We start from the raw sequence: 57,671 nt of genomic DNA, 5'->3' as shown, positions 1-57,671 counted from the left end.
TTGTTACGCGCCTCCTTACGCGGAGGCGCTATCTATTTCGAACCAAAAATAGCCACAACCAAAGAGATTGTTATGTTTTTTGAATGGCAAGGTAACCAACCCGTCACACTCCGTTGCATCGACAAATACTTCGAAACACACGACACCGTCAGCATCAAATTGGCTGAACTAACCGAGTCACTTCTGTTTCAGTTTAAGCCTGGCCAGTTTATTAACTTAGGCGTGGAAATTGATGGAAAAATGGAGTTTCGCGCCTATTCAATCAGCTCTATCAATGAAGACGATCACCTTCAACTCACCATCAAACGAGTATCTGGCGGTAAAGTATCGAACTACATCGTTGACTCGCTGCTGCTCGGTGATACCGTTCAAGCATTACCACCAGCAGGCGAATTTAACTGCATCGACTATCCACCCGTGTTACGTGATGGCGAAACAAAAGCCTTGCTTATCAGTGCAGGTTGCGGCGTCACGCCCGTATTTTCGATGGCAAAACACTGGCTGAGTAATCAAGATGAAAACGACAACGATGTGGACATCGCATTTCTTCATATCGCACGCAGCCCAGAAGAGACGATTTACTACGATCAGCTAGAAACGTTAGACGCCGTATATCCCAACTTCCATTTAAAGCTGTTGCTGAAAAACCGCGAAGGAACGTCACACCCACAAGGTCGTTTGAATGCCGACTGGATTAAAGAGCTTGTTCCTGATTTCAAGCAATGCACCGTTTACCTGTGTGGTCCAAGCCAGTTTATGCAAGATGTTCACGGCTATTTGAATGATCTTGGTTTTGACATGACGAACTTCTACCAAGAGAGTTTTACGCCAGCGACTGGCGCAGAAACATCGGTCTCCGATGAGACGGTTAACGTTTCTGTTCCTGATTTTGCTCAAAGCATCGATGCGCAAAAAGGTCAGGTACTGGCCGATGTGCTCGAAGGCGCAGGTTTACCATTAATCGTCGCTTGTCGAAGCGGGATTTGTGGCTCGTGTAAATGCAAGGTTCGTAAAGGCAACGTCTCTTCCACCAGCCTAGAAACATTGACGCCAGAAGAAATTGAACAAGGCTATGTGCTCGCCTGCTCATCAACCATCGAAGCGGATCTTGAAGTGCAGATCGGTTAATGCTGCTGGTATCGATCTTTTATTGTTTCCCGTCATTCCGACGAGCCTAGGCGAGGTCAGGAATCTAATATCAGCGTGTTAGGAAGAACTCACTCTGATAATAGACTCTGAATCACACTTGCGTCTCGCTATTCAGATTAACGGGGTATCGTGGAAATGCCAGCCGTACTCAAACGGCTGGTATTATAGATAGGTACAACTTTCGTTTCGTCGTCATTGCTTCTCGCTAAACAGCAACACTTTCAATGCTGCTTCGCTGTCTACGTCCATAAACTCTGGTGGGTTATCCAGACGCTCACGGAATGTCAACTCTGGCGCTTCTTCTTTCATGCTTTCAATCAAGAAGTCGCTTGTCACAGATGGTGAGTTCACACATGCCATCACTTGACCGCCTTCTGCCAACAAATCCGGCAATCGACGTAGAATCTTTTTGTAGTCTTTCGTAAGCGCAAAGCTGCCTTTCTGGAATGAAGGCGGATCGATAATGATCAAATCATACTGACCAGATTTTTTAATCTTACCCCACGATTTAAAGATATCGTGCCCCATAAAGCTTACCTGGTTGATGTTATGACCATTTAGCTTGTGGTTCTCACGACCTTTAGACAGCGATGCTTTCGCCATATCGACGTTAACCACTTTATCTGCGCCCCCCGCAATGGCAGCGACAGAAAAGCCACACGTGTAAGCAAACAAGTTAAGCACGTTTTTATGCTTCGCATTTTCGCGTACCCAATCACGACCGTAGCGCATGTCCAAAAACAGACCGAAGTTTTGGTTGCGGCCAATATCCAATTGGTATTTCAAACCGCTTTCTTCAACGACAGGGCGAGCGTCTAATTCACCGACAAGCACTTCTGAAGGCGCACCATCGGCATAACGGTGCTGAAGAACCATAGTACGACCTTGCTTGTCTGCCCACAGTGGTGATAGTGCCAACGCATTGAGGCCGCTTTTCAGCTCAGCGAGAAACGCGTCGTCGACTTCTTTAAACAAGTTGATGATCAACTGACCTTGTAACCAATCACAGGTAATTTGCTCTAAGCCCTCAAAACGACGGCCACGACCATGAAACAGTCGACGAATTTCGTTCGGAGCTTGCGCGAGCTCGGTTTCTAGATGCTGAAAAAACAGCGGAAGTTGTGATGCTTGCATCGAGTTCTCTTATTAGTTTTCTTTGTGACGGTTATTTGATCGTAGGCCAGTTCAGTTCCCAGGGGGAAAGCCAAGTATCCAAACCCTGAGAGACGATTTCACTGTGCCATTTGTTACCAAGCACTTTGTATTCTCGTGGATCGCAAACAAAGCGATATTGCTCATCTCGGTATTGGAAGCAAAGTGAAAATGCATGCAGATAACCGCGATCAGCCTCATTGCCTGCATTGTAAATCGGGTCGCCAACAATACCTGAGCCAACCGATTTTAATGCCACGCGGATTTGATGCGTTTTACCAGTGTGCGGCTTACATAAAAATAAACGCTCTCCGGGCTCTGCCGCAAGAGAGAAAAACTGGGTAACGGCTGGGTTATTTTTGCTGTTGACCAGCTTCCATGATGAACGGCGCGAACGCTCCATATCACCAACGACCAAACCTTGTTTCTTTTTCGGCTTTTTAGAGCCAATCGCTAGGTAGAACTTTTCTACTTGGCGGTCAGCGAAGGCTTGCGATAACGCACTGGCCGCTTTGGCGTTACGTCCGAGGAGCAGAATACCCGATGTCATTTTATCCAAGCGATGGATAAGATAGAGCTGCTGATCACCACTCTGCTTAGCCACTTCTTGCAGCAGCATTGTGTCGCCATCGTCTTTATGAACAGAGACGTTGGGATGCTTATTGATGATCAGAAAATCGGGATGGGTATGTAGAATATCGAACATAAAAAACTGGCTCCACGTTTGGAGCCAGCAGTATACATAAGTTACCGGACAAAGCTATCGAGGCTTGCCCTAAGGTCTTTGCTAAAGCTTCTTAGAGAAAATGCCAGCAAGACCAATGATTGCGATACCCAGCAGCATGATTTCACCTTTGCCACTGTCAAAGCCAGACTTAATCCCCATGAAGGCAACAATAGCAATCGCAACAGGAATCAGGTATTTAACTAGGTTGTACCACAATCCAAATAGCGGGAAGGATACTTCGCCGTCATTAGTGATCTCTTTTTCTAGCTCAGCACGGCTTAGGCGCCATCCAGCAAAGATACAAACCAACATACCACCAACCGCTAAGAAGATTTTGTCCGTTAGCAAGTCGAAGATATCAAAGGCACCGGTACCAAACAGCGTTGGTCCCATTCCACCTAACGATAGTGACGCAAAAATACATAATGCCGCCATAACTGCACTTGCAGACAGAACTGCGTTCGAGCGCTTCATGCCTTTCTCGTCAATTAGGTAAGACACGACAACTTCCAATAGTGATACTGAAGAAGTTAATGCCGCCACCGTCAAACCGATGAAAAATAGCAACGCGAATAGCAACCCAATCACTCCGCCCATTTCAGCAAATAGCTGAGGAACGACAACAAATACAAGACCAGGGCCTGCCGCAGGCTCCATGCCAAAGGCAAACATAGCTGGGAACATAGCAACACCAGCAAGAATCGCAACACCAGTATCCATCGCTGTAACCATACCGGTTGTTTGAACTAGGTTCTCTTTCTTCTTCAGGTAAGAACCGTACGTCATCATACAACCCATACCTAAGCTAAGTGAGAAGAACGCCTGTCCTAGTGCAGCAAGAACCACGTTGCTGTCGACTTTAGAAAAGTCCGGCATGAATAAGAACTCAAGGCCAGCCATTGCACCTGGCAGCATTAAGCCCTTAACAGAAACAACGATTAGGATTAAGAACAGAAGCGGCATCAGAACCTTACCGGCTTTCTCAATACCACCCGAAATCCCTTTCATCACGATCATGACGTTAAGGAACAGGTAAACACCCATCCACATTAAAGGTTGAATCGGATCTGAGATGAAACCGCCAAAGCTGTCGCCAATTGCTTCTGGCGCGCTGAGTAGACCACCGCCCACTTTAAAGATGTAGGCCAATGCCCAACCACCAACCACTGGGTAGAAGCCCATGATCAAAAGACCACTGAAGACTCCCATAACACCAGTGAACGTCCAGCGTCGGTCAGTTGTTTTGAATGCACCTACGGCAGAAAGACCTGTCTTACGACCAATAGCGAACTCTGTCAGCATCACGCTAAAGCCGATAAAAATTACAAAGATAAGATAGATAGCAACGAATGCACCGCCGCCACTCTCACCTGCTGTGTAAGGGAATTTCCATATATTGCCTAAACCGACAGCGGAACCCGCTGCTGCCATTACGAAGCCTAGTTTAGACCCCCACGTATCACGTGGTGCTGCTGTATTAGTTGTAGCCACGCTTTTTCTCCAAAATTAGTTTGTTGTGTATGCATAGAGATAGGCGTCTAAAAAGTTTATGTAAAAATTATTGTACACTTATAAAATAAGCGTTCGACGCACTATGTCTAGAAAGTAAAGCAGCTCCCCTTTAAAATTGGAACCCCAAAAAAGTACATTTATCGCACAAGTGTCGAGTTACGCAGGTTAAATGCTGCTTTTTTGTTCAAAAGTTAAAGAATGACCTTATTTTTCACATTAAAATAACAGAATCAGCTGTTATGAAATTCGTTCCTCATATAAGGTCAATCCCACGTCTAAATGGGAAATCTATTCCCCCAACCCACTTTTATGCTTAATATCCTAGAAGGGCATATTACTCTGAGCGTATATGGACAAGTTTTATCACTTTCTTACTTTAGCTGGCATCGGGCTATATTGGTTACTGGTCGCAGGTGTGACCATTCGTGTCGTTTTAAAGCGCCGTGCAGTGAGCGTGTCTTTAGCTTGGCTAATGATCATTTATATCCTTCCCGTTCTGGGTGTCGCATGTTATTTCCTCTTCGGTGAACTGAACTTAGGCAGAAAGCGAGCCGAACGTGCGAAAGAGATGTTTACACCATTCGAGAAGTGGTTCAGTCAGCTTAACGACTGTAACGCGCACAACCCAGAAACGATGGGAAGGCACATCTACCGAATTGATGAACTTTGTAACAACCGCCTTGGTCTTCCCGCATTGAGCGGTAATACATTGTCGCTGCAACAGTCACCTAATGAGATTTTGCATTCCATTATTGAAGACATCGAAAACGCGCAGAGCAGTATTCGAATGGTATTCTACATTTGGCATCCGGGTGGTTTGGCTGACTCTGTCGCTTCTGCGCTTATTCAAGCGGCTAAACGCGGCGTAGATGTCAAACTATTGCTCGATTCAGCAGGTAGTCCACGTTTTTTCAGAAGTCCTTGGTATCGAATGATGCAGGATGCTGGAATTGAAGTTATTCAAGCGCTAGAAGTGAAGATGTGGCGTATTTTCTTACGTCGTCTTGATCTTCGCCAACATCGCAAGATCATCGTAATTGATGATGAAATTGCTTATACCGGTTCAATGAACCTGGTTGACCCGGCTTACTTCAAGCAAAACAGTGGCGTCGGGCATTGGGTGGACATCATGGTTCGCATTACGGGACCAACGGTAAACGTATTGAGTGCCATCCACTGTTGGGATTGGGAAGTCGAAACTGGCGAACGTCATTTACCAAGACTACCTGAATGCAAGATCGATGAGAGTGAATTCCAACACCCTATTCAGGTTGTGCCTTCTGGCCCAGGTATGCCGGAATATCTGATCTATCAAGTATTAACATTGGCAATAAACCAAGCCAATCGCTCGGTACGAATCACAACACCATATTTCGTGCCCAATGCTGATTTACTCGAAACGTTAAAGATGACAGCACAACGAGGCATTGACGTTGAACTCATTATTCCACATAAAAATGACTCTATGATGGTGCAATGGGCGTCACGCGCTTTTTATAGTGAGCTCTTGAGTGCAGGGGTCAAGATTTATGAGTTTTATGGTGGTTTGCTGCATACAAAATCTGTCGTAATTGACGACCAATTCTGTTTAGTTGGCACCGTAAACATGGATATGCGCAGCTTGTGGCTGAACTTCGAAGTGACCCTCGCCGTTGATGACGAAGAGTTCACCAAGCAAATGTCTTGGTTACAAGATAGCTATATTAAGCAATCTCACACTGTTGTATTGGAAGAATGGGAGAAAAGGAGCCTATTTTCTCGGTTCTTAGAGCGAGTGTTCTATCTCTTCAACCCACTCCTCTAATACCTCAAATACACCGACTAAAAAACCTCCAGCGCTACATGCATCCTGCTGGAGGTTTGTTCTTTTAGCTCCCTATCTACACGATACCTCTCGACATCATTATTACCTGTTCATCTTGGCTGTTATTGACTGATAGTTGACTTTTCCCTTGCATAACCTACGTCGTCCATGTTTTAAATATTCAAAACCGCAATATTTAAGACAGGGAACTTTTATGTCAGAGGGAAAAAAAACCAAACTCATTACCGCTGGCCGCGATAAAAAGTGGACAAATGGTGTTGTAAACCCACCCGTTCAACGCGCTTCAACTGTGGTATTCAATACCGTTGCAGAAAAGAACCAAGCCACCATTAATCGTGCAAACAAAACGTTGTTTTATGGTCGCCGAGGCACCAACACGCACTTTGCTTTCCAAGACGCAATGGTTGAGATTGAAGGTGGAGCTGGTTGCGCGCTTTACCCTTGTGGAACGGCAGCAATTTCAAACGCCATCCTCTCTTTCGTTGAAACTGACGATCACATTCTAATGGTGGACACTTGTTACGAACCAACTCGTGACTTTTGTAACACCATCATGAAGAAAATGGGCATCGAAACCACCTATTATGACCCAATGATCGGTGAAGGTATCCGAGACTTGATTCAGCCGAATACCAAAGTCCTTTTCTTGGAGTCTCCTGGTTCAATAACCATGGAAGTCCAAGATGTACCTACATTAGCGCGCATTGCCCACGAGCAAGATATCATCGTGATGCTTGACAACACATGGGGAGCAGGCGTGAACTTCTCTCCTTTCGAGCATGGCGTAGACATTTCCATTCAAGCGGCAACTAAGTATATTGTTGGACATTCAGATGTCATGCTAGGTACTGCTGTGGCTTCTGAAAAGTATTGGGATCAGCTTCGTGAACAAAGCTACCTGATGGGTCAGTGCGTTTCTCCTGACGACGCATACCTAGGTCTTCGAGGTATTCGCACGTTGGATGTTCGCCTAAGACAGCACGCAGAAAGCAGTTTAAAAGTCGCTCAGTGGCTCGCTTCTCGCCCAGAAGTTGATCATGTCCGCCATCCAGCTTTAGAAACAAGCCCTGGCCATGAGTTTTTCAAACGAGACTTCACAGGTGGAAACGGCTTGTTTTCTTTTGTTCTCAAAACGTCTTATCCAAAAGCGACGACGGCTCTGCTTGATGGTATGAAACACTTCAGTATGGGTTACTCTTGGGGCGGTTATGAAAGCCTCATTCTAGCTAACGAACCTAAGAGTTTTAACAGCCTGAGAACCGTAGCTCACCCACACTTTGAAGGTACTTTGGTTCGTATTCATATTGGCTTAGAAGACGTAAATGACTTGATCGCTGATTTAGAGGCTGGTTTTGCGCGTTATAACGCCTTAATGCTTGAAAAAGAAGTCTCCCTATAACAATGATTGAATCGCCCTGCATTGCGGGGCGTTTTTATAAACCCCTGACTTAATTAGAATTAACTAACATTTACCCCGACCATCAATTAATGTTAATCATTTGTGTTGTTTTTCAATTGAGCAGTCACAGAATGAATTAATGTGCCACAAATAGGCTTTCCAAATTTAGGGTTTCTCTCCTACTTTTGATCATTCATAAGAGGTCATACCACAAGGAGATAGTTTTGAAACTCAAATTTATAGCGCTAATGCTTTTTACCTTAATTACCGTCCCAATAACCTCCGTATCCGCTGCAACAGGTTATACCCAAACCAAGTATCCGATTGTTCTGGTTCACGGTTTGTTTGGTTTTGATACCCTGGCAGGCGTTGATTACTTTTTCGGAATACCACATTCCTTAACAAAAGATGGCGCTACGGTTTATGTTGCACAGGTATCCGCGACCAATAGCAGCGAAGTTCGAGGGGAGCAACTGCTTGCTCAAGTAGAAACCTTACTTGCAGCAATAGGCGCAGAGAAAGTCAATCTCATTGGTCACAGTCATGGTGGTCCAACAACGCGCTATGTTGCCTCTGTCCGTCCTGACCTAGTCGCATCAGTTACGAGTATAGGAGGCGTTAATAAAGGGTCTAAAGTGGCAGATTTAGTTCGTGGCACCGTATCTGAGGGTTCGGGTAGTGAGCAGCTCGCGGTAAAACTGGCGCAAGGCTTAACTACTCTTATTAATCTTCTATCAGGTGGTTCTGATCTCGACCAAGACCCTTTAGCCTCACTAGCAGCATTAACCACGGAAGGATCATTAGCGTTTAACCAACACTACCCGGAGGGAGTCCCTACCAGTGAATGTGGTAATGGTGACTTGCTGGCTTCAAATGGCGTTTATTACTACTCATGGACCGGATCATCCACTTTTACAAACGTTTTCGATCCGACCGATGCTGCCATGATGGTACTTGGCTTAGCCTTTGATGGGCCAAATGATGGCTTAGTTGGTGCGTGCAGCACACATTTGGGCAAAGTCATACGTGATGATTATCAAATGAACCATTTGGATGAAATTAACGGCCTACTCGGTATTCATCATCTTTTTGAAACCGATCCAGTCACGCTTTATCGCCAACATGCAAATCGTCTCAAACTTCAAGGTTTATAAGAGGTCATCACAATGAAGAAAGTCGCTCTCACCACTTTTATCCTGCTCTCGATATTTGGCGTGGGAGCACTTTCTCTGTTGCAAAGCGACAAACAACAAGAGATAACCTCTAACCATTCGCTATCTCAGCAAGATATAGCCGCCGATGTCTCTTCCCCAAAAGATTTCTTCGAATATTCTCTTAGCCGGCTGGGCGAAGAAGATCTCGATACGATCAAAGCGGAAGTTAATGATGACACTTTAGCAAAGCAAACTCTGAATATTGATGCCAAACTTTTTCAAACCTACCTTTCCTACAAGCAAGCACTCTCTGCATTAGAGCCTTTTGAGCACAATCACCTAACGCTTGAACAGTTAACCATGCTGAATGAAGCAATACTGAACTTACAGCTTCAATACTTTAGCGAGGCGCAGATAACCCAATTGTTTGACGAAGAAAACCGACTTCGTCAACTTGCTTTAGAAAAGCTGACGATTAAAACACAGGCATCGGATATCGAGAGTCAAGCACACCTTCTCAATCAAGCGTTATCAGAACAACCGGATTACATACGAGAAAGTGAACGCAATAACGCATTAGCAGAGCAGCTCGAGCAAGCTTCTCAGCTTGATTCACAAGACAAATACATCGCCCGTGTTGCTCTGGTAGGAGATGCCGGAGCGCAGAGGCTGCAAAAGCTTGATGAGCAAAGAGCATCATTTGAGACTCAACTCGCCACTTACTTAAAGCAGCGTCAAAATATTCTGAATAGGGATTTTCTAGGGCAAGACGAAAAACAGGCAGAAATCATTTCTTTAAGAAAACAAAGCTTCGATGCCACTCAATGGCGTCGAATCGAAGCTTTGGAACGTATTCATGATAGCCAGAACTAACAACATTAGCTTAATCGCCAAACGTTACTTATTCTGCTTTTTAGGACATCCCACGATATGGTCATCCACCATGCCGACGGCTTGCATGAAAGCATAACAGATGGTTTCACCGACAAACTTGAAGCCTTTCTTTTTTAGAAATTTACTCATGGCTTTGGATTGCTCTGTCGAAGCTGGTACGTCACTCATATGTTGCCATTGATTGACGATTGGTTCACCGTCCACGAACTGCCACAACGCGTCTGATAAACTCCCGTATTCAGCAATTAACGCTTTGGCCGCTTTGGCATTACTGAATACCGAGTTAATCTTTCCGCGATGTCTCACAACATCGAAGTTTTCCACGATGTATTCAGCGCGTTCTTCATTTCTTTGTTCCAACGCATCTAGATCGTAATTCTCGAACGCTTCTCTGTAACCTTCGCGCTTTTTAAGGATGGTGATCCAACTAAGACCAGCTTGCGCACCTTCCAAAGTAATAAATTCAAACAGGACTTGGTCGTCATATACTGGCACGCCCCATTCGGAATCATGATATTCGCGCTCTAATGGGTGATTCATCGCCCACGCACACGTTTTTTGTTCTGTCATTATTCTTCCTTAAAAAGCGCCTCTAACTGATGAGCTAGAGGCGCAATACTTTTCATCGTTATATCAGTAGCACTAAGCCTGTTTCGGTACTGCCACTTTATGGAACAAACGATACAACACTGGCACGACAATCAGTGTCAGGACTGTCGCAAAACCCAAACCAAACATAATCGTAACCGCCATTGGTTTGAAGAAGATATCTGGCAACAGTGGGATCATACCAAGGATCGTCGTGATAGCAGCCATACAAACGGGACGGACGCGACTTACCGCAGCATCAACGACCGCGTCATAAGCCTCTTTACCGGACTTCATTTCAATTTCAATTTGGTCCAGTAATACGATGCCATTTTTGAGCACCATTCCCGATAAGCTTAAGAAGCCGAGCAATGCCATAAAACCAAACGGCGTGTTGAGCGCCAACAAACCGGTAGTGACACCAATTAACGCCAGCGGCACGGTAAGCCAAACAATGAGTGGCTCTTTGATAGAGTTAAATAGGAATACAGTGATCAAGAACATGAACAAGTACCCCATTGGCATGGTAGTAAACAGCGACTCTTGAGCATCACCAGAAGATTCGTATTCACCACCCCACTCTAGTGAATAGCCAGGAGGCATTTGAATCGCTTCGATTTGGGGCTGTAAACGTTTTTGCAACGTCGATGCGGTTTCTTCACCTAGAATATCAGGGTCTGCCATCACAGTGAGCATACGCTTACGGTTCTTACGTACGATGATAGGATCCTCCCAACGCATGTCGTAACCCATTGTGACTTGTTGAAGTGGGATAAACTCACTCTGTGCTGGACTCCATATTTTCATGCCTTCGATGTTACGAATATCAATGCGCTCATCTTCTGGTAAACGAGCCACGATAGGCATGAGCGTCGTGCCGTCTCGGTAAAGGCCTATCGTCATTCCAGAGAATGACATGGACAAGAAGTCATCGACATCTGATTTTGTAATGCCATAGCGACGTGCCTGACTCTCGTTAAACTGCGGTTCAAGAACTTGGGTTCGTTCACGCCAATCATGCCTGATATTTGTTGCCTGAGGATCGGCGTACATGATGTCCTTGACCTGAGCGGCTATCGTACGAAGGACGGTTGGATCTGAACCAATAATGCGCGCTTCAATTTTTGCACCACCACCAGGGCCTAACTCAATCTGTTTGAGCTTGTAATTGATTTCTGGATAGTTGGCTTTTAAATACTCTCGAAACTTCGCCATTAATGGTTTCAACGCTTCGTAATTTTCCATACGAGTGGTTATCTCACCATAAGCCGCATAACTTTTCTCTGGCGCGTACGTTAACATGAAGCGCTGTAAACCTTTACCCGCGGTCGTCGTGATATGGTCAACATGCTCTTGCTTAGCTAACCAACTTTCTAACTCTTTAAGCGTTGTGTTGGTTGCTCGAATATCAGTTCCTTCTGGCATCCATACATCTAACTGAAAAATCGGCGTTGTCGAAGATGGGAAAAACGCTTGCTTCACAAAGGTGAACCCGTAAACACTTGCCGCTAATCCCGCAATCAGCACCACAACGGTAAACCAAGCACGACGCATACAAAACTGAAGAAACTTTTTATAAATAACGAAAATAACCCCGTTATATGGATCATTTTCTTCCCCTTCACCTTGTTTAATCTTCTGGCCTTTAAAGAAGATGTCAGCAAAGAATGGTGTCAACGAGATAGCGGTAAACCAGCTCAACATTAAAGAGATCAGCAGAACCGTAAATAAAGTGCCACAGTATTCGCCCGTCGAGTCTTCAGACAGTCCAATTGGCGCAAATGCAGTTACCGCAATCACAGTTGCCCCAAGTAATGGCCACTTTGTTTGGGTAACAATGTCGGTCGCTGCTTGGAGTCGAGTTCGCCCTTTTTGAGTACCAATCAAAATCCCCTCAACCACAACGATGGCATTGTCCACCAGCATACCTAACGCGATAACCAAGGCACCTAATGAAATCCGCTGTAAATCTATCGCGAGATACTTCATGAAAATGAACGTACCCAACACCGTCAGCAGCAAGATTAAACCGATAAGTAGCCCAGAACGTAGCCCCATAAAGAACAGAAGTACGATAATGACGATACCGACAGCTTGAGCCAAGCTCACAACAAAACCGCTAACCGATTTATCCACTTCTTTCGGCTGACTATAGATTTCCGAAATTTCGATACCGACAGGTTGTTGGTACTTTAGCTCTGCAAGGCGATGATCAAACGCTTTTCCGACTTCAACGACGTTGACGCCTTCAGCAAAAGAAACACCCACGTTTAGTGCGAGGCTGCCGTTAAAATTAATAATATTATTCGGGACTTCTACGTAACCACGTTTTATTTCCGCCACATCTTTCAAGAAGATGAGCCCCTGAGCACCCGACTCAGTAATCAACAAATCGCCTAGCTCATCCACACTCTGGAACTCGCCAGTCGGCTGAATTCTGATGTACTCGTCACCAATTCTGATCGCTCCTGCGTCAGAAACTACGTTTTGCGTCGAAAGAAGATTAAACACGGTATCCGGAGCAAGACCTATACTGCTCAATTTTTTCATCGATACTTCGATGAACACTTGCTCTTGCTGTTGCCCAGATACCGAAACTTTACTCACGCCATCAACCAGTTCGAGCTCTCGGCGTAAGTAATCGACGTAATCCAGTAGCTCTTTATAGCTATAACCGTCGCCAGTCACCGCTAACAAAATCCCGTAAACATCACCAAAATCATCGATCACTTGAGGTTCATTCACACCTGGAGGCAACGTCCCTTTAAGGTCGTTCACTTTACGGCGCAACTCATCCCAAATTTGTGGTAGATCATCAGGGCCATAATTGTTCTTCATCGTGACCGTGATTTGAGATAAGCCTCGGCTAGAAATCGAATTTACTTCATCAACATAAGTAAGCTGCTGAATCGCTTTTTCGATTGGATACGTCACTTCTTCTTCGACTTGTTGCGGTGTAGCACCAGGGTAAGAGGTCACTACCATCGCATCTTTAATAGTAAAAGCAGGGTCCTCAAGACGCCCTAAACCAAAGAATGCGGCGATACCACCAATCAAAAATATCAGTGCAACCATCCAACTGATGACGCGATTTCGGATGAAGTACGCAGCAATACCGGTCACATCATCATCACTTTGAGGCACTGATTTATTAAGATCGCTCATAGACCGGCCTCCTGCGTAGCCATTTCCTGTATCACTTCCACTTTCATGCCATCCCTTAATCGAGAAACACCGGCAATCACAACTTTGTCTTTGAGCATGAGACCATCAAGGATTTGAATGGACGTTTTAGATGCCTTACCTGCTCGCACCTGTTTGCGCGATACCGTATTGTCGTCATTCAGTACCCAAACAAATTTGTTTTCGCGCCCCAGCTCGTCACCGTCCGCATTAAAAATGGCTTCGATAGGGACATTAATTCCTAGGTTGAGATCAAGCCCAACATTCTCGTCTTTAGACGTTACCTCAACAGCCATACCATCTAGGATGTACTCTTCTTCCGGCATAGGAAGCGACAGTGTGACAGTAAACGTACCTGTTGTTGGATCGGGTTCGGTCGTAAATTCTTTTACCGTCGCGTTATATTCGTTACCGCTGGGCACGCGCACCAATGCTTTGATCGCTGTGAGTCTTTCTTCCGTTGGCGGTTGGTTCACATAGAGGCGGTCTGGAAGCTGAATCAACACTTCGACTCGCTCCAAGCTGTGAATATTAACGATATGCTGTCCGACTTGAACATTTTCGAATTGGTCGATATTAACTCGCGAAATAATCCCATCCACGGGCGCTTTTAAGGCAGTAAATGATAGACGAAGTTTGGCTAACTGAAGCTCAGCTAAGGCGATTTGTCGTTGTGCTGCAATTTCATCAAACTGAGACTTAGCTAATAGGCCTTTATCAACCAAAGGGCGTGAGCGGCGATACTGACTGTCGACAACAGAAAAACGCGCACTCGCATTATCTACATCCAACTCATAGTCAGTGGGATCTAGCGTTGCAATAACATCACCCTTCGTGACTTTGTCGCCCTCTTTTACCATGATGCGGCTGACTTCTCCTGCCACTCTGAAGCTCAAATGAGAGCGATCCGCTGCATTCGCAACCGCAGGGAAGTACAAGTTGTCGTCCACCTTGTTTCCCGCTAATGACGTAACTCTAACTCGTGGCGTTTCGAGCTCTTTTTCTGGCGCCTTATCCCCACAGCCAACGAGAAAAAGCGTTGAAAGTAAAGTCGCTAGAGAGATGATTCCTTTCATATTACAACCCTCTTTCCTTAATCCACGCTCTTACCTTAATTCCGGGTTCAATTACACTGACACCCGAGATAATGATTTGGTCGCCATCGTTAAGCCCGGCTAACACTTGATTTTTGTCATTCATCTCAATTGCGGCTTTGGACACAATGCCTTGCTCATCGACACGCCAAACGTATGTTTTGCCGTTCTCTTCTAGCAACGCGGAGTTAGGAATCTTTGTCGCTCCTGCACTTTTGGACAGGAGGTAAGCATTGCCAGACATTCCCGGCAAAAGGCCTATTTCTGCTGGTCGCTCCATGACCATCGTAACTTTGTAACTGCCCGTTTTAGGGTCGGCTTCAGTATCGATTTCCTGAAAGGTTAAGTCAAAGGCTTGCTCGGGGAACGCATCAAATATCATTCTGGCAGAGACATCGCTCCCCTGCGTGTAACGATTTAGAAGATAGTCTGGGATTTGGAATATCACTTTGAGGAGTTGGTTGGACTGAATATTCATCACCCCTTCTTTCGCGGCAACATATTCATGGTTTTCTGCTGGAATGTACGAAATGGTGCCATCATATGGCGCGACAAGTTTGGTATATCTTAAGTTTGCCTTTGCTTGATTCCATTGAGCTTTTGCCGAGTTGTGGTTCGCTTTTGCCTCATCAAAATCTTGCTCAGATACTACTTGGTCTTTACGTAGCTTTTGGTATCGCTTGTATTGCACATCTGCGAGCAAAAAATTTGCCCGAGCTTGCTGTTCGAGCAGAGAATATTCATCTGGGTTTAATGACGCCAAAACATCACCTTTACTGACGACTTGACCTTCATTCACTTCTATCGTTTGAAGAAGCCCTGGAACTCGAAATGTCAGTACTGCTCTATCGCCAGCTTCCGTCGTGGCAGGAAAATGTCGCTCAAACTGGGCATTGCCAACAGATACTGTAAATAGCTTCGCAGGACGCGATTCAGGTTCAGGAACAGGAGGAAGTTCTTTGCCGCACCCCGACAAGACAGCCGAGATGGCAATAGGAATGAGCAATTTTCTCATTACATTCATCCATAAAAATTGGGGGATTATTTTTAAAGTAGATGAATTTTGAACGAACTTCCAGAGTAGAAAAGATTAATAGTGCTTTAAAATTAGTAATTTGTGATAAAAAAGCAGGCTTTATGCCTGCTTCAGTTAAATCTTCTTTGGATACAAAATGCCTAGAGCTTACTGAATTCTCTGTTCACCCTATATGTATCAGACGTAACATAAGCTTCCATGTTACGAATTTTGCCATCAAGACGGTCAAAATCCCTTTCCAACACACTGAGCAGTTGATCAGGGCTTTGCCCTTTCTGCCAAGGCTTACTTTTGAGCGTATGCTCTTGCTGCGCTCTGATATTTTCAGAATACGTTACTGGTTGCTTTTCTAACATAAACGCCATCGCGACGTACGCTAACAATACCAAAAACGTACCACCTAGCAGCGCTGCAGAAATCACTACAATACGAATCAACCAAACTTCTGCACCAAAGTAGTTGGCAATACCGGCGCAAACACCGGAGATTTTGCCGTTTACTGGATCACGATACAGTTCTCGATTATTCATACTTGCGTCTCCATGTTGGTGACTCAGCATCCAAGATGCGCTCCAATGTATCAACTCGGGACTGCATCGCTTCCGCTTTTTCAGATAGTACCTGAAGGCGCTCTAAGTCTTGGCTCGACAGTGCACTATCTGTTTTGCGTTTGCTGCGATAGTGTAAGAAGAGCCATAGTGGAGCGACAAAGATTAAAAAGACAATCACTGGTCCTGCTATAAAAAATGCCGACATAAATGGCTCCTTTCTTATTTATCTTTCGATGACATCTGTTCTTTCAGTTTTGCCAACTCTTTTTCAATTTCGTCTTGTGCCTGCAACTCTGCAAACTCTTGTTCTAGCGACTTAGCATTACCAGTTTGAGCATATAGGTCTGCTTCCGCTTCCATTTCATCCACTTTACGTGAGTACTGCTCAAATTTCGCCATCGCTTCATTAGTACGGCTAGTGTGCAGGTGTTTTTGCACATCACGACGGTTAGATGCAGTTTGGTTACGAATTGCTAGTGCTTGCTGTTTTGCGCGCGTTTCAGCAATTTTGCTTTCCAACTTACCAATCTCGCCAGTAAGCTTATCGATCGTTTCTTCCACTAAGGTTTGCTCAGTGTGGAGGCCTTTAATTACTTGCTCTAGCTTTTGCTTTTCAATTAATGCTGCACGAGCTAGATCTTCGCGCTCTTTAACTAATGCTAAGCTCGCTTTTTGACCCCATTCGCCAATTTGCTCTTCTAACGTTTCAACCTTACGAGCCAACTCTTTCTTGTCTGCAATCGCTTTAGCCGAGTTAGTACGCACTTCAACAAGTGTGTCTTCCATTTCTTGAATGATAAGACGGATCATTTTTTCAGGATCTTCCGCCTTGTCCAGTAATGCACTGATGTTTGAGTTAACGATATCTGCAAATCGAGAAAAAATACCCATAACGGAACTCCTCTTTTTTCCTATTAAAACTCGACAAGGTGGTGATTAACCTTGTGTCTCCCTGAATATATAACAAGTAACGTGCCAACTTATAATTTTCTTTTAAATCAGAGCGTTATTCATTTTGTTGTCGTTACACACTATTGTGCTATGATGTTTTTCACCAACTGTTGGTGAAATTTACCAACTCTATCTCTAAATCATGGCTCGGCTGTTAAATAAGAAGGACTTTATGAAGCAAAACCTGATTGGTGAATCACCTGCTTTTCTCGCTGTACTAGATAAAGTATCACAACTTGCACCCATTGAGCGCCCTGTCCTCATCATTGGTGAACGAGGTACGGGTAAAGAACTCATCGCTCAGCGTTTGCATTATTTATCAAGACGTTGGGATAAACCACTACTATCACTCAACTGTGCGACATTAAGCGAAGGGCTAATAGATTCCGAATTGTTTGGACATGAATCCGGCTCCTTCACGGGCTCTAAAGGTAAGCATAAAGGGCGTTTCGAGCGTGCCGAGGGCGGTACTTTGTTTCTTGACGAACTGGCAACCGCACCACTTTTAGTTCAAGAAAAGCTATTACGTGTCATTGAATATGGTGAATATGAGCGAGTTGGCGGTCATACCGCTCTCAATGCGGATGTTCGACTTGTTTGTGCAACCAATGCCGACCTACCAAAATTGGCAGAGCAAGGTGATTTTCGTGCAGATCTGCTCGACAGGCTAGCCTTCGATGTCATTATGTTACCGCCTCTTCGCGAGCGCAAAGAAGACATTCTCTCTTTAGCAGAGCACTACGCGATGAAAATGTGTCGTGAACTGCAACTGGAATACTTTGTCGGTTTTACCCCAAAAGCGCAGCAGTCGCTTATTGAATATGAATGGCCCGGTAACGTCCGCGAACTAAAAAACGTGATTGAACGTGCGATTTACCAACATGGTCTGAATGCTCACCCAATTGATGAACTGGTTTTCAATCCTTTTGAAACGGTTTGGCACAGCGCGCTTGGCCATAGTGCAAAACAAGCAGAGCAACAAGAAGAGGAAGCATCAAGCAACACCATCCAATTCCCTCTAGACTATAAACAATGGCAAGAGGAACAAGATATCCATTTACTCAATCGTGCATTGGAAGAAGCCAAGTTTAATCAACGACAAGCAGCCGAGCTACTTGGCTTGAGCTATCACCAATTACGAGGGATGGTTAGAAAATATGGTTTGGTCGGACAAAGCTAACTTGACCGAGAGTACTCAATCAATACACGAGCTCGTGACTGCGCTCTAATTCGCATGCATTTATGGCATAACACCTTACAGTGTATGGATTTTATGTTTGGAGCGAGTTCACAAAGGTGATAAATTAGCGAGATCATTTTCGCTTGTTAGCTTTGAAAGAGTAAGATCAAACGAAACGAGCAAGATCCAATGAACATTTCATATTATGAATGCTTTTATAAGATTATCGCTGAGCCTTATTGGGATTAGCCTACTGACCGCTTGTGGCGATGAAATTGACCACAATGATATTCGCAAAGCTGGCTTTGTGTTTTGCGGGCAAGGTAAGCCGACCACGTTTAACCCTCAGCTTATTGATAGCGGTATTACCGCAGAGGCTCTGAGCCCGCAGCTGTACGATACGCTGCTCACGCTCGATCCTAAATCACATCAGCCCGTGGCAAGCATCGCCGAGAGTTGGTCAGTAAATGAATCAGGGACGGAATACACGTTTAAGCTTAAACGTGGTGTTAAATTCCAAACCACGCCTTGGTTCACACCCACTCGCCCATTGAATGCAAAAGATGTGGTATTTAGCTTCAAGCGAATCATCGATGTAGACCATCCTTTTCACCAAGTAGGTGGTGGTTTTTATCCATGGTTTGCAGGGTTAGATTTTCAAAACCTACTCCAAGACGTGGTTGCAATAGATGAGCATACGGTAAGGTTTACGTTATCTCAGCCAAACTTTTCTTTCTTGGCCAATATTGCCACCAGCCATGCGGTTATCTTGTCTGCGGAGTACGGACAGCAATTGGCTGCAAAAGATCATAAAGAAGAAATCGACCAACTTCCTATCGGTACCGGCCCTTATCAATTAAAAGAATACCAAGTGAACGACTTGATTCGATTAGAGCGTCATTCTAATTACTGGAAGTCACCAGCAAAAATGGAACAAGTGGTGTTCGATATCTCTCACAGAGGCACGGGTACATTAGCTAAACTTTTAAGAAACGAGTGTGACGTACTCTCTTCACCTATTTCGAGCCAAATACCTGTCATTCAAGAAAATGACAACCTTGAGCTGACGGCTACACCAGCTAACAACGTTTCCTTTATTGCGATAAACACAGAAACCACCGCGCTGAGTGATGCTCGAGTTCGCCAAGCACTTAACTTAGCGATCAACCGTCAAAATATTTTAGATTCGGTTTACTACGGAACTGGCTCCCAAGCTTATACCTTGCTACCACCTAATTCATGGGCTTATCAAAAAGATAGCGTAAAAATTCGTTATGACCGGAATTATGCATTGGCACTACTTCGAGATGCAGGCTACGAAGACGGCCTAGAATTGACCATGTGGGTACCACTTGAACCACGTGCTTTTAACCCAAGCCCTCGTAAGACTGCGGAGTTAATCCAAGCGAATTTTGCCGATATTGGGGTTAAATTAACGCTACTGACCGATGATAGGTTTGAACGTGTGGATTTGGAGAACATCAACGATATCGATTTACTTTTAACAGGTTGGATTGGTGATACCGGGGATCCTGACAACTTTTTCCGCCCTTTATTATCTTGCGAGTCTGACCGCGTTGGCCTTAACGTGTCCATGTGGTGTAACGATGACTTCGATTTCTTGCTCGATTTGGCGTTAGAAACTCAAGAACCGCGTTACCGTTTGAACCTATATCGCCAAGCACAGAACATTTTGAATCAAGAGTTCCCGGTTATTCCTCTGGCGCATGGCGTGCAGTTCCGTGTGCACGACAAATCGCTGACAGGCTTCAAATCAAGCCCTTTCAATGCCCAACCGTTTGATAGAGTTGAGAGAATTCACTGATGTTTTGGTATACCGTTCGACGCTTTAACCTATTTATCATCACTTTGATGATCCTTACATTAGTAGGTTTTTCTCTGCTTCGCCTTGACCCTCTCTCGCACTGGGCAAACGTTGATTTTTGGTCTGGCTGGCAAACTTACTTAATCAACCTTTCTCAACTCGATTTTGGCATAAGTAAAAACGGCAATGCGATTTACGACGAGCTCGCCGTTGTATTCCCAGCCACTTTGGAACTGTGCTTTTTTGCCTTTTTGGTGTCCCTTTTGATCGGCATTCCACTTGGAACCGTGGCTGGGATGAAGCAAGGTAAATGGCTCGATACCAGCATTTCATTCATGTCAATGTCTGGTTATTCCGCCCCAATCTTTTGGGTAGCTCTGTTACTTATCATGGTCTTTTCATTGGAATACCAACTCTTTCCCGTTGCGGGACGGTATGATTTACTTTACGAAATTGATCATGTAACCGGGTTTGCCATTATCGACGCATTCATGGCGAAAGGCGAATACCGCGCTCACGCACTGCAAAGCGTTATTGAGCATATGGTACTGCCATGTTTGGTGCTCGCTTTGGCTCCAACCACCCAGGTTGTCGGACTAATGCGCTCCTCGGTAGCGGAAGTGATGAGCCAAAACTACATCCGTGCAGCGAGAATCAAAGGTCTTTCTAACCGCGAAATCGTAACTCAACATGTATTGCGGAATGCGATACCGCCTATCATTCCCAAAGTTGGTGTTCAACTTTCGAGTATGATTACCTTAGCTATCATCACGGAGTCTATTTTTAACTGGCCAGGTATTGGTCGTTGGCTTTTAGATGCGCTAGCAAGCCAAGACTATGCATCTATCCAAGCTGGCGTGATGGTACTTGCGACTTTGGTTCTTACCGCTAACATTCTCTCGGATTTGATTGGCGCGATGATTAACCCTTTAGTTCGAAAGGAATGGTATGCTAACAAATAACGTTTATCAGGAAGAACGCATTCCAACTCAGTTTGAGCGATTTTGGCGAAGCTACCGTGCCAACGGACTAGCCATGTTTGGCTTGTGGTGCTTGGTGTTTATCGTCCTTATTACCATTTTTGCCCCCCTACTTGCACCATTTGACGCCCAAGCACAGTCAGGTGAGTTGCTTGTGCCGCCATCATGGGCCCCAGCAGGAACGGTTGATTACTTTTTGGGGACCGATGACTTAGGTAGAGATATTCTTTCGCGCCTGATTATGGGCTCTCAGCTAACATTTGGCGCTGCTGTCGCCATCACCGCAATTGCTGCCGTTGTAGGCTGTTTAATTGGCGTATTGGCAGGTATGACGAAAGGCTTACTTTCGAGTACTCTCAACCACTTGCTCGATACCGTCATGTCGATCCCGTCGCTCTTATTAGCAATCATTTTTGTGGCATTTCTAGGCTTTGGTGGGTTCAATATTTTACTCGCAATCTGCTTGGCTTTGATTCCGCGTTTTATTCGCTCCGTTTATATCGCAGTCCACACCGAAGTTGAAAAAGACTACATAATGGCAGCACGCCTTGATGGCGCTAATGATTTCTACTTACTGTGGAGTTCAATTCTTCCTAACATTCTGACGGTCATTGCCGCTGAAATCACACTCGCGCTGTCTGCTGCGATTTTAGATATTACGGCACTGGGTTTTCTTGGCCTAGGTGCACAGGCCCCAAGCACCGAGTGGGGAGCAATATTAGGTGACTCTGTCGAGCTTATTTATATTGCACCTTGGACAGTGACCCTACCCGGCCTGACCATCATGTTTACTGTTATTACCCTAAACTTAGTAGGTGAAGGTGTACGTCAAGCGCTTAATGCGGGGATCGAATAATGCCGTTGTTAGATATTCGACATTTGACCATTGAGATCGAAACACCTCAAGGGTTGGTCAAAGCCGTTGACCGAATGAGCCTAACTTTGAACGAAGGCGAAATTCGTGGTCTTGTAGGTGAGTCTGGTTCAGGGAAAAGCTTAGTTGCAAAAGCGATTGTCGGGGTAAGTAAAGATAACTGGCGCATCACCGCAGACCGTATGCGCCTTGGCAATATTGACTTGCTTCAGCTTACACCAAAAGAGCGTCGGCGCGTCATTGCTCGTGATATTGCGATGATTTTCCAAGAGCCTTCAACTTGTCTTGACCCTTCAGAGGAAGTCGGGCGTCAATTGATTGAATCCATTCCATCTCGCGCATTTGAAGGGAAATGGTGGGAGCGATTTAAATGGCGTAAAAAACAGGCCATCGCGCTTTTGCATAAAGTGGGTATTAAAGATCACAAGCGTTTAATGGGTAGCTACCCTTATGAACTGACTGATGGTGAGTGTCAAAAAGTCATGATTGCCATGGCGATAGCGACCAAACCAAAGTTGCTGATCGCAGATGAGCCAACCAACGACTTAGACCCGATTACTCAATCGCAAATTTTGCGTCTGTTGAGCCGCATGAACCAACTTAATAACACAACCATTTTGCTTATCGGCCACGACTTAGCGACCATAACACAGTGGGCAGGACGTATTACGGTAATGTATTGTGGTCAGTCGGTGGAGTCTGCCGATACCAGTAAAATCATTGCGGCACCCAAGCACCCGTACACCGATGCCTTGCTTAAAGCGATGCCTGACTTTAATGATTGGGTACCACACAAGCAAAAACTCCAATCCCTACCGGGCTCGATTCCGCCATTGCAGCATCTACCTATCGGTTGTCGCCTCGGACCACGTTGCCCATATGCGCAGAAACAATGTGTAGAAATTCCACACACCAGACGAATTAAGAATCATAAATTTAACTGCCACTTTCCATTGAACACGGAGAAAAAGTCATGAGTGCGTTACTTGAAGTCGATAATTTATCGAAGCAATTTGTTACGCGCTCCCGTCTGTTCAAACGTCAGGTTAATGAGGCAGTTAAACCGGTAAGCTTTACTTTAGAGCCAGGACAAACTATTGGTTTTATTGGTCAAAACGGGTCAGGAAAATCCACACTAGCTCGTATGCTTGCTGGCGTTGTTGAACCAAGCTCCGGAGAGATCCGTGTGAATGGCGAACGATTGGAGCACAAAGATTACGCGACACGCTGCAAGCTCATCCGCATGATTTTCCAAGATCCAAACACATCGTTAAACCCACGAATCCAGATTGGTCGTATTTTAGAAGGTCCGCTAAAGCGAAATACCAACATGCCGCCAGATGCGCGCATGCAGCGTGTAAAGAACACCCTGCTCCGCGTAGGATTGCTGCCTGAGCACGCCTATTTTTATCCACAAATGCTAGCTGCCGGTCAAAAACAGCGCGTGTGTTTGGCTCGTGCACTTATTCTTCAACCTTCCATCATTGTCGCTGATGAGGCGTTAAACGGTTTGGATATGGCAATGCGCTCGCAGATCATTAACTTATTCCTCGAGTTGCAAGAAGAGATGGGATTGTCATTTGTGTACGTGTCTCAGCATATTGGCATTGTTAAGCATATTACTGATAAAGTGATGGTGATGCATGAAGGTGAAGTGGTCGAGTTTGGCGAGACCAACCAAGTACTGACTCATCCCGAGCATCCTATTACTCAACGACTAGTCGAAAGCCACTTTTATAAAGCGCCAAGCCATCAAACAAAATAGCTTATCAAAGATGTAATCGTTCAAATGTAAAGAAGCCTGCTTTAACGCAGGCTTCTTTATTGCATGGGTACTAATCAAAGAACTAACGGCGGCTCGCTTGTTTGCGCAGTTCAAAATCAAACTCGTCAGGAAACAATACGACCCCTTCTTCATTTTGATTTGGGAATACAACAATCGATAGCTCGTCATCCTCTAGACCAGAGGTCCAACGGCTGTGCCACTTGTTTAAAGAGATCGCCTCAGGCTCGCAATCTTCCCAATCACCATTCGCCCATTGCAAAGCAAACTCTTCGTTTGGCCATACTGGTACACAATCATCATCTTCTGTATTTAACATGACACAGCCATGTTCGTCTTTCAGAATCCAAACCTTACGATTCGCCACAATCTCTTTTACGCAGTACTTTAAACGTTGCTCTTCATCGTAGCGATTAATGGTATCCATCTGCTCTTGGGTCAGTTGCTCAGACATATTCGTCTCCTATTTCCCATAGAAAAATGCCCGCAGCTAGGCGGGCATTTAAAGTATATGCTAGAAAATTAAGCTAGCTCAGTTTGAAGCCAAGGCCAACCTTGCTTCTTACGGCTTAGCGTGTTTTCCATCATTAGCATGCCGTCTTTTTCGTGCTTAACAAGCTTCTCAGCCCACTCACCTTTGTATAGAAGACGAGTTTGAGCAGTCGTGATGTCTGTTAGCATTACAGCAGCGAACGCTAGGTTATCTTTCTCACAACGAGATTCTAGGTCTGCTTCTAGTGCTTCGATCATACCGTCAACTTGCTCAAGAGTTGCAAGTTCAACCTGACCAACCACTACGTCACGACCGTTGAATGGGTAACCTTTAAGGTCTTTCTCAACAAGCTCAGCCGCTGATAGACCTTCGATGTTTGTTTTAGCAATTAGAAGATCTTTAGTGAACGCGTCAACATCTTGTACGTCTGCGATTGCCGCTAGTTCAGCAACGGCATCTTTGTCTTTTTGTGTACAAGTTGGAGAAGCAAAACCTACTGTGTCAGATAGAATTGCTGACATCATTAGCTTAGCAATTTGTGGAGTAATCGCGTGACCTTCAATCTTGAAAATGTTGAATAGAACAGTGTTGGTACAACCAACAGGCCAGACCCATGCTTCCATTGGGTTTACTGTCATCACGTCACCTAGACGGTGGTGGTCAACAATACCCGCAATTTCAGCTTCTGCGATATCGTCTGGTGCTTGTGCTAGATCTGAGTAATCTACTAGCCAAACGGTCTCACCCGCAACTGATGTGCGAAGCTCAGGAACTTCAGCGCCAGCAACTTCTAGGATGTGCTGAGTTTCACGGTTGATTTCGCCTTGGCGAATTGGCATAGCTTCAACGCCACGCGCTTTTAGAAGTTCAGTTGCAACGAGTGCACTACAAATACTGTCACTGTCTGGGTTCTTATGACCTACAACTAGAATCATGTTTCTTCCTATTCAAGTCAATTTTATACGCCGCCTAATACAGTTAATTAGGGCGTGTTTGCTCACAAAGGCCGATACTTTACCTGATTTCAGAGAGTTTGACACGAAGAAAAGTTCACAATGCTATTGCGAATAAATCTCATTTACATATAATGATAATTATTCCTATTTGCATTTGAGTAAACGATGAACGCGACCCAATTATTACACTCTGCACAACAGTTGTTTCAGCCTACTCAGTTTCGTTTAGCTTATAAGCGATTGCTGATCCCTATCGTCATGCTCATTTTGCTAGGCAATGAAAATACACGTGACGTAGCCGTACAGACGCTATCCGACTCATTCTGGGCGGTGTCATGCTATGTTGCTGCCACATTGGCTATTTATCATTATCTTTCAAACTTTATGTCGAAAACCAATCGAATTACCGAGCTATATCATCGCTCGCGTAATCATCAGGTTTTCTTTGCTTCTTTGTTGGGTGCTTTGCCTGGCTGTGGTGGCGCTATTGTTGTGACAACGCAATTTATTAGTGGCCGAGTAGGATTTGGTGCGATTGTCGCGGTACTTACTTCAACAATGGGTGACGCTGCCTTTTTACTTCTGGCCGCCAAACCAAGTGTTGGATTAGGCGTGGTTGGATTAGGCATTATCGTGGGTACTCTTTCAGGGTTAGTCGTTAATGCTTTTCATGCTGATAACTTTCTGCGACCAGAACCAAAAGAAGCACCTCAGACACATGCTTGTTGCCAACACCAGACAGACCGACACACGCCTCTTGAACAACGTGCAATCAATCTACAAGGCGCATTTTGGAAATGGCTTATTGTGCCTGCTAGTGTCGTTGCTGTGTTAATGTCTTTCCAAATAGATATTAATCAGTTGCTATCTTTGAAAGCCAACACCATTGAATGGCTGGGCGCTATCTTCGCGGTGATCACAATGTCATTATGGGCGATGACAAAAGAACTTGGCGATTATCAGTCAACGGTCTCTGAAGATGAAAAAATTGTGGATTCGCACCCAATTCAAAAAGCGGCTCAAGACACAAACTTCGTCAGTGCTTGGGTGATCGTGGCGTTTCTGGCGTTTGAACTGACGACCTATTTTTCTGGACTCGACCTTGTAGAAACCTTTTCTCATTGGGGAATTTGGATGCCATTAGCTGGCCTAGCCATTGGTATGTTGCCTGGTTGTGGACCGCAAATTTTAGTCACTAGCCTATACATTTCTGGTGCAGCGCCACTTTCTGCGCAACTGGCCAATGCGATTTCTAACGATGGTGACGCCCTATTCCCCGCCATTGCAATGGCACCGAAAGCTGCTTTGGTCGCGACAATTTATTCGTCCATTCCTGCGTTTATTGTTGGATACGGGTATTACTTTTTATTCGAGTTCTAACGTCCAGAGCATCAAAACGAGAAAGGAGCCGCAATAGGCTCCTTTCTTGATCTCGGTATTGGGCGATTTACTTCACGCTATGCTATAACGATCGCTTTCGCATTGAGCCCTTTATCAACGCTCACCATTAACAACTGGCAAGGTTCTTGGTTTAGCTTTTCCCCTGTCCAGTAATCATACCAGTCCACCGGTTGATCAGACGTCAGCGTAAATTCCATCGCTCCGTAACTCGCATAATTAAACAAACAATGGAGGTCATTCTTCGTCGTTAGTTTTAAAAACGCGTGATTTAAACTCAAAGCGGTAAACTTTGCAGATTGCTGGTTACGTTGTTGACGTAACATGAGCTTAGCCAGTGTCTTCTTAGCAAACGGCGTAATCTCAGGGAGTGGGTCGCCAGACAGCAGCAAACCACCACTCGCTAATAACACCGTGCGATGAAATTCATACTCTTCTCTGGATGCAGATTGATTAGCTAATGAAGTGAATGTCGCGCAATCCGGATCAATTTGCCACAGTTTTCGGTGCTGCCAACTACGGTAAAAGGTTTCTCTGGCTATCTGCTCGAATCGACGACTATGACGCTCTACATCGTCAGAAACACGCATTGCATCCACAAGTCCCAGAGATGGCCACATTGGCGCGTTACAGCCTAACAGCCATGCATCCCCTGCCCCTTTAGCGATCGCTTCCATACCCATGCGGTAGGCTTCTACACCGGTGACACCCGATTGGCTTCGTTTACCTTTTAACGTGCCCCAGTAGTTTGCGTCTAATTTGAATAGCTCAACGCCCCACTCTTGACGCATAACAGAGACCACATGAGTTAGGTGATCTTGCACTTCAGGGTTTGAAGTATCGAGAATGTACCAAGGCGTGCATCGCCAACCACCGTATGTGACATCTTCTGCTTTAAGTAAGCCACCATCCTTGTGGCGAACAAACCAATCTGGATGCTGTTTGAAGATCTCCGACTCAGGCTGTGCAATGAAAGGCGCCATCCAAATTGCCGGCTTTTTTCCTTTTGCACGGATATTATGAATGAGCTCTTTTACGCCACCAGAAAACTTATCTGATGGGGTTAACCAATCGCCCATAAAGGCTTGATAGCCATCATCCAGAAGTACCCACTCCAGGTCTTCGAGCTTATCTTGCATGCAATCTACGTTCTGCATGATGTTTTGCTCTGTCACGTCTGCGTAGTACGCGTACCACGAACACCAGCCAACAGGCGCATCTTGTGTCACACCTTGGCGAACAGGATGATGCTTTGCAATCATCTCGCCATAGGTTTGATAAAGCTCGGACAGCGATTGACCACAGAGTACCGCCACGGATTCAAGTTGATTACTTTCCCAATCCGCCACTTGAGTCAACTCACCATCAATTGCGGCTGATAAAACCCAATGCCCATCACGCAGTACAACATCAAAATAGCCAGCAAAGCGATGACATGATGTGAAGCCAAATAATGTGTAGCCTGCTGAACCTTCCACCACTAAATAGTTGTAATAACGCTTAGGGGCATCTTTAGGGTAGATTCGATAAGAAGGATTATTGTCTGGGCAGCGACCAATATCAACGGGGTGATTGATCGTTCCCGCCGTTTGCGCCAACATTTGAAAACCATCCCCAATTACGTTGGCCTCGTGCTCGTACAAAAACGGCATTTCGAGCAACACTTCACGGTCGGTAAAGGTTTTATTGTGGAGACCAGCAAAAGAAAAATGTAATTGATTACCCTCGACTTCAACTTGGAAGTCATTGTTATTCACAGTGATCTCAGTGTGATTTGCCAATTGAATGCTCTGAGCCATAAAGAGTCTACTCACTTAATTATTATTGTTTAGCTTGGCGCATTATCTCCTGCTTGTCTCACCCAATTCGTTACCATCATCACGAATACCAGTCTCGTTTAACGTTATGAAGTTACTATTGAGACAACGCTCACTGAAATTTTGATAAAAAAATACCAGCCCTGAGGCTGGTATTTCGATTTATGCAAACTGCACTAATTAAGCAACTTCGATCGGACCACCAAATGAAGTGACTGGTGGCACTTTACCTGTGAACTTCTCGAAGTCTACGATACATGTGTTCGCAGAAGTCGCCTGTGCAAGCTCAGAAGAACCGATGTCTTGCGTCAGCGTGTTAGGATCACCGTAGGTACAGATTGCGCCCTCTTTCTCGTTTAGAGGACCGTACCATGCACCTTCTTCGATACGAATAACGCCACGTGGGTAGCTGTCAGTCAAAACAGCACCAGCTAACAGCTGACCACGACCGTTGAATACACGTACCAAATCACCATCTTTGATGCCTTTTGCTTTGGCATCCGCTGGGTTGATGTAAACCGGCTCACGACCTTGTACCGCGTAAGTCGCGCGGAACTCTTCAGACTCACACATCTGAGAGTGCAGACGCTTATCAGGGTGGCAAGACTGCAACCAGAATGGGTATTTATCTGAACCAGGACCACCGTGTGAACGCTCTGATTTTTCGAACCACATTGGGTGCTCTTGACAGTGTTCGTAACCGTAACGGCCGATCTTACGTGATGTAATCTCGATGAAGCCAGACGGTGTACCTAGAGGGTTAAGCTCAGGGTCTTTACGGAAGTCCGCGTGACGAACCCAAGGTTTACCTTCACCGAAGTCTAGTACGCTCTTCTCCCAGAACTCATTGAATTCTGGCATTTCGAACTTACCTTCGTTCGCTTTCTTACAATCGTTGTATAGGCTTTCGATCCACTCCATCTCGCTCATACCACGAGTGTATTCTTCGCGGCGACCAAAACGCTGAGTTAGTTCACTCATGATTTGGAAGTCAGGCTTAGATTGGAACAATGGATCGACGAGACGATGCATCGCGATCAGACCTTTGTTCGAGTATGAACCGTACACGTCGATGTCGTTACGTTCCCATTGCGTACACGCAGGTAGAACGATGTCAGAGAAACGACATGTTGCAGTCCAAGCAAACTCGATCGTTACAACCGTTTGAAGTTTGCGGAACGCTTTCTTCATGCGGTTACGATCTTGATGGTGGTGCCATGGGTTACAACCCGAGATAACCATCATCTTGAAGTCTGGCAGTTTCACTTTACCGCCGTTGTAGTTGATCTCTTTGCCAGGTTCTAGCAGACAGTCGATCCAACGTGCAACTGGGATAGTACGACTGTAACCGTTAAAGTCGTTGTTGTCCCACTTCGGTTTCATACCTTGGTCAAGGTTACGAGGGAAACCACCAGGGCCCGCGAAACCAGTAGAAGGCACACCGATACTTGAGTAATGGTGACCGTAAGAGATACCACCGCCAGGTAGACCGATTTGACCAACCATTGCAGCAACCACAGCCGCTGCCCAGTATGGCTGCTCACCGTGCTCTTGACGCTGGATACACCAACCCATCAGGATCTGTGTACGACCGCTGACTAGCATGCGTGCGAATTCACGGATCTTGTCCGCTTTCACGCCACAAATCGCTGCTGCCCATTCAGGCGTCTTCTCTACTTTGTCTTTTGTCTTACCTTGAACGTATTGAATGAACTCTTCAAAGCCTAGACAGTAAGTATCAATGAATTTCTTATCGTACAGGTTTTCGTTGTACAACACGTGTGCCACAGCGAGCATGAACGCTACGTCTGTCAGCGGGTTGATGTACAAGTGATCGTTCTCTAAGTAGCGCTGAGTTTTGTTCTTCACTGGGTCTACAGATAGAACGTTGATCTCACCTTTCGCCACTTTTTCTTTTAGTTGTGCAAGGTACTTAAACGACTCATGCGTTTCACAGTTCCAACCTACTTGAAGGTTTTTCACTGGGTCGTTAGCCCAAAGAACGATGTTGTCAGAGTTTTCTAGGATCTCAGACCAAGACGTACCTTGTGCGTACACTTCGGTTGAACCTAGCACGTACGGCATAATGGTTTGACCTGCACCCGTCGAGTAGTCACCTACTTTAGTGATGAAGTTGCCATGCATACCTACTGCACGTTGCATGTGCGCAGTACAGTTGTTAAATGAACCCGTTTGGTTCCAACCTGTTTGACCTGCATGCAGCGCCCATGGGCCGTAGTCTTTTTGAATACGTTCTAGTTCGCGATAAAGCAAATCTAGCGCTTCATCCCAAGTTACTCGGATGAAACGGTTGTTACCACGAGTATCCGCGCTGTATTTGTGTTTCTTCAACCAATCTAGACGAACCATTGGGTAACGCACACGTGAAGGGCTGTAGATAATACCCTTGATGCCGTTCAACATTTCTGTTGGGTTTTTGTCTAGCTCTAGCGGCTTGATCTCTTGAACTTTACCCGCGTAGATGTGGGCGCGGAACGCGCCCCAGTGAGAACCGGTTACTTTCCAAGTACCTGTCGTCTCAACGGCATTTGCAGAGGCGGACGCCAATAAGCTAGGACCAATTACTGACGCTGCACTTGTGGTTGCTACACCTTTAAGAAAACTTCTTCGTGTAATAGCCATTTAAAATTACTCCAATCCGACGCTTATTAGTGGTGACCTTCAGCATAATCTGAAGAGTGTTTCTGTAGATACTTCAAGATCAGTGCTTCACTGTCTGTATCTAGGTTAACGAACGCCAACATACCGTCGAACATACCTGGCCAGGTGTTCGCGTCGAAGTGCGCTTCCGCAGGTTGAGTGTGACATACAGAACAATTGGTCTTGTAGGCTTCACGAGATTTTTCCCAAACAGGATTGATGTCGTTCAGCATAGACTCTTTCTTAATCCATACTTTCGCCGCTACTTTTTCCCAAGGAAGGCCTGTTAACTCATCCACTTTTTTCTCACCAGTCGTCACAATGTTGCTGTCTGTTGCTGCTTCTTTCATCAGAGACGCAGTCGCAATGTTCTTACCGAAGTCTTCTTGAATTACACGACCAAAACCTTTTGCTTTGCGCCAACCGTCAATTTCGATCTCAACAAACTCGCCTTTGTCTTCAAGAACTTTAACGGTCGATGCAGGATTAAGAAGACCAGCTTCTTTACTGCCTTGCGCATCAAAGTAAATTGGTAGGTGACGAACGCTCACGAGTTGCTGACCAACGCCGTAATCCGTGTTAGAAGTCATACCCTCTAGATCACCCACGATACCGCCAATGCTGTCCATGCCTGCTGGTAGGTTGTGCGCAATACCCTTGTGACAGTCAACACAGCTTTGATCTTTCTCAGCGGCTTGCTTCATTTGGATACGAGCGGTTGGAGACATTTGCTCGAAATCCATCGATTCGTAGTTGTGACAGTTTTTACACTCCAGAGATTTGTTTGCCGAGAAACGATCCCATTCGTGTTTAGCAAGTTCGATACGACGCTCTTCGAACACACCCGGTTCGTCGTAGTTGCCAAATACTTGTGCAAATACTTCTTTAGAAGCTTGCATCTTACGAGCGATCTTATCTGTCCAGTTATGTGGAACGTGACAATCAGGACAGGTAGCACGAACACCAGAGTGGTTTTTCCAGTGCACCGTTTCTTGTAGCTCAACGTACACGTTGTCACGCATTGTGTGACAACTAATACAGAATTCTTCTGTGTTGGTTGCTTCTAGAGCGGTGTTAAAGCCACCCCAAAAGATAACACCAGCAATAAAGCCGCCCATAGTCAGCACACCTAGGCTGATATGTACAGCTGGGCGCGTCATGGTACGCCACAGTTTAATGATTAATGATTTCATTATTTGCTCTCTTAAAATCTTTTCAAAAGTGTGGTTATGAGCTCACTGGCTTACATGCCGTGCGCGCCTGGAGGTCCAAAGAAGAAGACTTGCAACATCCAAACGATGAACCCGTAGCCGCCAACAAAGGCCACACTCAGAATTGGGAAGAGAACAACTGCAATGAAGAGGAACGACTTCCACTCCAGGGAGCGTTTTTCACCACTCTCAATTTTATTAACATCACTCATACATTTGCCTATTTTGTATCTAGTGTTATTGAAAAGCCCGCGTAACCAAGCTTAAGTTTTTTACAATCTCTAATGGAAAATGTTAGACCATACTAATAGTAGGGTTCAATCAAATAAGCGACCTCAGACCTTGTAATTCAACACTTTTTTGAGCTCATCCAGAGATATGATGGATTGATGTTATTTATTAAAAAACATGAACAGATGTGACAAAATAAGTCTTTTAAGGAGTTGTTAAATAACCAACATTTAAGAAACATCGATCACATTTAAATCGTAATTACCATGCCATAAATCGACTTAAAAACTCCGAAAAAGATATCCACTTGTAAACAGAATGCTGCGTATTAATGTCTAAAATAGCACTCAAGGTTTACTTTAAGAACAGCAAAAAGTGCACATAGTGGTTCATATAAAGGGGAGGCTTAGATACAATTATTCGCGTATTTTCAAGGAGCGATTATGGATAACGTGGTGGATATAAGCTGGGTCAAACTGGCACTGTTTGGTTTGATTTTATTGGTCCCCTTCTTTATCAATGCCCGCTACAAATTAGGGATAGCAAAAGACACCATAATCAGTGTTATCCGAATGACACTTCAGCTCATATTGATTGGCGTGTATTTAGAATATCTTTTTCAATTAAACAGCTTACTTGTCAATATACTTTGGCTTGCCATCATGCTACTGATTGGTGCCAGCTCAATTGCGGGAAAAGCTCACTTACCTAAAAAGCCACTTATGCTTCCGCTACTAACGGGCCTTACCTGTGGTCTAATACCACTTCTGATAGCAATTACAGCAGGCCTAGTGCAACCATCCCCTATTTACAATGCGCAGTACATGATCCCACTTGCTGGTATGTTATTGGGTAACAGCTTGAGTAGTAATATCATCGCTCTTCAGAATTTGTTTACGGCTTTTGAGCAGAGACAAGCAGAATATGAGGCTGCAATCTCACTTGGAGCCTCTCCTCGCTACGCATCCTTCCCCTTCATTCAAGAGGCTCTTAGAAAGTCCCTTGCCCCGACTTTAGCTTCTATGGCCACTACAGGGCTGGTTACCTTACCGGGTATGATGACCGGTCAAATTCTAGGTGGCGCGAGCCCGATGGTTGCGATTAAATACCAGTTAGTAATTATGCTGGCTATTTTCGTCATGTTGAGTGCCTCCGTAACCATAACGTTAGAAATGACATTGCGCTGGGTACAAACCAAAGAAGGCCGAATCAAGATAAAAATCGAGCAACCCGAATCGACCAAAACTCACGGTTAGTTGGCGCTTGTGGGTAAAGACCGTTAAACAACTTATATTGCCAAGTCGAACGTACTTATAACTGAATAACTCAACTATTCTTCGAGCACTCATCAAGACGCTTTCAGATGAAAAGTCAGGCAGAATTCTTTTTGATATAAGCCTCTAATTTTATGAAATTTTCTTTGCAAGTTTAGATACGCACGACCTTTGATACAGGTTATCCACAGAAAATGTGGATAAGCCCCCAAAACCCATACGCAACCAGAAACATAGCAACATAAGTGATCAATCGAATCGTCATGCATTGATCACGTGACTGACATGTTCTAATTTTAAAGTAAAGGCAGTGACCACAAACTTGGAGAGACGTACATGGATGTCTTAATGATCAAAGAAAATTACGATGAACTCCTGTCCGATGCACCTCTGGATTGGCTCGTTCAAGAACCAAAGGAAGTAACTTCTCATTGGCTCCCAACCGATTTTGGCATCAACGAAGAGTTGATTTAGCATGACTCGACTTGTTTGACATTTGCAGAGACAAATAAAAAGAAAGGCGAACCATCTAGTTCGCCTTTCTTGTGATCTTCTAAACTTATCGCAAATGGTTATCTTCATCGCGTAGATAAATCATCCAATACCACATGCCAACAAATACGCCACCACCAATAATGTTTCCTATCGTAACAGGAATTAGGTTGTTTACGATGAACCCCATCATGTTTAAGTCCGCGTAGTTTGCAATATCTGCCCCTGTCATTTGCCAAAACGCTTCTGGCGCAAAGTACTTAATACCAATCGCCATAGGTACTTGGAACATATTCGCAATACAGTGCTCAAAACCTGCCGACACGAACATAGCCACAGGCAAAATCATGACCGCTATTTTATCTGTCAATGTTCGCCCACTAAACGTCATCCAAACTGCAATACAAACTAATACGTTACACATAATGCCAAGCGCAACAGCGGCAAAGAAACCATGATGTAATTTGTGTTGGGAGATCGCCATCGCGTTGAGACCAACTTGGCCATGATCAAACATATATTGCTTGGTAACTAGCATACAGGCCACGAGCAAAATGGCCCCAACCATATTGCCAAAGTAAACCACCAACCAGTTTTTGATAAGTGCTTGCCAAGAGATTTTTCCACTCGCACGCGCAACTAGTGTCAGCACAGAGCTAGTGAAAAGCTCGCCGCCAGTAACCACCACCAAAATCAAACCAAGGCTAAATGCCAGACCACCAATGAGTCGTGTAATGCCCCAAGGCAGCTCGCCTGCGCCTGTCGTTACTGTGGTATAGAAGATGAAAGCAATACCAATATGAAGCCCCGCAGAAATGGCGAGCAGAAAAGATTTGATTGGAGCTTTCGTTGCTTTGCCTACCCCCACTTCAGCCGCGCGTTCCGCAGCTTGTGGCGGTAATAGTGAGTCAAACTGATTAAAGTTCATTCTGGTGTAACATTTAGAAACATTTAAAGAGGCGCGGATAATCGCTCTATTTCCCTATTTTTTCAAGTGCTATTTGGCGTGTTTACTAAAATCGTTGTTATTGGGAGATCAAGCAATAAATAGCGCCTATCATTCGCTACCGTAAGTATCATTGATACTTAACAAGTATTCGGCCTTTCGAACAAAGATCCTGCGTTATATCAGCCTGATAGCGCCATACTTAACACTTCTTGTCGTTGAATGTTGCCCAACGCTACTTTTCAGACTAGCTTGGTAAAAAAAGCGCAAAGGAATCATTTATGAAATATTCAGCTGAACATATCGCCGAATTGAATCTACTTCTTCAGTTCGACCTAAGTAGTGCTGCAACTGGTATTAAAGTTCATACAGACGCGTCAGAAGAAATGCAGGCAGCCGTTGCTCGTCTATATGAGAAGCAACTTTGTACACAGCCTGACGGTGGTTATCTAACAGACGAAGGCATTGAAGTTGCAGAACATGCAGATAAGATTTTAAGAGTTTTGTCTGTGTAATTTGAACAAAAAACGCCACCGAACTCGGTGGCGTTTTTTAGTCCTATATTTTTCCTGTCGATGCCTGCGGCAATAATCGCTTTTTCATTTTGCTAAATGGTTGAACCTTGTCATACAACCAGTTAAAACCAGTGGCATAAAATAGGAAGAAAACGAGGAAGCCGGCTTCCAGCATTAGAGCTTGAAGAAGCGTAATTTCTAAGAACCAGGCAATCACAGGTAGAGAGATAAAGATTAATCCTCCCTCGAAACCAATAGTGTGTCCAAGCCGCATCGCTAAACTTCGCTCAGCTCGATTGTCACCAAACCACTTATCAAAGTACAAGTTGTAGATGTAGTTCCATAGCACGGTATACATGCTCAACCCGACCCCAACCAACGCAAGATCACTAGAGCCCTTTCCAGTGATCAATGAAGCCGCTGGTACAATAATCGCGAGTGCGATTAACTCAAAAAGTACTGCATGAAAAATTCGTTCGTTACGAGTCATATTTCTCTGTCCAAATAGTTCTACTCAATGCTTAGAATTTTATCTATTATTTAGATAACCAAAAGTTAGATACCATCGGTTTAAGCGATATGTTTACCATCGAACAACTGCAAGCTTTTATTGCTACATCAGAAGCAGGATCATTTTCAGGAGCAGCTAGAAAGCTGGGGCGAGCTCAATCTGTAGTGAGCCAGCACATCATGAATATGGAGATCGACTGTGGCGTTGAGCTTTTTGATCGATCAGGCAGGTACCCTAAATTAACTGAGAATGGCCTCGCTCTCGTACCCTATGCACAAGCAACAATCAGCCAACTCGACCGCCTAAACAATAGGGCATCGCAGCTCTTTTCCACGCCAACGAACAAATTAGCCTTAGCTATTGATGAAGGGATTCCTCTGACTCGCTTGCCGGATGTGCTAAAGAAGTTAGAGCAACGCTTTCCACACTTACAAGTTGAATGCTTAACGGCATCAAGCCCTGATATCATTGAATTGGTTAAGTCGGAACGCGCCACGACTGGGATTATTTTGAGTGATTTACAAATGCCAAGGCACATCGATTTCACCAATCTTGGCAATATTGCATTTGATGTCTATGTCTCTTCAACGCATCCTTTAGCAAAGCAGCAAATCACTCACATTGATCAACTAAAACAACATCGTCAATTGGTCATACGATCCAAAAGTGCAGAGCCATGTGGTCTCAATCAAGCATTTAGCCCAGATATCTGGTACGCTGATAACTACTATATTTTGTTGGAATTGGCGAATAAAGGGTTTGGTTGGTGCTTTCTACCACAGCATTTAGTCGCGTATTCACCTAATACATTAAAAAAAGTTGGGGATGATTTCACAAAACTGGCTTGGCAAGTCAATGTTGACCTTATTCAGCACCAGAAATGGCATTCAGATCCCCTCCATCAACAAGCTAAAGCAGAACTGCTCAACCTATTCGGGCAGACATAAGTAAGTAGGAAGACCCAAATGGCAAATACATTGATCGTAGGTGCAGGCTGGCTCGGAACTCCGCTAGCAGAAACATTGATGAAAGATGGACACTATGTGGTCGTCACTCGTCGTAGCCAAACTCGATTAAAAGAGTTACCCACCTCATTAACTCACTCCGCATTGTTCGATTTCAATCAATTGAACGCCACAGCACGGCTAGATGAGCTGCTCAAACAGCATCAAATTACGCACGTTATCGGTGCTTTTCCTCCAGGATTTCGTAAAGGACGCGGTCAAGAATATGCACAGCAATGGCAAATACTTGCCAACGCAGCTAAGCAAAACAACGTTGAAAAACTTCTCATGATCAGCTCTACCACGGTTTACCCTAACCTTGCTTCCGATATGGAAGAAGCTGACGCGTCACTCTCTTTAGCAGCCGAAAGCCCTTATTTCTCTGACAATGCACGTATTATGCTTCAAGCAGAGCAGCATGTTATCGACTCGAATATTAACTTTGTTATTCTACGTTGTAGCGGATTAATCGGGCCAGATAGACACCCATCTCGCTTTGCAGCAAGGCTTCAACAAGTTAGTCGTAAAGCACCAGCTAATATGCTTCATCAAGATGATGCTGTCTCGGCTGCGAAATTTGCCTTAGGCAATTTAAGCAACCAAGTCATTAACGTTACTACACCTCATACTGTCAGCAAGGCTGAGTTCTACCAAGCTGCCATAAACAAAATCGGAAGTGAGATACCTCTTCCACCCGTCACAGAGCAAGCTGACAAGCGTATTCTTGCTGACAAACTACTCTCACTTGGTTATCGATTTCACTTCAATTCAACTTTGGATGCGCTATGAGACTCTATAGACATATAGAAACGCTTTGGGATTACATGCAACTCAAACATGAACTGAAACCTGCGGACTGTTTGTTTGTGATGTGCAGTAATGATGTGCGTGTAGCGGATCACGCTGCCAAGCTCTACCACCAAAAGTTGGCACCTTTGATTGTATTTTCAGGGGGTGAAGGTCGCTTCACAGATGGACTGTTTGAAAAAAGCGAAGCAGAAACCTTTGCCGAGATTGCAAAGATGTCGGGCGTTCCAAGTGAAGCAATTTTGCTCGAAACTGAATCCACAAACAGTGGAGAAAATGTTCGCTTTACTGAGCAACGATTAAAAGAGGAAGGAAAACAGTGTTCCTCGTTTATTCTGGTACAAAAACCGTTTATGGAGCGTAGAGCAATCGCGACATTTGAAAAACAGTGGCAGTCACCCTACACTCAGCTCCAAGTAAGCTCTGCGGCTCTTCCATTTTTTGAATACATTAATGAAGACATGCCATTAATGATGGTGCTAGAAGCACTAATGGAAGATTTCTCTCGCGTAAAAAGCTATCCAGAGAAAGGATTTCAAACCGAGCAGAACATCCCTCAGCAAGTCGAATCTTCTTACCAGGTTTTACTCGAGCGGTTTGGTTTTGACTTAGTCTAACTTTTTCTAACCGACAACAAAAAGCCACCAAGTTCGGTGGCTTTTCTGTATCAATACGGCTTATTTACCGAGCGCTTCTTTGTAATGTTGGCGGCATACGGAGACATACTTATCGTTACCGCCGATCGCAACTTGATCGCCTTCTTTAATTGCCACGCCGTGTTCATCGGTACGAATAACCATATTCGCTTTGCGGCCGCAATGGCAGATTGTTTTGAGCTCAACCAGCTTGTCTGCCCAAGATAATAGATACTTACTGCCTTCAAAAAGTTCGCCTAGAAAATCGGTGCGAAGGCCGTAACACAATACTGGAATATGCAACTTATCAACGACTTCAGTAAGTTGATAAACTTGTTCTTTCGACAAGAACTGACACTCATCAACAAGAATACAGTGACGTTTTTCAACCTCATTCAGAGCTGCGATCTCCTGATACAAATTGGTATCCTGACGAAATAAATGTGCGTCAGATTGAAGACCAATACGAGAGCTCACTTTACCGACACCAAAACGATCATCTAGCGCAGCCGTAAAAATAACTGGCGTCATGCCGCGTTCTTGATAGTTGAAAGAGGATTGAAGAAGCGTTGTTGATTTACCCGCATTCATTGCTGAGTAATAGAAATACATCTGAGCCACAGAGCATTACCTAAAGTTAAAGTTTTAATTTATGGAAATGGAAAATAAAAGGGCTGAATTATCAGCCCTTTAAAAATGAAAATTCAATTACTTACGACGCCACGTTGTGCCTTCTGGACCATCTTCCAGAACAATGCCCATTTCGGTCAGCTTGTCACGAGCCATATCTGCATTCGCCCAATCTTTCGCAGCACGAGAGTCGTTACGCAGCTTGATCAGAGCTTCGATTTCAGCCACTTCATCATCGTTACCCGCATCACCTTTTAGGAAGGCTTCAGGATCTTGGTGAAGAATACCGATCACGTCAGCTAGTTCACGCATTAGCGCACCTAGCTCGCTCGCTTTCTCTAGGTTTTCTGTCTTCAGGCGGTTAACTTCGCGCGCCATGTCGAACAGAACTGAGTACGCTTCTGGTGTATTGAAGTCATCGTTCATCGCTGCTGTAAAGCGAGATACGTACTCTTCACCACCAGCAGGAGCAGCATTTAGATCCAAACCACGTAGAGATGTGTACAGGCGCTCAAGCGAAGCACGTGCTTGGTTTAGGTTATCTTCGCTGTAGTTTAACTGGCTACGGTAGTGACCAGACATTAGGAAGTAACGCACTGTTTCAGCATCGTAGTGACCAAGAACGTCACGGATAGTAAAGAAGTTACCTAGAGATTTAGACATCTTCTCACGGTCTACCATTACCATGCCGCTGTGCATCCATGTGTTCACGTATTGTGTATCGTGTGCACAGCATGATTGTGCGATTTCATTTTCATGGTGTGGGAACTGAAGGTCAGAACCACCGCCGTGAATGTCGAAGTGGTTACCTAGGATTGAAGAGTTCATTGCTGAACACTCAATGTGCCAACCTGGACGACCAGGCCCCCATGGTGACTCCCACGTTGGTTCACCCGGCTTAGACATCTTCCAAAGTACAAAGTCTAGAGGGCTGCGTTTTGCTGTTTCGATATCAACGCGCGCGCCAGCTTGAAGCTGATCAAGGTCTTGCTTAGAAAGCTTGCCGTATTCGTTGAACTTACCCACTTCAAACATTACGTCACCGTTATCTGCAACGTATGCAAAACCGCGCTCGATTAGCTTCTCAACCAATTCGATGATTTCAGCAATAAACTGTGTCGCACGAGGTTCAACGTCCGGACGTTTCATGTTCAGCGCATCAAAATCAGCGTGCATTTCACCAATCAAACGCTCAGTCAATGAATCGCAAGACTCACCATTTTCTGCAGCACGTTTGATGATCTTATCGTCGATATCTGTGATGTTACGTACAAACGTCAGATCATAGCCCAAATAGCGAAGGTAACGTGATACAACGTCAAAAGAGACGAAAGTACGACCGTGACCAATGTGACAGAGATCGTAGATGGTAACTCCACAGACATACATACCGACTTTGCCAGCTGTAATTGGTTTGAATTCCTCTTTCTGTCTTGTGAGTGTGTTATATATCTTTAACATGATCTCTATCTATGATTGTGAATGAATAAAAGAAGATGAGTATATCAACTCCAACCTAGTTAGGTAATAGCAATTAACCGATAAAACGATAATCGGCTAAACTTCAAGCACAAAACGAAGAATTTCCTCTTCCTGAGTTTTTAAAGCACTAGAACTTAGGCTAGAATCTCGGGCTCAACACAACACAGTAAAGGAAAGTAGCATGATCACCCTTCACACTAATTTTGGTGACATCAAGATTCAACTAAACGAAGAGAAAGCGCCAGAGACAAGCGCAAACTTCCTTCAGTACTGCCGCGACGGTTTCTACGACAACACGCTTTTCCACCGTGTTATTGACGGCTTCATGATCCAAGGTGGTGGTATGGAGTCTGGTCTACGTGAAAAAGCGACTCGTGCACCTATCAAGAACGAAGCAAACAACGGCCTAAGCAACAAAGTGGGTACACTTGCTATGGCACGTACTATGGAGCCGCATTCAGCAAGCTCTCAGTTCTTCATCAACGTAAACAACAACACATTCCTAGACTTCCGTAGCGAAAGCCTAGATGGTTGGGGTTACTGTGTGTTCGGTGAAGTAATCGAAGGCATGGACATCGTAAATAAGATCAAAGGCGTTAGCACTGGTTCTTACGGCATGCACCAAGACGTACCTCTAGAAGACGTAGTAATCACTGGTACAACAATTGAAGAGTAATTCTTAGGAATTATTTTTAAAAGATAAGTTAATGGGGAGGCATAGCTTCCCCTTATTTCTATGACGACATTATTTATTTCCGATCTTCACCTTACCCCATCACGTCCTGATATCACGGAATGTTTTGTGACGTTCATGCGAACAGAAGCAACAAAAGCTGATGCACTTTATGTACTCGGCGATCTGTTTGAGTTCTGGATTGGTGACGATGACAACACCCCTTTTGCAGACCAAATCCGTGCAGAATTTAAAGCACTGACGGATGCGGGTGTGCCAACTTTTTTCATCCAAGGCAATCGAGATTTTTTACTCGGCAAACGCTTTTGCAAAGAAACCGGTATGACATTACTCGACGATGTCTGCACGATTGATCTTTATGGTCAAAAAGCTGTAATCCTACATGGCGATACGCTCTGCATTGACGATGTGAAATACCAAGAGTTTAGAAAAACCGTTCACAAGCCATGGCTACAATGGTTGTTTAACCGTATTCCTTGGTTCATTAAGAAGAAAATTGTCTCAAAAGTTCAATCCGATATTCGTGATGATAAAATGAGCAAGTCATTAGATATCATGGACGTTAACCAAAATGAGGTCGAGAAAGTGATGTCTCAGAACTGCGTCAACATAATGATTCATGGTCACACACATCGCCCGAACACACATTTTTTTGACGTCGATGGCATTAAAAAGACCCGAATTGTTTTAGGGGATTGGTATACGCAAGGCTCAGTTTTAAAAGTAAATTCTGATAGTTTTGACCTGCAAACGAGACCGTTCATACAGAATTTGCGTTAAGCATGTAGAGCGTGTAGAAGATTCACGCTCAAGTCGTAGATATTTTGTAAAAAATCGCTATTATCATAATACTAAGTTAAACAGAACGAAGTACCTAATTGAAGTATTCTTACGTAGCTCGCCAACCGATTCTGGATAGAGAAAAACGAACCATAGGTTACGAACTCCTCTTTCGAGACGGCCCTAAAAATACCTTCCCTGAAGTAGAACCAGAGCTGGCTACTAGTCGACTGCTATCCGATCATTTTTTGTCGACGCATTACAACACATTAGGAAACAAACTTGGCTTTGTTAACTTTCCGCATCAAAGCTTGGTGAACTTGGTCCCAACTTTGTTTCCTAAAGAATCTCTCGTCATTGAAGTCCTTGAAGACTGCGAACCGACAGAAGAACTGTTAGAAGCCATCAAGCACCTTCATGAGTGCGGATACAAAATTGCTCTGGATGATTTTGTTCCGACGAAAGCTTGGAAGCGTTTTCTTCCATACGTTTCCATGATCAAGTTTGATATTAGACTTGTGCCGATCAAGAAAGCTGCCATTTTTATTCAGGCGTTGAGCCCATTTAAAATCGACTTTCTTGCGGAAAAGGTAGAGACCTATGAAGAGTTCGAGCAAGCTCTAGAAGCCGGTTTTAACTATTTTCAAGGGTATTTTTTTAGCAAACCTGAGATGATCCAGAAAAAACGGTTGAACCCCGCGTTTCTTACCGTCATCCAACTTTGTAAAGAGATTGCTGATAAGCCCATCGACTTCAATGAGGTTGAACGTCTGTTTTCGATTGATGTAACGCTGTCATACAAGCTGCTTACTTACGTAAATTCAGGATATACATTAACGACTAAGATCAAATCGTTCAGACAGGCGCTTATTTATCTGGGTGAAGAGCGACTACGACGCTTTATTTCCTTAGTTGCAATTGCGTCCGTTCAAGAAGATAAACCTGACTCTCTTTACTCTTTAGCGATTCAGCGTGCACGAATGTGTGAACTGTTACTTAGTCAAATGAACACTAGGTATGACCCTGGGCAGGCTTTTTTGACAGGCATGTTTTCTTTACTCGGATCTTTGCTCGATCAACCGCTCTCGGATGTCATTGAAGATATCCCCGTTGACGAAGATATAAAACTCGCATTAACCAGTCGAAAAGGCGTACTTGGTCACTTACTTTCGATGACGATCGCCTACGAACAAGCGGACTGGGAGTTAGCCGAGCGATATTGCACCGTTCTTAAATTAACCGAACCTCAATTAGCGGACGCTTTTAATCAATCGACGGAATGGGCTCAAGAACTGCTGTCTCAAACGCCCTAAATCGCTATAATGCCTCACCTCCAGCCTCGCAATTGTGGGGTTGTTTGTTTTTACCGCTTAATTAATCGAGATTTCATTTTATGGCTTCTTCTTGCCCTTGCGGATCTAACCGCACCTACCAACAGTGTTGTGAAACTGCCCACAATAACCATGCTGACGTTACCACTCCGGAGCAGTTAATGCGCTCTCGTTACAGTGCGCATGTGCTAGGTCTGGTAGATTACGTGGTGAACACGTACCACCCAAGCTGTAATGCAGAAGAGCAACGTGAAGGCATTGCCCAATCTATCGACAGCGATTGGTGCAAACTTGAGGTAGTAAAAGCTGAAGCGGGTTGTAACGAGAATGAAGGTTTTGTTGAATTCAACGCTTACTTTGATGAAGACGGCAAACGCTACTGTATGACAGAACGTTCTCGCTTCGTAAAAGAAAATGGGCTTTGGTACTACATTGACGGCACATTTCCTGAAGAAGAGCCAGAAGAAGAACCAGAACAGGATCCACGATTGAGCCAGCCAGTGAGTAGCCTAAAGCTAGGTCGTAACGATCCGTGTATCTGCGGAAGCGGTAAGAAGTTTAAGAAGTGTTGTGGGTAAAGGCATCCACGCCTAGCTTATTGAGTTCGCTTTAATGAGATTCCTGACCTCACCTAAGCTCGTCGGAATAACGTGAATATATGTACCTGTTTGAAGTAAATAACTCTACTGCAAGCACCATTAGAAAATATACCGTCATTCTGAACGGCGAGGAACGAGTGTGATTCAGAATCTAATCGCTACTAGCACTGTTGCCGGTTTTTACCCCGAATCAAGAACACTAAATTAAAAAAGCCCCTAGGCTCGAGAGCATAGGGGCTTTCACTTATCTATAGCAAGCTTACTTATGACGCTCTTTCAGTTTGTTCACTACGTCATTCATCGATAAGCCTTGGTCTTGAAGCAATACCATTAAGTGATAAATCAAATCTGCTGATTCACACACTAACTCCTCCTTATCGCCCGACGTCGCCGCAAGCGCGACTTCAACGCCTTCTTCGCCCACTTTTTGCGAAATACGCTTGGTGCCACGGGCATAAAGACTGGCAGTATAAGAGGAATCTGCGTCGGCACTCTTGCGGGCAGCCAATAGCTGCTCAAGTTGATGAAGCCACACCATTTGTGACTCCTCTTGAGGGTCCACATCCCAGCAAGTTGTGTTACCCAAGTGACACGTAGGGCCAATGGGATTTACCTTCACCAGTAGCGTATCGTTGTCACAATCGAGCTGCATGTTCACCAATTGCAATACGTTGCCAGAGGTCTCACCTTTCGTCCAAAGACGTTGCTTGGTACGAGAGAAAAACGTCACTTGACCTGTTTCGCCCGTTTTTGCCAACGCATCTTGGTTCATGTAACCCATCATCAGCACTTGGCTTGATTGGAAATCTTGTACGATGGCAGGTACCAGACCATCCACCTTTTCCCAGTTGATTCGCTCAGCTAGCGAACTTACTTCGGCGGCTTTCACACTCATAGTCGTACCTCAATGCCTTGTTGTTTCAAATACTGCTTTAGTTCACCAATATTGATGACTTGCTTGTGGAATACCGATGCGGCAAGCGCGCCATCCACATTTGCTTTTTGGTAGGCTTCTGCGAAGTGCTCCATGGCACCTGCACCACCCGATGCAATCAATGGCACGTTACACACTTCACGCACCATATTAAGTTGTTCAAGATCGTAGCCATTACGCACGCCATCTTGGTTCATCATGTTCAGTACGATTTCACCAGCGCCGCGTTTTTGTACTTCTTGCACCCAATCACGCGTTTCCCATTGAGTTGCTTTGGTGCGTTCTTCATCGCCAGTAAACTGGTAAACCTGATACTTGCCGGTCTCTTTGTCGTAGTATGAATCGATACCAACGACGATACATTGCACACCAAACTTATCAGCAAGGTCAGTAATCAGTTGCGGGTTCGCCAATGCAGGTGAGTTGATAGACACTTTGTCTGCACCAAACTCAAGAATGCGCGCCGCGTCTTCCGCTGATTTAATGCCACCAGCCACACAGAACGGGATATCAATCACTTCTGCAACGCGAGCGACCCAACTTTTATCGACGACACGACCATCACTTGAAGCGGTAATATCGTAGAACACAAGCTCGTCAGCGCCTTCTTCTGCATAACGCTGTGCCAGAGGAACGATGTCGCCAATGATTTCGTGGTTACGGAACTGAACGCCCTTCACCACTTGTCCATCACGAACATCAAGACATGGAATTATTCGCTTTGCCAGCATGCAAACGCCTCCTCTGCTGTGAACTTACCATCTAACAATGCACGACCAACAATCACACCAGCCACACCGCTGCCTTTTAGCGCTTCGATATCTGCTAATGAGCCAATGCCACCTGAAGATTGAAACTGCACTTGTGGGTACTGTTTGCATAGGTCAACGTAAAGCTCTACGTTTGAGCCTTCTAGCGTACCGTCACGAGAAATGTCCGTGCAAAGCACGTGTTGTAGACCTACCGTTAGGTAATCGTTGATCAGAGCTTCGATGGTCACGCCTGAGTCTTCTTGCCAACCAGAGATCGCTACTTTACGTGTGCCGTCTTGGTCGATGTTGATGTCTAACGCAAGAACGATTTTCTCTGCGCCGTATTTTTCCATCCAACCTTTCACAAGCTCTGGTTGTTTTACTGCTGTAGAACCAACAACAACACGCTGAGCACCAGCTTCTAGCAGATCAATCACGTCTTGCTCTGTACGTACACCGCCACCAATTTGGATCTTTGCTGGTGTGCTTGCTAGTAGTTTTGCAATCAAATCAAGCTGGCGTGCTGTTGTGTCTTTCGCGCCAGTTAAATCCACCAAGTGCAGCCAGTTAGCGCCTGCTTGATGGTACAAGTTGAACTGCTCTGCCGGGTCGACTTTGTACTCGGTTACTTGGCCGTAATCACCTTGATAAAGGCGAACCACCTGTCCTTCAATTAAATCAAGAGCTGGAATAATCACACTAAATCCCTTTTATAATTCTAAGAAGTTTTGAATAAGCTTCGCACCCGCTTTTGAAGAACGCTCAGGGTGGAATTGCACGCCGTAATAGTTACCGCTTTGTACTGCTGCTGTGAATGGGTTGCCGTATTCACATTCCGCAATCGTGTAATCCCCAACTGGCATCGCAAAGCTGTGCACGAAGTAGAAATACTCTCCTTCTTCAATACCTTTGAAAAGTGGATTACCTGCTTTCGCAGACACTGTATTCCAACCCATATGCGGCAGTGGCAAATCGCCAGTTTGTAGTAGCTTCACTTCGCCATCACAAACTCCAAGACACTCAACCAACTCGTCGGCTTTCTGCCCTTTCTCTTGAGACACTTTGCCCAACAGTTGCATACCTAAACAGATACCTAACAACGGCTTTTCTACCTGTTTTACCAAGCTGATAAGATCGCGTTCTTCTAGGTTCTTCATCGCTTCGCTGGCGGTTCCCACACCCGGTAGGAATAGCTTATCTGCGGATAATACGACTTGCGGATCTTTTGAAATCGTTACGTCATAGCCTAGGCGTTCAATGGCAAACTTCACCGAAGAAACGTTGGCACAGCCAGTATCGATAATGACAACTTTCTGTTCTGTCACTGTTTTTCTCCTTGCTAACGTTAGCCTTAAAGCACGCCTTTACTACTTGGTAGCTCAGTGCCTTCTACTTTGATTGCTTGGCGTAACGTACGACCAAACGCTTTAAATAGACTTTCAATGATGTGGTGATCATTGTTGCCCGCAGAAGAAAGGTGCAACGTACACGCTAATGTGTCAGTCAGAGAGCGGAAGAAGTGAACCACCATCTCTGTTGAAAGATCACCCACTTGCTCACGACTAAACTGCGCGTCGAACTTAAGGTAAGGACGACCTGATAGGTCTAGTGCGCATTGCGCCAAACACTCATCCATTGGCAAGCTAAAGCCAAAGCGACCAATACCACGCTTGTCACCCAGTGCTTCTTTCAACGCTTGACCTAACGCAAGAGCGGTATCTTCCACTGTGTGGTGATCATCAATGTGCAGGTCACCTTCTACTTTGCACACCATCTGGAACCCGCCGTGTGTCGCGATTTGATCCAGCATGTGGTCGAAGAAGCCAAGACCAGTAGAGATGTCATTGCCGCCTTGTTCGTCAAGATTAACGAATACTTTGATGTCCGTTTCTTTTGTGGTGCGAACCACTTCAGCAACGCGTGCCTTCACCGTGAGATCTTTCAGGATCTGTTTCCAACCCATGGTTTCTGGGTTGTATTGAATGCCACGAATTGCCATGTTTTCTGCAAGTTGAAGATCAGTTTGACGATCGCCAATCACAACAGAATTTTGGAAATCCACTTTGCCACCTTGAAGGTACTCTTTTACCAAGCCCAATTTAGGCTTACGGCAAGAGCAGTTATCTTCATCAAAGTGAGGACAAATCAGCACATCATCAAACTTCACACCTTGAGATTCAAAGATCTCCATCATCATGTTGTGTGGTGCATCAAAATCTTCTTGTGGGTAGCTGTCGGTACCCAAACCATCTTGGTTCGTGACCATCACTAGACGGTATCCTGCATCCTGCAACGACAACAGGCTTGGGATAACAAATGGCTCTAGCTTTAGTTTGTCTAAACGGTCTACTTGAAAATCAATCGGCGGCTCGACAATTAAGGTGCCATCACGATCAATAAAAAGGATTTTTTGTTGTTTGCTCACTCGAACTTCCTTATTGCTATTCTTTTGGCGCTCCCGCTATTGAGCGAGAGCGATAAATTCTGTCTCTATTTATGCGTAGTAGTTTCTGATAAATCCAAGCGTTTTTTCGCACTCGTCACGGTTACCCACACTGATACGCACACAATTTTCAATTGGCGAGTTACGCAAAATAATGCCCGTATCCCAAGCCGCTTTGAAAAGGTCATCGCCATCTGGGAATTTCACCAATAGGTAGTTCCCCCACCCTTCAAACACTTCCAAGCCCGGAATCATTGAAAGGCCAACTTGCAAGTAAGCACGGTTTGCATTCAAATCGAGAACTTGAAACTTCGCTCGTGCTAAACCAGCTTCCGAAAGCGCCTGAGTCGCAATTTCTGCCACTGGAACTGGGACTGGGTAAGGTGCGATAACTTTAAGAAGTACATTAATAAGCTCTTCGTTCGCAAGCGTAAATCCACAACGCAGACCTGCAAGCGCAAAAGCTTTCGACAGAGTACGCAGAATCGCAAGATTCGGGTATTGCGCCAGTAGGTCTACCGTTGACGCTTCTGGACAAAAATCGATGTACGCTTCATCCATCACCACGATTGCACGGTCTTTTGTCATCTCAAGCAGAGACACAATGTCCTCACGCTTAACCAAGTTACCCGTTGGGTTGTTTGGCGAACATACAAAAACCAGTTTCACGTTATCCAGATTAGCTTCGATGCCTGCAAGGTCTAGTTGCCAATCTGACGTTAGCGGCACGGTTTTGCGCTCTACACCGATGGTTTCTGCACTGATGGCGTACATACCGTAAGTTGGTGGGCAGTAAAGAATCGCATCTTCACCCGGCTCACAGAATGCACGAATTAATAACTCAATACCTTCGTCTGCGCCGCGAGAAGTCAGTGTTTGTTCTGGTTTCACACCCGCATACGCTGCGTAAGCGGAAATCAGTTCTTTCGGTTGGCATTCGCTGTAACGATTAAGACGAGCAAAGTCTGTTTTGTATTCATTGTTAAATGGTGATTCGTTGGCATTTAGCCATACGTCACCCGTACCACCGATTCGGCGAGCCGACATATAAGGGGTAAGCTGTTGGACTTGTTTACGCGCTAGCTTTTCCATCTCATTACTCTCTTATTCTTTCTTACTTGCTAATTTTTCTACGCGGATAGTAACAGCACGTTTGTGAGCGTCCAGACCTTCTGCTTCAGCCATCGTGACTACCGTTGGTGCAAGGTTCTTTAAACCATCAGCAGAAAGCTCCTGAACCGTCATTCGTTTAGAGAAATCCGCCAAACCTAAGCTTGAATAAGTACGTGTATAACCGTAAGTAGGAAGGACGTGGTTAGTCCCCGATGCGTAATCTCCCGCAGATTCAGGCGACCAATCCCCAAGGAAGATAGAACCTGCGTTATCTAATAGAGGTAGAAGCTCACGAGGGTTCTTAGTCTGAACAATCAAGTGCTCAGGACCGTAGTAATTGGAAATAGAAACTGACTGCGTCATCGACTCGGAAATAATGATCAAGCTTGATGCCAGAGCCTTTTCTGCGATGTCTGCACGAGATAGCTCCTTAAGCTGACGTTGAACCGCATCCGTCACTTGATCAGCAATCACAGGAGAAGGAGTCACCAATACCACTTGAGAATCAGGACCGTGTTCTGCTTGGCTCAAAAGATCCGCAGCGATAAAGTCTGCATCTGCGGTTTCATCTGCAATCACTAACACTTCTGATGGCCCTGCTGGCATATCAATCGCAGCACCGCGGAAATCATTGCTAACCTGTCGTTTTGCTTCGGTCACGTAAGCGTTGCCCGGACCAAAGATCTTATCTACTTTCGATACAGTCTCGGTGCCATAAGCCATTGCAGCAACTGCTTGGCCACCACCGACGTTGTACACTTCATCAATGCCACACAGTTTCGCGACATAAAGGATCTCATCTGCGATTGGCGGTGGAGAACAAAGAACGACTTTACGACAACCTGCAATTTTTGCAGGAACGCCGAGCATCAAAACAGTCGATGGCAAAGGCGCACTGCCACCCGGAATGTACAAACCCACTTTTTGAATTGGGCGTGTTACTTGTTCACAAAGGACACCTGGCTGGGTTTCCACCTTGATCGGTTGCGGCTTTTGCGCTTTGTGGAACTTAGAAATATTGGCGTAAGCTTGCTCTAATGCGCTCTTCATTGACTCTGACAAACGCTCTGACGCTGCCTTAATTTCCTGAGAAGAAACACGAATGGATTCAGGCTTAACACGGTCAAACTTTTCGGTCAGCTCAATAAGAGCAGAGTCACCTTCTTCTCGAACTTTAGCAATAACTTCGGCCACAGCAGTGGTGATATTGGCACCTTCTGCAATAGCAGGGCGCTCCAAAATAGAGTCTTGCTGATTCTCACTTAATGATTGCCAAACGACTGTTCTCATGATGCTTACTCCATCATTTTTTCAATTGGTAGAACGAGAATTGAACTAGCACCCAACTCTTTCAGCTGTTCCATTGTTTCCCAGAACAGGTTTTCAGAACTCACTAAGTGAACAGCCATTTTCTGCTTATCTGCAGAAAGAGGAAGAACAGTTGGGTCTTCAGCACCTGGCAGTAGTGCTTTAATTTGATCTAACTTCTCTGCTGGGGCGTGAAGCATAATGTACTTAGATTCTTTCGCTTGCTGCACGCCTTGCATGCGAGTTAACAGCTTTTCGATTAGCGCCACTTTGTCTGCGTCGAACTCACCTGTGCGTTGAATCAATGTCGCTTTTGATTTGAAGATAATTTCAGCTTCTTTAAGGCCGTTCGCTTCCAGTGTTGCACCTGTAGAAACCAAATCAGCGATAGCATCAGCGAGACCCGCGCGAGGCGCAACTTCTACAGAGCCTGTCAGCATACATGTAGAGAATGGAACGCCGGCTTCATCCATGTACGCTTTTAGAAGTTGAGGATACGTTGTAGCAATACGCTTGCCAGCTAAGTCTTGTGGACCGTTGTACTCTTCGTCCTTGTCGATTGCGATAGATAAACGACAGCCACCAAAATCAAGTCGACGAAGCTGAACAAACTCGCAGGGTTCACCTAATGCTTTGCGGTCAAGGCGAACTTCTTCTAGTTCATTTTCGCCAATAAAGCCAAGGTCAACCACGCCATCCATAATTAAACCTGGGATGTCGTCGTCACGAACCAAGAGTAAATCAATTGGCATATTTTCAGAATGGACAACTAAACGCTCGCCCATTACGTTGAACTTTACGCCGCACTGTTTTAGTAGAGCTTGACTCTCTTTGCTAAGACGACCTTTTTTCTGAATTGCGATTCTTAAACGTTGTGTTTGCATTGCTTTGTCCCTATGCAAGATTTTGATATCTAAGTATTTTTCAAACTAATAAAACTAAAAAACCCTCGGGAGATTGAAGTCTCCCGAGGGTTTAAAATCTGCTTTTACTTTGATTTTACCTCCGGGAGTTTCCTGCCTCCCGGGTATGCGTACATCGCCCGAAAGACTAGATTGGGTGATGATGGTGATGAATGTTCATTACAAAATTACGCATACTTATTTCAAGGCTCTTCTCATTTGCTTTGTTACCAACCACACTAACCAAGCTGATTACTTTTTTCAACCCTTAATTTTAAAAAAATTCGAATTGTATAATACAAATAAAAAAGGAGGCCGAAGCCTCCTACAATTTCACCTTTTAAATCAGTGAATTACGCACTCTGGCAAGACGCTATTTTAGACTTTGAAAGCCATGACAAAATAGCGCAAACGATAACGAATGTTATCGACGCTGCAATGAACGAGAACGCAATTGAAGCAGTCATACCAAGGGCAATAAAGCCGACGCATGAAACAAGCGCGACTGATAATGCATAAGGTAACTGTGTTGATACGTGGTCAATGTGGTTACAACGTGCACCCGTCGATGACAGGATAGTCGTATCTGAGATTGGTGAACAATGGTCACCGAATACCGCACCAGCTAAAACCGCACTCAGCATCGGTAGCATTAGCGCTACATCTGTTGCGCCAGCCATATCACCCGCGATTGGTAGCATGATGCCGAACGTACCCCATGAAGTACCTGTTGAGAACGCCATCAGGCCAGACAACAAGAATAGGATAACTGGTAGCCAGTGCGGGTTAATGTTGCCCTGCGCCATTGTCGAAAGGTAAGTACCAGTCTTCATATCACCGATAACAGAACCAATGGTCCAGGCAAATACTAAGATTAGAATCGCACCAAACATAGACTTAGCACCAATCCAAAGTGTACGTGCGATCTCAGCCATTGGTAGACCTTGCTTCACAACAGTAAACAGTGCAACTGCTAAGCCAAGCAAGCTACCGTAGATTAGTGATGTACCTACATCTGTATTTTCAAAAGCACCAAGAAGCGCAAACTCCTTACCATCAGCAGCCAATGCTTGGCCACCCGTGTAAAGCATTGAAGCGATAGTCGCGATAATCAGCGTCACGATAGGAAGTATCAAATCTGACACTTTACCCTTTTCACTTTCACGGATATCTAGCTCTTCGTTTAGGTCATGCGCTTCTTGCGAGTCATTTTCTTTGTCTTTATCAAAGCCACGACCTTGCGATGCAGAGATCTCATGCTCACGCATTTTACCAATATCAAGACCAAACCACGCAACAGCGAACACCATTAGCAGCGCAAAAACGGCGTAGAAGTTCATTGGAATAAGACGAACATATGCGCCAAGAGCCGAATACTCTGTGATCCCATGTGAGACTAAGATCCCGCCAATAATAGTAATAATGTAAGCACCCCAGCTAGAAGCAGGCATAATTACACACATTGGAGCAGCGGTTGAGTCTAGAATGTACGCAAGCTTAGCGCGAGACACATAAAAGCGATCGGTTACTGGGCGAGAGATCGCACCAACAGCAAGGCTATTAAAGTAATCATCGACAAAAATGAATACGCCTAAAAAGGCGGCAAGAAGTTTGGAGCCGCGTTTACTCTTCACTCGAGATTGTGCCCATTCAGCAAAAGCACGAGTACCGCCAGATAGCGTTAATAAAGCTGTTGTCATACCTAATAAGATTAGGAAACCAACAATGCTCATGTTCCAAGTGTTAATTCCGCCATCTTCAATAAAGACAGAAGAAACTTGAGAACTGACGTAACCTGCGGTGTCGCTGATAGACCAGCTATTAAGTAGCACCGCACCTAGCACGATACCTACACCCAAGGAAACTAATACACGTCGAGTCAAAATCGCCAAAGTCAAAGCGACAATAGGTGGCAATAATGAAACAGGAGAACTAGAAAAATCTATTAAATTCATGATCTTCAAAAACCAAAGTTTGGCTAGAGATCTACTGCAGACAAGTCACGTAGCATACGATACGTGCTCATGTTGAACTTAGCGACAGGGAAGCGAACACTCCACCCAACCCTACAGTAGCGCTCCATAGTTTAATGTGAATATATACTATGGCAGTGTTGTTCCTTTCAGATACAACCCCAGCAAGTAACTTTGATGAGTTACTTACTTCGGCAATCTTCGCCTTCCACTATTATTCATTGGCATCACCCCAATAATAGCTACTCTTCGAGACCGCGCCTCTACGGCAACAACAAACAATTAACCACTAACTGTATAAATTAACAACAAATTGTCTGCAATATTGCATCAGGTGGCAGCCATTGTACTTATGATGAGAGTCAATGCAACACATCAAACTAAATTAAACAAATAAATAATGACTGAGATAATTTATAAACCTTGCCTACTTCCATAAGTTTTGTGCAACTGAAATCACATCAATCATGTTATTTATGAAACATTATTACTACCTTAGAAATATCATGGTTTATCTTATATCAATAAATTAAGGATATATGACACAGCATTAAAGATGGATGCTTCATATTTTTAAGTAATAACTCAAATTTTTTTATAAAAAACCAAGCTGTCACTCTCTCTATACAATAATGATTGTTGATTTTAGTTCTCATCTAATAATGATTTATTTCGAGTGTAATAATATTAATTGCTTTAAAAAATAGTCAAATTTAAACAAAATCTTGATTTAGCATTTGCACATAAGGAAAAGATAAAGTTAAATATAAGGACTCTTTGTTTATTTATAGATTGGCATTATTTAATCGTAACGATAAAAAGTGCCCAACACATTAACCTTTTAATAGGAATCGTTATGTCAGAGCTGACTAAAACCCTTCTAAATATCCGTAGCCTTCGTGCATTTTCTCGTGAGCTGACTCTAGAACAATTGGAAGAAGCTCTAGATAAACTCACTACTGTCGTAGATGAGCGTCGTGAAGCAGAAGAAGCAGAACGCGCAGCACAAGCAGAGCAAGAAGCTAAGCTTGCAGAGATTGCTGAGAAAATCGCTCAAGACGGTATTGATGTAGAAGCACTTATTACTGCGCTATCTGGCGAAACTAAGACGAAAGGCAAAGCGAAGCGCGCACCTCGCCCTGCTAAATACAAATACACAGATTCAAACGGTAATGAGAAAACTTGGACTGGCCAAGGTCGTACACCTTCGGCGATTCAAGAGCAACTTGATGCAGGTAAATCTCTGGATGAGTTCCTAATCTAGATCCGTGCTATTTTTAAAAGGCTCCCATAGGGAGCCTTTTTTATTTAAACCATTACAAATAAAAAAGGCACATTTCTTAATGCGCCTTTTACTTTAGTTACAGAATAGTTAATTAAACCGCTTCGTATTAACGTTCCCAGTATGCTTCTTCTAGGCTATCTTCTCGCTCAGGAAGTCCGCGCGACAATCGTGGTGAATGTTGCACGAGAACTTCGTAGCTCGCACGGTTTGCGTATTTGCAGACTTGAGAAAAAGAAGAGTAAGTTAAATACTCGTTACTGTGCTTGCTTGAATTAGGCACATTTTCTTTATGGTATTTATTTGCTGCCATATCATGAAGAACAGCAGATAACGCGGCATCACCTGCGCCATTTGTATTCTTAATTTTTTCTGGACCACCCATATATGGCGAGATATGCGAGTACACTTTTATTGGCGTCTCGCATGAGTCTTTTTTCGCCGGACGACTAAATTCATAACGATTAAATTCAGCAATTGACCCTGGAAGTAATGGCAAAGAAGTTTCGCGCTTCGCGCTATCTTCCGTATACCCAGCCATAAATAGACCTACAGGACCCGCCGTGCACAATACTAAATCAGCCCACTCCAATGTTTTATCAGACGCAGCAAGTGGATCAGATTCCCCCGTCAGTGCTTCTGCTTCATCTTCATTCATCGCAACGACTGAAACGTTATCTCGAATGAATTCTTGCCAATATTTAGGGTCATCTTGAATAACAAACTTTGTGCCTAAAGTCAGAACAACAGGCACATCATTCTTTTTCGCGTACTCAATCGCTTTCATTGTTGCTTCCGGCATTGGGTCGCCGTCTTTGCAACGTACTAGATATGACGTCAGTACAAGTGCTGATGCATTTTTAAAGATTTTCTCTGGAATGCTATCAGGATGGAGTTGGTTCATTTGCCCTTCGCTGATAGCAAAAGTACGTTCGCCGTCTTCTGTGATAAGAGCAAAACAACGGCCAATTGCACCATCTACACCTTGTAGGTAGTTCAAGTCCATGCGGCTTGATGTATTACAAAGATAACGGTAACCGTAGCTGCCAATCTTAATATCCTGGCTCATCACTCCAAGTAGTGTGGAGCGATCATCCGCTAGCACGGAGTAGTTATGTAGCGTGTTACCAATGGTACCGCCCGCATACTCATTGGTAATCAAGTTCTCTTCTTTCAGTTGCTGGTATAACTCTTCTGCTCTTTCGTCATCGATAACCAAAGAGTGACCTTTACTCAGACCGTACTTTTCAATCACATCCGTTGTAACTTTTGCTTCAATATCAACCAAGGTTTGGTCAATACCAATGATGTGAGTGCGCGTCATCTTCTTGCTTTCTTGTGCTTGGCTCACCAGCGGGTCACGAGCATGAACAGGAAAATAGTGCTTCGATTTGCGTTGTCCAGGAAATTTCATATTGTCAGTCTGAGTAAGGGGATGAAAAGGAGAGCGGATTCTATACCGCTAATAATAAAGCAGCAATAAAAGCGATTATAGCAAACGTTTGCTGACAGCTTTTTTCTTTTAGGTGGCTTATTCACCTTCCATAAAGCTGAGATCTGGTAGTTGCTCAAGGTGCTCGCTATAACGCTTTAGGTTGAACTCACCTTCATTCTTCATTACATCAAAAATCTCAATTGACATCGCACATGCCATCATCGCAACCGCATCTTCACGTGGTGTGCCAGTCATCATTAAACGCATAAGGGTTTCTTTTACTTTAAGCGGGTTGCCATCTTCGAGCTGATTTTCAACAATTTCAATCAACTCACTTTCTTGCATAAATTGGTTTTCTTCTGTCATTTGGTGTTTCCTCTTGGATTTTGGCCAACTATGCCATATATACCTCTTCTATACTTGCGAAATTACTCGTTCGAATCTTTGTTGAAGAAAAATCCAGCGAAACGAATTGTGATTTCGATCTCGGATCTGTCACCGGTCTGTGGATTCTGATAGAATCTGCATCCCGTTTATTTAAGTGGTGTTTAGTAATGTCTGATAACAGCCAAAAGAAAGTCATCGTCGGTATGTCCGGCGGCGTTGATTCATCTGTTTCCGCGTATCTTCTAAAGCAGCAAGGCTACCAAGTAGAAGGCCTTTTCATGAAGAACTGGGAAGAAGATGACAACGAAGAATATTGTACAGCGGCAGAAGATCTTGCTGACGCTCAGGCAGTATGTGACAAGCTAGGCATCCACCTACACACTATCAACTTTGCTGCCGAATACTGGGATAACGTATTTGAGTACTTCCTTGCTGAATACAAAGCGGGCCGTACTCCGAACCCTGACATTCTTTGTAACAAAGAAATCAAGTTCAAAGCATTCCTAGAATTCGCTGATGAAGTACTTGATGCTGATTACATTGCAATGGGCCACTATGTGCGTCGCTCTTTCCCAGAAAACGGTGAAAAACCACAAATGTTACGTGGTCTAGATGGCAACAAAGATCAAAGCTACTTCCTGTACACATTAAGCAACGAGCAAATCGCACGTAGCCTATTCCCTGTTGGTGACCTAGAGAAACCAGAAGTACGCCGCATTGCGGAAGAGCAAGACCTAATTACTGCTAAGAAGAAAGATTCAACTGGTATTTGTTTCATCGGTGAACGCAAGTTTACGGAATTCCTAGGTCGCTACCTT

General features: G+C 44.6%; 55 protein-coding genes, 1 riboswitch and 1 other annotated feature (1 of these 57 running past the window's edge). Of the genes, 24 read left to right on the top strand and 31 right to left on the bottom strand.

Going from position 1 to position 57,671, the window contains the following annotated elements:
- The first annotated feature begins 72 nt into the window (after window positions 1-72).
- Window positions 73-1,128, top strand: a complete 1,056-nt coding sequence (locus R7Z50_RS04785; protein ID WP_182016154.1) for a hybrid-cluster NAD(P)-dependent oxidoreductase — start codon at window positions 73-75, stop codon at window positions 1,126-1,128.
- Window positions 1,129-1,341: 213 nt separating this feature from the next.
- Here the strand turns inward: R7Z50_RS04785 and R7Z50_RS04780 are convergent, their stop codons facing one another.
- The 3 genes from R7Z50_RS04780 to R7Z50_RS04770 form a co-directional block, all read right to left on the bottom strand.
- Window positions 1,342-2,283: a class I SAM-dependent methyltransferase gene (locus R7Z50_RS04780; protein ID WP_054574036.1), complete on the bottom strand. Its 942-nt coding sequence runs from the start codon at window positions 2,281-2,283 to the stop codon at window positions 1,342-1,344.
- Between the two features lie 31 nt (window positions 2,284-2,314).
- On the bottom strand, window positions 2,315-3,007 hold the full coding sequence (locus tag R7Z50_RS04775) for a TIGR01621 family pseudouridine synthase (RefSeq protein ID WP_104975233.1): 693 nt from the start codon (window positions 3,005-3,007) through the stop codon (window positions 2,315-2,317).
- An 81-nt stretch (window positions 3,008-3,088) separates the two neighbouring features.
- Window positions 3,089-4,459 carry a sodium-dependent transporter gene (locus R7Z50_RS04770; RefSeq protein WP_042522154.1) on the bottom strand — a complete coding sequence of 457 codons (1,371 nt, stop codon included), beginning with the start codon at window positions 4,457-4,459 and terminating at the stop codon, window positions 3,089-3,091.
- A 430-nt stretch (window positions 4,460-4,889) separates the two neighbouring features.
- On the opposite strand from R7Z50_RS04770, the gene cls reads away from it, so the two are divergent.
- The 4 genes from cls to R7Z50_RS04750 all read left to right on the top strand — a co-directional run bounded on the left by cls (window position 4,890) and on the right by R7Z50_RS04750 (window position 9,791).
- Window positions 4,890-6,344 carry a cardiolipin synthase gene (gene cls / locus R7Z50_RS04765; RefSeq protein WP_005378105.1) on the top strand — a complete coding sequence of 485 codons (1,455 nt, stop codon included), beginning with the start codon at window positions 4,890-4,892 and terminating at the stop codon, window positions 6,342-6,344.
- Between the two features lie 214 nt (window positions 6,345-6,558).
- Window positions 6,559-7,764 (top strand): cystathionine beta-lyase, encoded by a 1,206-nt coding sequence (locus R7Z50_RS04760; RefSeq protein WP_318148919.1) that lies wholly within the window; start codon window positions 6,559-6,561, stop codon window positions 7,762-7,764.
- 248 nt (window positions 7,765-8,012) lie between these two features.
- Window positions 8,013-8,918: an esterase/lipase family protein gene (locus R7Z50_RS04755; protein WP_031781060.1), complete on the top strand. Its 906-nt coding sequence runs from the start codon at window positions 8,013-8,015 to the stop codon at window positions 8,916-8,918.
- Between the two features lie 12 nt (window positions 8,919-8,930).
- Entirely contained in the window at window positions 8,931-9,791 is an 861-nt protein-coding gene (locus R7Z50_RS04750; protein ID WP_206969790.1) for a lipase secretion chaperone, read from the top strand.
- Between the two features lie 24 nt (window positions 9,792-9,815).
- On the opposite strand, the gene R7Z50_RS04745 is transcribed toward R7Z50_RS04750, so the two are convergent.
- The 7 genes from R7Z50_RS04745 to pspA all read right to left on the bottom strand — a co-directional run bounded on the left by R7Z50_RS04745 (window position 9,816) and on the right by pspA (window position 17,155).
- Complete coding sequence (locus tag R7Z50_RS04745) at window positions 9,816-10,382, bottom strand: DNA-3-methyladenine glycosylase I (protein WP_005378109.1); 567 nt, start codon at window positions 10,380-10,382, stop codon at window positions 9,816-9,818.
- A 72-nt stretch (window positions 10,383-10,454) separates the two neighbouring features.
- Window positions 10,455-13,565 carry an efflux RND transporter permease subunit VmeI gene (gene vmeI, locus R7Z50_RS04740; RefSeq protein ID WP_085569587.1) on the bottom strand — a complete coding sequence of 1,037 codons (3,111 nt, stop codon included), beginning with the start codon at window positions 13,563-13,565 and terminating at the stop codon, window positions 10,455-10,457.
- Window positions 13,562-14,659, bottom strand: a complete 1,098-nt coding sequence (locus R7Z50_RS04735) for an efflux RND transporter periplasmic adaptor subunit (protein WP_005378112.1) — start codon at window positions 14,657-14,659, stop codon at window positions 13,562-13,564. The genes vmeI and R7Z50_RS04735 overlap by 4 nt, the downstream gene beginning before the upstream one ends.
- Window position 14,660: 1 nt before the next feature.
- Window positions 14,661-15,692 (bottom strand): efflux RND transporter periplasmic adaptor subunit, encoded by a 1,032-nt coding sequence (locus R7Z50_RS04730; protein ID WP_053307438.1) that lies wholly within the window; start codon window positions 15,690-15,692, stop codon window positions 14,661-14,663.
- A 161-nt stretch (window positions 15,693-15,853) separates the two neighbouring features.
- Window positions 15,854-16,243 (bottom strand): envelope stress response membrane protein PspC, encoded by a 390-nt coding sequence (gene pspC, locus R7Z50_RS04725; RefSeq protein ID WP_017634673.1) that lies wholly within the window; start codon window positions 16,241-16,243, stop codon window positions 15,854-15,856.
- Window positions 16,236-16,469: an envelope stress response membrane protein PspB gene (gene pspB / locus R7Z50_RS04720; RefSeq protein ID WP_005378117.1), complete on the bottom strand. Its 234-nt coding sequence runs from the start codon at window positions 16,467-16,469 to the stop codon at window positions 16,236-16,238. Before pspB ends, pspC begins: the two co-directional genes overlap by 8 nt.
- A 14-nt stretch (window positions 16,470-16,483) precedes the next feature.
- Window positions 16,484-17,155, bottom strand: coding sequence for a phage shock protein PspA (gene pspA, locus R7Z50_RS04715; RefSeq protein ID WP_005378119.1), 672 nt, complete (start codon window positions 17,153-17,155; stop codon window positions 16,484-16,486).
- Between the two features lie 232 nt (window positions 17,156-17,387).
- Here pspA and pspF point away from each other — a divergent pair, with 232 nt between their 5' ends.
- The 6 genes from pspF to R7Z50_RS04685 all read left to right on the top strand — a co-directional run bounded on the left by pspF (window position 17,388) and on the right by R7Z50_RS04685 (window position 23,839).
- Complete coding sequence (gene pspF / locus R7Z50_RS04710; RefSeq protein ID WP_017820869.1) at window positions 17,388-18,395, top strand: phage shock protein operon transcriptional activator; 1,008 nt, start codon at window positions 17,388-17,390, stop codon at window positions 18,393-18,395.
- Between the two features lie 205 nt (window positions 18,396-18,600).
- The gene (gene sapA, locus R7Z50_RS04705) at window positions 18,601-20,220 is read left to right on the top strand and encodes an ABC transporter substrate-binding protein SapA (RefSeq protein WP_017820870.1); all 1,620 of its coding nucleotides are present in this window, start codon (window positions 18,601-18,603) and stop codon (window positions 20,218-20,220) included.
- On the top strand, window positions 20,220-21,182 hold the full coding sequence (locus R7Z50_RS04700) for an ABC transporter permease (RefSeq protein WP_005378122.1): 963 nt from the start codon (window positions 20,220-20,222) through the stop codon (window positions 21,180-21,182). The genes sapA and R7Z50_RS04700 overlap by 1 nt, the downstream gene beginning before the upstream one ends.
- Window positions 21,169-22,056: an ABC transporter permease subunit gene (locus R7Z50_RS04695; RefSeq protein WP_005378123.1), complete on the top strand. Its 888-nt coding sequence runs from the start codon at window positions 21,169-21,171 to the stop codon at window positions 22,054-22,056. Before R7Z50_RS04700 ends, R7Z50_RS04695 begins: the two co-directional genes overlap by 14 nt.
- Window positions 22,056-23,051: an oligopeptide/dipeptide ABC transporter ATP-binding protein gene (locus tag R7Z50_RS04690; protein WP_005378126.1), complete on the top strand. Its 996-nt coding sequence runs from the start codon at window positions 22,056-22,058 to the stop codon at window positions 23,049-23,051. Before R7Z50_RS04695 ends, R7Z50_RS04690 begins: the two co-directional genes overlap by 1 nt.
- Window positions 23,048-23,839: an ATP-binding cassette domain-containing protein gene (locus tag R7Z50_RS04685; protein ID WP_005393308.1), complete on the top strand. Its 792-nt coding sequence runs from the start codon at window positions 23,048-23,050 to the stop codon at window positions 23,837-23,839. Before R7Z50_RS04690 ends, R7Z50_RS04685 begins: the two co-directional genes overlap by 4 nt.
- A gap of 82 nt (window positions 23,840-23,921) precedes the next feature.
- Here R7Z50_RS04685 and R7Z50_RS04680 read toward each other — a convergent pair whose 3' ends face one another.
- Entirely contained in the window at window positions 23,922-24,311 is a 390-nt protein-coding gene (locus R7Z50_RS04680) for a DUF2750 domain-containing protein (RefSeq protein ID WP_017634677.1), read from the bottom strand.
- A 68-nt stretch (window positions 24,312-24,379) separates the two neighbouring features.
- Window positions 24,380-25,285: a manganese-dependent inorganic pyrophosphatase gene (locus R7Z50_RS04675; RefSeq protein ID WP_318148918.1), complete on the bottom strand. Its 906-nt coding sequence runs from the start codon at window positions 25,283-25,285 to the stop codon at window positions 24,380-24,382.
- 186 nt (window positions 25,286-25,471) lie between these two features.
- Here R7Z50_RS04675 and R7Z50_RS04670 point away from each other — a divergent pair, with 186 nt between their 5' ends.
- A complete protein-coding gene (locus tag R7Z50_RS04670) occupies window positions 25,472-26,686 on the top strand; it encodes a putative manganese transporter (RefSeq protein ID WP_005378133.1) in 1,215 nt (404 codons plus the stop codon).
- Between the two features lie 77 nt (window positions 26,687-26,763).
- Here the strand turns inward: R7Z50_RS04670 and R7Z50_RS04665 are convergent, their stop codons facing one another.
- From R7Z50_RS04665 to torE, 4 genes are all read right to left on the bottom strand, one after another.
- Entirely contained in the window at window positions 26,764-28,503 is a 1,740-nt protein-coding gene (locus R7Z50_RS04665) for a glycoside hydrolase family 36 protein (protein ID WP_318148917.1), read from the bottom strand.
- A 198-nt stretch (window positions 28,504-28,701) separates the two neighbouring features.
- Window positions 28,702-31,164 carry a trimethylamine-N-oxide reductase TorA gene (gene torA, locus R7Z50_RS04660; protein WP_318148916.1) on the bottom strand — a complete coding sequence of 821 codons (2,463 nt, stop codon included), beginning with the start codon at window positions 31,162-31,164 and terminating at the stop codon, window positions 28,702-28,704.
- Window positions 31,165-31,190: 26 nt separating this feature from the next.
- A complete protein-coding gene (gene torC / locus R7Z50_RS04655) occupies window positions 31,191-32,375 on the bottom strand; it encodes a pentaheme c-type cytochrome TorC (RefSeq protein ID WP_005378139.1) in 1,185 nt (394 codons plus the stop codon).
- A 50-nt stretch (window positions 32,376-32,425) separates the two neighbouring features.
- Entirely contained in the window at window positions 32,426-32,605 is a 180-nt protein-coding gene (torE, locus tag R7Z50_RS04650; protein ID WP_005378141.1) for a trimethylamine N-oxide reductase system protein TorE, read from the bottom strand.
- 462 nt (window positions 32,606-33,067) lie between these two features.
- On the opposite strand from torE, the gene R7Z50_RS04645 reads away from it, so the two are divergent.
- Together R7Z50_RS04645 and R7Z50_RS04640 are read left to right on the top strand one after the other, a co-directional pair.
- Entirely contained in the window at window positions 33,068-33,880 is an 813-nt protein-coding gene (locus R7Z50_RS04645; RefSeq protein WP_017634681.1) for an ABC transporter permease, read from the top strand.
- Window positions 33,881-34,246: 366 nt separating this feature from the next.
- A complete protein-coding gene (locus R7Z50_RS04640; protein ID WP_254903806.1) occupies window positions 34,247-34,372 on the top strand; it encodes a hypothetical protein in 126 nt (41 codons plus the stop codon).
- A gap of 85 nt (window positions 34,373-34,457) precedes the next feature.
- Here R7Z50_RS04640 and focA read toward each other — a convergent pair whose 3' ends face one another.
- Window positions 34,458-35,318 carry a formate transporter FocA gene (gene focA, locus R7Z50_RS04635; protein ID WP_005378146.1) on the bottom strand — a complete coding sequence of 287 codons (861 nt, stop codon included), beginning with the start codon at window positions 35,316-35,318 and terminating at the stop codon, window positions 34,458-34,460.
- Window positions 35,319-35,617: 299 nt separating this feature from the next.
- Here focA and R7Z50_RS04630 point away from each other — a divergent pair, with 299 nt between their 5' ends.
- Window positions 35,618-35,851 (top strand): TIGR02647 family protein, encoded by a 234-nt coding sequence (locus tag R7Z50_RS04630; protein WP_005378148.1) that lies wholly within the window; start codon window positions 35,618-35,620, stop codon window positions 35,849-35,851.
- 43 nt (window positions 35,852-35,894) lie between these two features.
- Here R7Z50_RS04630 and R7Z50_RS04625 read toward each other — a convergent pair whose 3' ends face one another.
- Window positions 35,895-36,341, bottom strand: coding sequence for a PACE efflux transporter (locus R7Z50_RS04625; RefSeq protein WP_025766871.1), 447 nt, complete (start codon window positions 36,339-36,341; stop codon window positions 35,895-35,897).
- 89 nt (window positions 36,342-36,430) lie between these two features.
- Here R7Z50_RS04625 and R7Z50_RS04620 point away from each other — a divergent pair, with 89 nt between their 5' ends.
- The 3 genes from R7Z50_RS04620 to R7Z50_RS04610 are packed head-to-tail and all read left to right on the top strand — an operon-like array spanning window position 36,431 to window position 38,790.
- Entirely contained in the window at window positions 36,431-37,309 is an 879-nt protein-coding gene (locus tag R7Z50_RS04620) for a LysR family transcriptional regulator (protein ID WP_025766872.1), read from the top strand.
- Window positions 37,310-37,327: 18 nt separating this feature from the next.
- The gene (locus tag R7Z50_RS04615; RefSeq protein ID WP_025766873.1) at window positions 37,328-38,155 is read left to right on the top strand and encodes an NAD-dependent epimerase/dehydratase family protein; all 828 of its coding nucleotides are present in this window, start codon (window positions 37,328-37,330) and stop codon (window positions 38,153-38,155) included.
- Window positions 38,152-38,790: a YdcF family protein gene (locus R7Z50_RS04610; RefSeq protein ID WP_318148915.1), complete on the top strand. Its 639-nt coding sequence runs from the start codon at window positions 38,152-38,154 to the stop codon at window positions 38,788-38,790. Before R7Z50_RS04615 ends, R7Z50_RS04610 begins: the two co-directional genes overlap by 4 nt.
- Before the next feature lie 60 nt (window positions 38,791-38,850).
- Here the strand turns inward: R7Z50_RS04610 and R7Z50_RS04605 are convergent, their stop codons facing one another.
- Both R7Z50_RS04605 and cysS read right to left on the bottom strand, forming a co-directional pair.
- Window positions 38,851-39,429, bottom strand: a complete 579-nt coding sequence (locus R7Z50_RS04605) for a thymidine kinase (protein WP_005378154.1) — start codon at window positions 39,427-39,429, stop codon at window positions 38,851-38,853.
- Window positions 39,430-39,516: 87 nt separating this feature from the next.
- The gene (gene cysS / locus R7Z50_RS04600) at window positions 39,517-40,899 is read right to left on the bottom strand and encodes a cysteine--tRNA ligase (RefSeq protein ID WP_005378155.1); all 1,383 of its coding nucleotides are present in this window, start codon (window positions 40,897-40,899) and stop codon (window positions 39,517-39,519) included.
- Window positions 40,900-41,101: 202 nt separating this feature from the next.
- Here cysS and R7Z50_RS04595 point away from each other — a divergent pair, with 202 nt between their 5' ends.
- The 4 genes from R7Z50_RS04595 (at window position 41,102) to R7Z50_RS04580 (ending at window position 44,303) form a co-directional block, all read left to right on the top strand.
- Window positions 41,102-41,596 carry a peptidylprolyl isomerase gene (locus R7Z50_RS04595; protein ID WP_005378156.1) on the top strand — a complete coding sequence of 165 codons (495 nt, stop codon included), beginning with the start codon at window positions 41,102-41,104 and terminating at the stop codon, window positions 41,594-41,596.
- Between the two features lie 60 nt (window positions 41,597-41,656).
- Window positions 41,657-42,394, top strand: a complete 738-nt coding sequence (lpxH, locus tag R7Z50_RS04590; RefSeq protein WP_005378157.1) for a UDP-2,3-diacylglucosamine diphosphatase — start codon at window positions 41,657-41,659, stop codon at window positions 42,392-42,394.
- Window positions 42,395-42,492: 98 nt separating this feature from the next.
- Window positions 42,493-43,707 (top strand): EAL and HDOD domain-containing protein, encoded by a 1,215-nt coding sequence (locus R7Z50_RS04585; protein WP_005378158.1) that lies wholly within the window; start codon window positions 42,493-42,495, stop codon window positions 43,705-43,707.
- 80 nt (window positions 43,708-43,787) lie between these two features.
- Entirely contained in the window at window positions 43,788-44,303 is a 516-nt protein-coding gene (locus R7Z50_RS04580; RefSeq protein WP_206969761.1) for a YchJ family protein, read from the top strand.
- Between the two features lie 280 nt (window positions 44,304-44,583).
- Here R7Z50_RS04580 and hisIE read toward each other — a convergent pair whose 3' ends face one another.
- The 9 genes from hisIE to tet(35) all read right to left on the bottom strand — a co-directional run bounded on the left by hisIE (window position 44,584) and on the right by tet(35) (window position 53,731).
- Entirely contained in the window at window positions 44,584-45,219 is a 636-nt protein-coding gene (gene hisIE, locus R7Z50_RS04575) for a bifunctional phosphoribosyl-AMP cyclohydrolase/phosphoribosyl-ATP diphosphatase HisIE (RefSeq protein WP_318148914.1), read from the bottom strand.
- Complete coding sequence (gene hisF, locus R7Z50_RS04570) at window positions 45,216-45,989, bottom strand: imidazole glycerol phosphate synthase subunit HisF (RefSeq protein ID WP_318148913.1); 774 nt, start codon at window positions 45,987-45,989, stop codon at window positions 45,216-45,218. Before hisF ends, hisIE begins: the two co-directional genes overlap by 4 nt.
- Window positions 45,971-46,708 carry a 1-(5-phosphoribosyl)-5-[(5-phosphoribosylamino)methylideneamino]imidazole-4-carboxamide isomerase gene (hisA, locus tag R7Z50_RS04565; RefSeq protein WP_318084175.1) on the bottom strand — a complete coding sequence of 246 codons (738 nt, stop codon included), beginning with the start codon at window positions 46,706-46,708 and terminating at the stop codon, window positions 45,971-45,973. The genes hisF and hisA overlap by 19 nt, the downstream gene beginning before the upstream one ends.
- Window positions 46,709-46,720: 12 nt before the next feature.
- Window positions 46,721-47,335: an imidazole glycerol phosphate synthase subunit HisH gene (hisH, locus tag R7Z50_RS04560; RefSeq protein ID WP_318148912.1), complete on the bottom strand. Its 615-nt coding sequence runs from the start codon at window positions 47,333-47,335 to the stop codon at window positions 46,721-46,723.
- 26 nt (window positions 47,336-47,361) lie between these two features.
- Complete coding sequence (gene hisB, locus R7Z50_RS04555; RefSeq protein ID WP_033905090.1) at window positions 47,362-48,435, bottom strand: bifunctional histidinol-phosphatase/imidazoleglycerol-phosphate dehydratase HisB; 1,074 nt, start codon at window positions 48,433-48,435, stop codon at window positions 47,362-47,364.
- Between the two features lie 69 nt (window positions 48,436-48,504).
- Window positions 48,505-49,545 carry a histidinol-phosphate transaminase gene (gene hisC / locus R7Z50_RS04550; protein ID WP_017634689.1) on the bottom strand — a complete coding sequence of 347 codons (1,041 nt, stop codon included), beginning with the start codon at window positions 49,543-49,545 and terminating at the stop codon, window positions 48,505-48,507.
- 12 nt (window positions 49,546-49,557) lie between these two features.
- Window positions 49,558-50,856: a histidinol dehydrogenase gene (hisD, locus tag R7Z50_RS04545; RefSeq protein ID WP_054575132.1), complete on the bottom strand. Its 1,299-nt coding sequence runs from the start codon at window positions 50,854-50,856 to the stop codon at window positions 49,558-49,560.
- A gap of 5 nt (window positions 50,857-50,861) precedes the next feature.
- A complete protein-coding gene (gene hisG / locus R7Z50_RS04540; protein WP_005378180.1) occupies window positions 50,862-51,758 on the bottom strand; it encodes an ATP phosphoribosyltransferase in 897 nt (298 codons plus the stop codon).
- A 53-nt stretch (window positions 51,759-51,811) separates the two neighbouring features.
- Window positions 51,812-51,949 (bottom strand) — a sequence feature (His leader region).
- Between the two features lie 180 nt (window positions 51,950-52,129).
- A complete protein-coding gene (gene tet(35) / locus R7Z50_RS04535) occupies window positions 52,130-53,731 on the bottom strand; it encodes a tetracycline efflux Na+/H+ antiporter family transporter Tet(35) (RefSeq protein WP_005378182.1) in 1,602 nt (533 codons plus the stop codon).
- A 109-nt stretch (window positions 53,732-53,840) separates the two neighbouring features.
- Window positions 53,841-54,023: riboswitch (Lysine riboswitch) on the bottom strand.
- Between the two features lie 582 nt (window positions 54,024-54,605).
- Between tet(35) and R7Z50_RS04530 the strand changes: the two genes are divergently transcribed.
- On the top strand, window positions 54,606-55,013 hold the full coding sequence (locus R7Z50_RS04530) for an H-NS family nucleoid-associated regulatory protein (RefSeq protein ID WP_005378185.1): 408 nt from the start codon (window positions 54,606-54,608) through the stop codon (window positions 55,011-55,013).
- A gap of 127 nt (window positions 55,014-55,140) precedes the next feature.
- On the opposite strand, the gene R7Z50_RS04525 is transcribed toward R7Z50_RS04530, so the two are convergent.
- Together R7Z50_RS04525 and R7Z50_RS04520 are read right to left on the bottom strand one after the other, a co-directional pair.
- The gene (locus R7Z50_RS04525; protein ID WP_005378187.1) at window positions 55,141-56,445 is read right to left on the bottom strand and encodes an inosine/guanosine kinase; all 1,305 of its coding nucleotides are present in this window, start codon (window positions 56,443-56,445) and stop codon (window positions 55,141-55,143) included.
- A 117-nt stretch (window positions 56,446-56,562) separates the two neighbouring features.
- Complete coding sequence (locus R7Z50_RS04520) at window positions 56,563-56,832, bottom strand: hypothetical protein (protein ID WP_005378190.1); 270 nt, start codon at window positions 56,830-56,832, stop codon at window positions 56,563-56,565.
- Window positions 56,833-57,020: 188 nt separating this feature from the next.
- Here R7Z50_RS04520 and mnmA point away from each other — a divergent pair, with 188 nt between their 5' ends.
- On the top strand, window positions 57,021-57,671 hold the 5' portion of the coding sequence (mnmA, locus tag R7Z50_RS04515; protein WP_005378192.1) for a tRNA 2-thiouridine(34) synthase MnmA. It continues 474 nt past the right edge of the window; the window shows 651 of its 1,125 coding nt (coding positions 1-651); the start codon lies at window positions 57,021-57,023; the stop codon falls past the right edge of the window.

The organism is Vibrio sp. 1249-1, assembly GCF_033340495.1.
This window is presented reverse-complemented; position numbering and strand designations above follow the sequence as displayed.

Excerpts from the sequence above, each read along its gene's own strand:
- torE (WP_005378141.1), bottom strand. The coding sequence starts at position 32,605 with ATGAGTGATGTTAATAAAATTGAGAGTGGTGAAAAACGCTCCCTGGAG.
- pspF (WP_017820869.1), top strand. The coding sequence starts at position 17,388 with ATGAAGCAAAACCTGATTGGTGAATCACCTGCTTTTCTCGCTGTACTA.
- R7Z50_RS04520 (WP_005378190.1), bottom strand. The coding sequence starts at position 56,832 with ATGACAGAAGAAAACCAATTTATGCAAGAAAGTGAGTTGATTGAAATT.
- R7Z50_RS04680 (WP_017634677.1), bottom strand. The coding sequence starts at position 24,311 with ATGTCTGAGCAACTGACCCAAGAGCAGATGGATACCATTAATCGCTAC.
- pspA (WP_005378119.1), bottom strand. The coding sequence starts at position 17,155 with ATGGGTATTTTTTCTCGATTTGCAGATATCGTTAACTCAAACATCAGT.
- R7Z50_RS04775 (WP_104975233.1), bottom strand. The coding sequence starts at position 3,007 with ATGTTCGATATTCTACATACCCATCCCGATTTTCTGATCATCAATAAG.
- R7Z50_RS04695 (WP_005378123.1), top strand. The coding sequence starts at position 21,169 with ATGCTAACAAATAACGTTTATCAGGAAGAACGCATTCCAACTCAGTTT.
- hisG (WP_005378180.1), bottom strand. The coding sequence starts at position 51,758 with ATGCAAACACAACGTTTAAGAATCGCAATTCAGAAAAAAGGTCGTCTT.
- hisIE (WP_318148914.1), bottom strand. The coding sequence starts at position 45,219 with ATGAGTGTGAAAGCCGCCGAAGTAAGTTCGCTAGCTGAGCGAATCAAC.
- R7Z50_RS04755 (WP_031781060.1), top strand. The coding sequence starts at position 8,013 with ATGCTTTTTACCTTAATTACCGTCCCAATAACCTCCGTATCCGCTGCA.
- R7Z50_RS04610 (WP_318148915.1), top strand. The coding sequence starts at position 38,152 with ATGAGACTCTATAGACATATAGAAACGCTTTGGGATTACATGCAACTC.
- torA (WP_318148916.1), bottom strand. The coding sequence starts at position 31,164 with ATGGCTATTACACGAAGAAGTTTTCTTAAAGGTGTAGCAACCACAAGT.
- R7Z50_RS04670 (WP_005378133.1), top strand. The coding sequence starts at position 25,472 with ATGAACGCGACCCAATTATTACACTCTGCACAACAGTTGTTTCAGCCT.
- R7Z50_RS04580 (WP_206969761.1), top strand. The coding sequence starts at position 43,788 with ATGGCTTCTTCTTGCCCTTGCGGATCTAACCGCACCTACCAACAGTGT.
- R7Z50_RS04745 (WP_005378109.1), bottom strand. The coding sequence starts at position 10,382 with ATGACAGAACAAAAAACGTGTGCGTGGGCGATGAATCACCCATTAGAG.
- hisC (WP_017634689.1), bottom strand. The coding sequence starts at position 49,545 with ATGGAAAAGCTAGCGCGTAAACAAGTCCAACAGCTTACCCCTTATATG.
- lpxH (WP_005378157.1), top strand. The coding sequence starts at position 41,657 with ATGACGACATTATTTATTTCCGATCTTCACCTTACCCCATCACGTCCT.
- R7Z50_RS04780 (WP_054574036.1), bottom strand. The coding sequence starts at position 2,283 with ATGCAAGCATCACAACTTCCGCTGTTTTTTCAGCATCTAGAAACCGAG.
- pspC (WP_017634673.1), bottom strand. The coding sequence starts at position 16,243 with ATGAATAATCGAGAACTGTATCGTGATCCAGTAAACGGCAAAATCTCC.
- R7Z50_RS04750 (WP_206969790.1), top strand. The coding sequence starts at position 8,931 with ATGAAGAAAGTCGCTCTCACCACTTTTATCCTGCTCTCGATATTTGGC.
- R7Z50_RS04595 (WP_005378156.1), top strand. The coding sequence starts at position 41,102 with ATGATCACCCTTCACACTAATTTTGGTGACATCAAGATTCAACTAAAC.
- torC (WP_005378139.1), bottom strand. The coding sequence starts at position 32,375 with ATGAAATCATTAATCATTAAACTGTGGCGTACCATGACGCGCCCAGCT.
- R7Z50_RS04640 (WP_254903806.1), top strand. The coding sequence starts at position 34,247 with ATGATCAAAGAAAATTACGATGAACTCCTGTCCGATGCACCTCTGGAT.
- R7Z50_RS04770 (WP_042522154.1), bottom strand. The coding sequence starts at position 4,459 with ATGGCAGCAGCGGGTTCCGCTGTCGGTTTAGGCAATATATGGAAATTC.
- sapA (WP_017820870.1), top strand. The coding sequence starts at position 18,601 with ATGAATGCTTTTATAAGATTATCGCTGAGCCTTATTGGGATTAGCCTA.
- R7Z50_RS04685 (WP_005393308.1), top strand. The coding sequence starts at position 23,048 with ATGAGTGCGTTACTTGAAGTCGATAATTTATCGAAGCAATTTGTTACG.
- vmeI (WP_085569587.1), bottom strand. The coding sequence starts at position 13,565 with ATGAGCGATCTTAATAAATCAGTGCCTCAAAGTGATGATGATGTGACC.
- R7Z50_RS04785 (WP_182016154.1), top strand. The coding sequence starts at position 73 with ATGTTTTTTGAATGGCAAGGTAACCAACCCGTCACACTCCGTTGCATC.
- R7Z50_RS04675 (WP_318148918.1), bottom strand. The coding sequence starts at position 25,285 with ATGATTCTAGTTGTAGGTCATAAGAACCCAGACAGTGACAGTATTTGT.
- cysS (WP_005378155.1), bottom strand. The coding sequence starts at position 40,899 with ATGTTAAAGATATATAACACACTCACAAGACAGAAAGAGGAATTCAAA.
- R7Z50_RS04530 (WP_005378185.1), top strand. The coding sequence starts at position 54,606 with ATGTCAGAGCTGACTAAAACCCTTCTAAATATCCGTAGCCTTCGTGCA.
- R7Z50_RS04700 (WP_005378122.1), top strand. The coding sequence starts at position 20,220 with ATGTTTTGGTATACCGTTCGACGCTTTAACCTATTTATCATCACTTTG.
- R7Z50_RS04735 (WP_005378112.1), bottom strand. The coding sequence starts at position 14,659 with ATGAAAGGAATCATCTCTCTAGCGACTTTACTTTCAACGCTTTTTCTC.
- R7Z50_RS04615 (WP_025766873.1), top strand. The coding sequence starts at position 37,328 with ATGGCAAATACATTGATCGTAGGTGCAGGCTGGCTCGGAACTCCGCTA.
- cls (WP_005378105.1), top strand. The coding sequence starts at position 4,890 with ATGGACAAGTTTTATCACTTTCTTACTTTAGCTGGCATCGGGCTATAT.
- hisF (WP_318148913.1), bottom strand. The coding sequence starts at position 45,989 with ATGCTGGCAAAGCGAATAATTCCATGTCTTGATGTTCGTGATGGACAA.
- hisD (WP_054575132.1), bottom strand. The coding sequence starts at position 50,856 with ATGAGAACAGTCGTTTGGCAATCATTAAGTGAGAATCAGCAAGACTCT.
- R7Z50_RS04730 (WP_053307438.1), bottom strand. The coding sequence starts at position 15,692 with ATGAGAAAATTGCTCATTCCTATTGCCATCTCGGCTGTCTTGTCGGGG.
- focA (WP_005378146.1), bottom strand. The coding sequence starts at position 35,318 with ATGAACTTTAATCAGTTTGACTCACTATTACCGCCACAAGCTGCGGAA.
- R7Z50_RS04630 (WP_005378148.1), top strand. The coding sequence starts at position 35,618 with ATGAAATATTCAGCTGAACATATCGCCGAATTGAATCTACTTCTTCAG.
- R7Z50_RS04525 (WP_005378187.1), bottom strand. The coding sequence starts at position 56,445 with ATGAAATTTCCTGGACAACGCAAATCGAAGCACTATTTTCCTGTTCAT.
- R7Z50_RS04645 (WP_017634681.1), top strand. The coding sequence starts at position 33,068 with ATGGATAACGTGGTGGATATAAGCTGGGTCAAACTGGCACTGTTTGGT.
- R7Z50_RS04625 (WP_025766871.1), bottom strand. The coding sequence starts at position 36,341 with ATGACTCGTAACGAACGAATTTTTCATGCAGTACTTTTTGAGTTAATC.
- R7Z50_RS04620 (WP_025766872.1), top strand. The coding sequence starts at position 36,431 with ATGTTTACCATCGAACAACTGCAAGCTTTTATTGCTACATCAGAAGCA.
- R7Z50_RS04690 (WP_005378126.1), top strand. The coding sequence starts at position 22,056 with ATGCCGTTGTTAGATATTCGACATTTGACCATTGAGATCGAAACACCT.
- R7Z50_RS04665 (WP_318148917.1), bottom strand. The coding sequence starts at position 28,503 with ATGGCTCAGAGCATTCAATTGGCAAATCACACTGAGATCACTGTGAAT.
- R7Z50_RS04760 (WP_318148919.1), top strand. The coding sequence starts at position 6,559 with ATGTCAGAGGGAAAAAAAACCAAACTCATTACCGCTGGCCGCGATAAA.
- pspB (WP_005378117.1), bottom strand. The coding sequence starts at position 16,469 with ATGTCGGCATTTTTTATAGCAGGACCAGTGATTGTCTTTTTAATCTTT.